Below are 57,671 nucleotides of genomic sequence, written 5' to 3' on the forward strand. Positions count from 1 at the left end.
GCGCTGACGCTGGGCACGTTGAGCACGGGCAACCTGACGGTCAACGCCACCGCCGCGCTGAATCTGGGGCAAGGCAACGTCGGCGGCACACTCGATGCGAACAGCGGCGGCGCCATCACGCAGACCGGTGCGCTGACGCTGGCCGGCACGACGACGCTCAACGCGGGCACCGCCGCGATCACGCTGACCGATGCCGCCAATCAATGGGGCGGCGATGTCAGACTCACCGGCGGCACGGCGCAACTGCGCGCCAGCGGCCCGGTTGTGCTGGGCGTCAGCCAGCTGGCATCGCTGACCGCCACCAGCACCGGCGCGCTCGAGCAGAGCGGCGCGCTCGTCGTCGCCGGCGCGCTGAGCCTGAACACCGGCAGCGCCGCGCTGACGCTCGACCACACGGGCAATCAGCTCGGCGGCATCGTGAACTTGAGCGGCGGCGCCAGCCAGGTGGTCAACGGCGGCTCGTTGACGCTCGGCACGCTGGCCACCGGCGCGCTGACGGCACAGTCGAGCGGCGCGCTGAACCTGGGCCAGGGCGCGGTCAACGGTAACCTCGTCGCTCACAGCGCCAACGGCGCTATCACGCAGGCCGGGGCGCTCGACGTCACCGGCGCCAGCAGCGTCAACGCCGGCAGCGGTGCCATCACGCTAACGCATGCCGGCAACCGGTGGGGCGGCGCAGTCAGCCTGGCCGGTGCCACGACGCAGATCCACGGCAGCGCGGCACTTGCACTCGGCACTCTGGCCACCGGGGCTCTGACGGCGCAGTCGGGCGGCGCGCTGAACCTGGGCCAGGGCGCCGTCAACGGCCACCTCGTCGCCAGCAGCGGCGGCGCCCTCGCGCAGACCGGCGCGCTGGACGTCAGCGGCAGCACCCAGCTGAACGCCGGCAGCGCGACCATCACGCTGGCGCAGGCGGGCAACCGCTGGGGCGGCGTGGTCGACTTGACCGGTGGCGCCACGCAGCTGCGCGGCAGCGGCGCGCTGACGCTGGGCACGCTGGCCACCGGCTCGCTGAACTTCGCGTCCACGGGCGCATTGAATCTGGGCCAGGGAACCGTCAGCGGCGACCTCATCGGCGACAGCGGCGGTCACGCCATCACGCAGGCCGGCGCGTTGAACGTCAGCGGCAACACGACGCTGAACGCCGGCACAGCCGACATCATGCTGGCGGACACCGGCAACCTGCTGCAGGGCACGCTCGGGCTGACGGCGCACGCGGTGACACTGGTCAACCAGCCGTCGCTGAACTTCGCCAACCTGAGCTTCGACAGTCTGGACGCGACCAGCAGCGGCGGCATCGTGCTGGGCAGCGGCAGCCTGAGCGGCACGCTGACGGCGCGTGCGCTTGGCGGCAACATCACGCAGACCGCAGGTGGCCTCACGGTGGCCGGCGACAGCACGCTGCAGGCCAGCGGCGCCATCACGCTTACCGACGCGGCCAACCAGCTGCAAGGCCTCGTGAACTTGGCCAGCAGCGGGACCGCGGCCATCACCCACGCGGCCGACCTGCGGCTGGGCACGCTGGGTACCGGCGGCCTGGTCGCCAGGGCCGGCGGCGCGTTGGACCTCGGCGCCGGCAGCGTCGCCGGCACCTTGTCGACCACCAGCGGCGGCGTGCTCACGCAGATCGGCGCGCTGACTGTGAGCGGCAGCAGCACCTTCAACGCCGGCAGCGCGGCGGTCACGCTGGACCAGGCGGGCAACACTTTTGCCGGCCCGGTGGCCGTCAGCGCGGGCGACGCGAGGCTGGTGGCCACGGGCGGCCTGGCGCTGGGCGCTTTGGCCGTGCGTGACCTGACGGTTTCATCGAGCGGTGCGCTGCAGCTCGGCAGCGGCAGCATCACGGGCGCGTTGACCGCGAAAAGCGGTGGCGCGTTGACGCAGGCGGCCGGCGGCCTGGCCCTCACCGGTGCGGCCCAGCTCGATGCGGCGGGCCACGCCATCCAGCTGACCGACGCGGCCAACGCCTTCGCGGGTGCCGTCGGCCTGCGCGGCAGCGACGTGCAACTGGCCAACGCGACGGCGCTGCGCCTGTCCAGTGTCGATGTCGATGCACTGCGGCTGACCACCGGCAGCACCGTGGACCTCGGCGCGGGCGTCATCCGCGGCGACCTCGCCGTGCGCACGCAAGGTCCTGCGATCACGCAGACCGGCGCGTTGACGGTGAACGGCGCGTCCAGCTTCGTCGCCGATGGCGGCACCACCCGGCTGACGCTGGTCCAGGCCGGCAACCAACTGGCCGGCGCGGTCACGGTGGCCGGCACGAACGGCGGCGATTTCAGCAGCACGCAAGTCGTTGCCGCTTCGGACCTGACTTTTGGCGGCAACGCGCAGGTGCAGGACCTGAGCAGCGCGGGCCTTCTGACGCTGGCTGGCGGCCAGGGGGGCGCGCTGACTGCGGCGGCGGTCACCGGCATCGGCCAGACCGGCGCGCTGCAGGTCGGCGGCCTGACGACGTTGATCGCCAACGGCGCAGGCATGTCGGTTGACCTGAGCCTGGCAGGCAACGACTTCAACCGCGTGCAGCTGACGCCTGGCGGCGGCAGCTTCGGCAGCGTGCAGATCCGCGACAGCAACGGCCTGCAACTGGGCGGCGATGCGACCCGGCTGCAGATCGGCTCGGCCGGCGCGCTGGACCTGGCCGGCGGCAGCTATGCCGAGTTGCAGGCCGACGCCGCCGCCCTCACGCAGAGCGGCCGGCTCGCCGTCAGTGGCCTCACCAGCCTGGAGACGGGCAGCGGTGCGCTGACGCTGGCGCGCAGCGACAACGCGCTGACCCGCGTGGCCATCGCCAGCGCCGGCAGCGCCAGCATCGCGAATGCCGGCAACCTGACCGTCGAGGCCAGCAACGTGTCGACGCGGCTGACGCTGGCGTCGCCGGGCACCATCGAGCTGCAAGGCCCGCTGGTCGGCAGGGGCGAACTGGTGATGGCCGGCAGCGGACGCCTGAATGTCGCGACGGCCCAGGCCCACGCGGGCGGCACGCACATCCAGGCGGGCCGCCTGGTGCTGCAAGGCCCAGCCGCCACGCTGGGACAGGGCGCCGTGCAACTGGGCGCGGCCGGCGAGCTGGACCTGCGCGACGGCGCGCTGCTGGCCAACGCGCTCGCCAGCCAGGGCGGCAGCGTGTTGAACACCTCGGGCACCGGCACGCTGGCCGGCGCTGTGACGCTGCAGGCCGACACGCGCTTCCTGCCGTCGGCCGGCGCGGGAGGGCTGACGGTCAGCGGCGCCATCGGCGACGGCGGCGTGGGCCGCGGACTGCAACTGGCCGACACCGGCACCCTGACGCTGACCGGCACCAACCGCTACGGCGGCCTGACCGACGTTGCCGCCGGCACGCTGCGCGCCAGCGGCGCCGGGTCGCTGTCGGCCGGCAGTGCCGTGCGACTGGCCGCGGGGGCCGTGCTGGCGCTGGGGGCCGACCAAGCCGCGGGCCTGCTGAGCGGCGCGGGGCGCATCGAACTCGGCAGCTTCACGCTGGGCGTGGGGGGCGACGGGCGCGACAGCCGCTTCGACGGTAGCATCGCCGGCAGCGGCGGCCTGACCAAGCTGGGTGCGGGGCGGCTGACGCTGGCCGGCAGTGGCGCGCACACCGGCGCCACCCGCGTGGCCGCGGGTGAGCTGGTGCTCGCCAGCAGCGGCGCGCTGAATGACACGACGGCCGTCACGGTGGACGGCGGCGCGACACTGACCGTGCAGCAGGCGGCCAGCCTGGGCTCGCTGGCCGGAGCCGGCACGGTGGACGTGCAGGCCGCGGAGCTCAGCGTGGGCGCCAACGGCGGCAGCACTCGCTTCGACGGCCGGCTGACCGGCCCCGGCGGCCTGGCCAAGCTGGGCGGCGGCGAGCTGACGCTGGCGGGCGCCAGCACGTTGGCGGGCGACCTGCAGTTGCAGGCGGGCCGCCTGCAGCTCGCCGCCGGTGCGCTGCTGCCCGCCACCACGGCGGTCGCCGTCGCAAGTGGCGCAACGCTGGAACTGGGCGCCGACCAGTCGCTCGCCGCGCTGACCGGCAGCGGCCAGGTGCTGCTGAACCCGCACACGCTGACGCTGGGCGCGAACGGCAGTGGCCGCGACAGCCGCTTCGACGGCGTCATCGGCGGCACTGGCGGCGTGACCAAGGCCGGCACGGGCACCGTGACGCTGGGCGGCGCCAACCTCTACGCCGGCACCACGCGCGTGGCAGCCGGCACGCTGAACCTGGCCGCCGCGCAGGCGCTGGCCGGCGGCAGCGCGCTGGTCATCGACAGCGCCGGCCGCGTGCAGGCCGGTGCGCACCAGGCCGTGGCCTCGCTCGCCGGCAGCGGCGCGCTGGAGCTGGACGGCGCGCGGCTGGCCGTGGGGGCGGGCGGCTCCGACAGCCGCTTCGACGGCACGGTGGCCGGCAGTGGCGGGCTGACCCAGCAGGGCACCGGCACGCTGACGCTGACCGGCGCCGGCAGCAACAGCGGCGCTACGGTCATCGAAGCCGGCAGCATCCGGCTGGCCGGCGCCGGCAGCCTGGGCTCGGGCGAGATCCAGAACCAGGGCCGCCTGGTGTTTGACCGGGCCGACGCGCTGACGCTGGGCCAAGCCATCACAGGCAGTGGCAGCCTGGTCGTGCAGCAGGGTGCGCTGACGCTGGCCGGCGCCAACGGCTACACCGGTGCGACGCAGGTGCAGGGCGGCAGCCTGATCACCAGCGCGGCCGAGCGCCTGCCCGACGCCAGCGCCGTGCAGGTGGCGGCCGGTGCGCAGCTGCAGCTGGGCGGCAACGAGACCATCGCGTCGCTGCAGGCCGCCGGTGCGGTGCGCCTGGCGGGCGACCTGACGACGCGGGCCGAGCAGGTCTACAGCGGCAGCCTGACGCTGGCCAACCCGGCGGGCATCACGCTGGCCGGCACCACCATCGATGCCAGTCGCAGCACCAACAGCTTCGGCGGCACGCCGCTGGGTCTGAACGGAGGTCAGGCGCTCATCAGCGCGACAGAGACGCTGAAGCTCGGCAACGTCACGCTGAGCGGAGGCGGCCGCATCGAGGCCGAGCGCCTGGCGCTGGACGGTCGCGTGCAGGTCAACGGCGGCAGCCTTGCGCTGGTGGCCAGCGCCACGCCGGACGACGCCAAGGCGGCGCCTGACGCCATCGCCCAGGTGCCGCTGGCCGGCGTCACGCTGGCCACGGCCGAGGCCACCGTGCTGCAGGGCACGGGCGGCGCCATCACGGTGGCCGAGAACGCGCAGCTCGCCGTGCAGGCCAGTGGCGGCGGCTCGGTCGTGCTGGCGCAGGACGCCAACAGCTTCCGCGGCCAACTGACAGTGCTCAGCGGCAGCGCGCCCGGCACGGCCTGGGTGCCCAACGTGAAGGGGAGCCTGGGCGTGCAGTCGCTGGTGCGCGTGGCGGGCCAGCAGGTCATGGTGGGCGGTGCCGGCATCGAGGCCGATATCGTCAGCATCCGTGCCGACCACCTCGCCACCGCGGGCATCGCCAAGCTGGTCGCGCGGCTGCCGTTCGACGAGACACTGCTGGGCAAGTCCCTCTCCACGCCCAGCCTGACGCTGGAGTTGACGCCGGTGGCGCTGGACCAGTCCGGCAGCTTCGGCGTCGTGGGCGGCGCGGCCATCAACGTGGAGGTCGGCTCGGTGCTGACCGGCAGCCGCAGCACCGGCCCCAACGCCGGCTGGGTGACCGTGCTGCCCAAGGGCGGCGCGCAGGGGGCCGACGTCATCGTGCTGGCCGGCCCGGAGACCGGCGCGGGCTATCGCCTCTTTCACGATGGGGCCAGACAGGCAGCCGAGGTCCCGGTGGTCTATAACGGCGTCCTGCCGTTGGCGCCGTCTGCCACGGGCGCGCTCTCTTCCATCAACGGCGACGCCGAGGACGCCCGCCGGGCGCGCTTCCAGGAGACGGTGCGGACGGAGAACGTCACGGTGCGCCTGCGCTCCGGCGTCATCGCCGAGGTCGGCCCCGGCCGGCCGTCCACCCAGGGCAGCGAGGGCGCCGCGCCGCCCGCGCAATGCGACCCCGCCGCCCAACCCGCCTTGAGTTGCAAGTGATGTCCGACGATTCCGAAGTCCCCCTGCCAGACCTGACGCGCCGCCGCCTGGTGTGCGGCTCGCTGCTGGGCGCCACGGCGCTGGCCGGCACGCCGCTGGCGTCTGCGCAATACGGGCGCGAGGCCCGACCTGCACCACCGCCGCCTCCACCACCACCGCCCCCTCCACCACCGCCGGTGCAGCCGGCCGCGCCCACCGCGCCGGCCGCTCTGGCCCCCAGCAGCGAGATCCGCCTGGCGTTGCTGATGGGCAACCGCGACTACCCGCTCCCGTTCGACCTGCCGCCCATCCCCAAGAACCTGCGCGACCTGGAGGACGTGCTGGCGCAGCGAGGGTTCAAGGTGACGTCCGCGCTGGACCTGGAGCTGCCCGCCGCGCGCCGTGCGCTGGATGCCTTCATCGTTGAGGCCGCCGCGAGCCCGGCGGACGCGACCATCCTGTTCTACTTCAGTGGCCACGGCGTGCAGGTGGATGCGTCCAACCTGCTGCTGCCTGCGGGGCTGAACCCGTCGGCCAAGGGCGAGCTGCTGCAGACGGCCAGCGTGCAGCTGCTGTCCGACGTGGTGGGGCGCCTGCCGCAGCGCCGCGACGGCATGATCATCGCGGTCGTGGATGCCTGTCGCACGGGGCTCAAGGCCGGCGAGGTGTCGGGCCTGAACCAGGTCGAGGCGCCGCCCGGCTGTCTGATCAGCTTCTCCACCGGCGCCGGCAAGCCGGCCATTGCGCCGGCCGTGGCCACGCAGAACACCTTCTACACGGGCTCGCTCGTGAAGATGATGCGCACGGTTTCCGACCAGACCACCTTCCCCGAGCTGATGCAGCTGGTGCGCAGCGACGTGCGCGAGACGATGCTGAACCACCCGGTCTCCGCGGTGCGCGAGCTGGCGCAGGACCCTTTCATCGCCGACCACACGCGCGTGCGCCTGACGGTCGAGCCCAAGCGCGTCGGCGTGACGGCGCCGGTCGTGAACGATGTCGACGAGGACGAGTGGCTGAAGAAGCTGGAGCAGCTGGCGTGGCCTGCCGAGGTGGTGCAGGTGTGCGAGAAGTTCCTCGAAGTGCGCCCGCAGAGCCCGTTCGCGCCCGGCGTGCAGGTGTCGCGCGATGGCGCGCGCACTGCCGTCAAGGCGCTCAAACGCAGCGACGTGCGGCTGTACCGCCCGGCCTTCACGCTGACTGACGACATGCCCACCGACCACCGCCAGGACCTGCTGCGCTGCGGCCGTGGCGACAAGGACGCCGCGGCCCGCATGGCCGAGCGCTTCCGCAACTTCGGCAACTCGTCGGCCAATCAGTCGCGCTACGAGGGCTGGATGCAGTTCTCGGTGGCGCTTGGCAACGGCATCGCGAGCTACGAGCTGGCGCGGCACTTCCGCAGCACCGGCCAGCCGCTGCTGGCATCGCAGTTCGAGTCGCGCGCCCGCGACTTGGGCTACACGCCGCCGCCGGATCTGGACAACGTGCGCAAGTAGAGGCGTCGCCGCCGCGTCGACCAGCACTGGAGCGGGAACCATCGGTCCGCTGCGGTCACCCATGTGCAATGCCTACTGCATGGAGATTGAATCGTGGCCAAAGCCCATATCGACCTGAGCGTGACCGAACTCTCCGACAAGGTCATGAAGGAGTTGGAAAGCAAGCTCAACGGCAAGACCCTCAACTTCACGTCGACCAATGCTGAACTGGACCTCGACGGCCAGTTCGTCGATGCCGTGCGCTGGCAGGGCAAGCTGTGGGAGACGGTGGTCGAGGCCTCGGGTGTGAAGTCGCCTGGCAAGCCCAAGAAGATCACCTCCAACCTCGCAGAGCCCGGCACCTACAACGTCGAGTTGGAGCTGTGGGATCGGATGCTGAAGTTCAAGGTCGCCATCGCTATGCCGTCTGGCAGCGACAAGACCTCGCGCCAGATCAAGCGCAACAGCAAGCCGCCGCACGTGAAGGTGCACAACAAGGGTGCCAACCTCTCTGCCTGCCCGGCCGGGTACCTCAACGACCTGAAGGACTTGATGACGCAGATGGGCAAGACCGCCAGCTACGCCTACGTGGGCGGCGGCGGCAGCAGCAAGGGCTGGGATCCGAAGTTCAACAAGCACCAGTGCCACGAGCAGCCCGGCCAAGGCTGGAAGGCCTATATCGACGAGCCCAGCATGGGCAACGGCACCACGTGGCGCCTGTACTTCCAGCTCGAATTTGACGTGCCCACCCAGACGCTGCACGTCAACATGACGAAGGTCCAGCAGGACCACTGAGCGGGGCGCGCGGCCCCACGAGAAAAACCCGCCGTGAGGCGGGTTTTTCATGCACGGCAGCCGGCGTCATCACATGCTGGCGAACTTCATGAAGCCCTTCATGAACTCCACGCTGCCCTTGCCAACGGTGATGAACGTCTCCATCTCCTTGGACGACATCAGCGCCTCCACCTTGCCGGCCAGTGTGCCCAGCTTGGTGGACGTCAGCTTTTCCCCATCGCTCATGACCTTCGCGGCTTCTTCGCAGATGGCGTTATAGCGGCCCAGGTAGTGGCGGGCGTTCTCGCGGGCCCGGAAAAGCTTGGTGATCTCGGCGACACCCGCCTGCTGCTTCTTCTTGATCTCGGCGATCTGTTTGGCGTCGGTCGCTTTCTTCAGCTTGTCGTCGAGTTCGTCGAGCTTGGCAGCGAGCTTGGTCTCGGCCTGGCCGCCCTTCTCGATGTCGATGAGCATCTTGCCGGTCCACATGCTGAGGCTCTTCAGGGCGTCCAGCACGTCCTTCTGCTTGCCCTTGGTGTTGCCAAGCATCAGCTTGATCTTTTCCTTGGGGCCCAACGACTCGCCGCGGCTAGTCTTCTCAGCCTTCTTCTCCTCGTAGGCGAAGGCGTCGCTGAGGATCTGAACCTTGTCGCGCAGGTTCTTGGCGGCCTTCTTGTGATCCGGGTAGGTCTTGTCGTAGACGCCGTAGATCTCCGCAACGGCCTTGGCGATGGTAACGATGCCGCCTGCTGCCAGGCCGAGGCCCGCGATGGTGCCGACACCAGTGGGCGCTGCCACGGCGGCCAGTACCGCGCCGGCGATGGTCAGTGCCGCTGCCGCGACGATGAGGATGGACAGCCCCACGATCTTCAGCACCGCTTTCACCTTGGCCTTGGTGATGGCGGTCTTGAACTTCTTGTCGATGCCAGCGGCAACCTTGGCCCACAGCTCCAGCATGTACTTCTGGCAAACGCCTTCGAAGGTGGAGAGCGCGTTTTTGATCATGACGTTCGCGCCCTTGGCTTCCTCGCTGAGCCACTGCATCAGCTTGTTGGAGGCCAGCGTCTTGTCGCCCTTGGCCGCCTTCAGGAACTCGGGTGCTTTCTTCTTGGAAGTCTCCAGCAACGCCTTCTCCGTCGCCTTCAGGATCTCCTTGTATTCCTTCTCTTTGTCCTTCTTCCACGCGGCCATCTTCACCGTCCAGGCGGCGTTGACGAGCTTGGTCACTTCCTTACCTTCCGGCGTGGCCGTCTCCACGTCGGGGATGTCCAGCGAGTAGTCCAGCTTCAGCGGCGCCGCTTCAAAGAGCTTGCCGCCATAGGCGGAGATGTTGAAGGTGTCGTCGAAGGTCAGTTTCATTGCGGTTCTCGTGAGGTGGTGAAGCGGCCCGCCGCAGCGCGGCCGTCAGGCGATCGCTGCTTGGTGGCAAATGCAGGTGAGCAGTTCCACGCCGTGGCGGTGAATGCCCGCGCGGGCGGACGGGTCAGCCCAGCGAGGCCAGCAGCGCGGCCAGTTCGGGGTCCATGTCGCCGTCGGACGCGTCGGTGCTGCTGTCGTCGTCGGACGCCGCCGAGTCGCTGCTGCTGGTGCTGTCGTCGTCGCTGCCGCCCAGGCTGGCCAGCAGCGCGTCCAGATCGTCGTCGCCGCCGCCGCTGCTGCTGTCGCCGCTGCTGTCGTCCGATGAACCCAGGTCCAGGTCGTCGTCGCCGGACGCGGCCGCCACCGACGTGTCGTCGTCGCCGCGCTTGCTGCCGCCGCCGCGCGCCGGGCGCTCGCCATCCTCCGCGAGCTTGGAGCGCACGCTCATCTCGATGCCGCCGCGCGCACCGGCCTTGGACGCTGCGCCCGCCGCGGCGATGCCGCCCAGGCCGGACAGCCGCACCGTGGGCTCCCCCTTGTGTGCCACCAGCGCTGCGATGCCGTACGCCCCCAGCGCCGACACGGCGGTGGTGGACATGAAGCGCTCCGTGCTGGGCAGCGCCGTACTGTCGCCATCGGCGTCGACGAAGTGGTGGAAGGGCAGGTCGTTCACCGTCGGAGTGCCGCCCTGGCCGGCCAGCGCCGTCAGCGCCAGCAGCGCGGGGTGGCCCCACAGCATGCCGCCCAGGCCGTCGGTCGCCGTGAATTCCTCGAACGCGAACGACGAGATCGGGTCGCTCTTCTTGCCGTACGGGTGGCGCAGCAGGAAGCGCGGTCCCATCAGGCTCAGCCGCTTGGCTTCGGGCAGAGTTTTCAGCATGTCGAAGGCCTCGGCCACCAGCGCGTGCGGCGGCTTCTTCGGGTTGGCGAGGTCGTCCACCGCCACCGCCGTGAAGAAGGTGGCGCCCGCCGCGTTGGCGATCTTGGCCATGCGACCCAGCAACTCGGTGTGCGGCGGCGAGGCCTCGAACTGGTAGAGGCCGGCAATGTAGGTGTAGCCGCCATCCTTGGCCTGGCCGGGTTGCTCCACCAGCAGCCGGTACAGGCCGGTTTCACTGAGGTCGTCGCCGGCGCTCAGGTCAGCCGCGAACTCCTCGGCGCTGACGTCGATGAGATGCACCTGCAGCATCGGCCCGGTCTCCAGCCGGCGCAGCAGGAAGTCCACGCCGCGCCACAGCGACTCGGCGGCCTGGAAGTCGGCCTGGTGCAGCACGGCGCGCATGCCGTCCGCGATGGCTGCATCCAGCGTGCTCAGCAGCGCGGCCTTCTCGGGCTTGGCGGCGGGCACGATGAAGGGGCCCACCACGTCGCGCAGCAGCGCGTCGATGCCGCCGTTGTCGTCGGCCGGCGCACTGGCGCGGCCGGTCAGGCGCGCAAAGTCGTCCAGCTTGGCACCGGCGGCCGGCGCGGCGCCACGCGCCCGCGCGCCACGGCCGGCGCGCGAGGCCTTCTTCTTCACGCCGGCAAGCTTGGCGACCTCCGCCGCAGCCTTGTCGAACGTGGCCGTGTTGTTGAGCCGCTTGCGCAGGTCCAGCAGCTTCTTGAACAGGTCCAGCTCGCGGTACAGCGTGTCGGGGTGAAAGGACTCCAGGTCCATGAGCGGCACCTCGACGCCGCCGCGCTTTGTGCCGATAGGCAGCGTCAACGTGATGTCCTGCTGACCCAGCCAGTCTTCGAGGTTGTCGAACTCCACGGACTTGGGCTTGCGGCGCGCGAGGTCGCTGCCGGTGTCCAGCCGGCCGGACGACGCGCCGGCGCCGAAGTCGCCCAGCAGCGCGATGCGCACCGGGCGCTTGGCGGCCCAGGCAGGCGGCGTGGCGCTCAGCTCGCCGTAGTTGGGGGTCCAGTCACTCTTGGGCATGGGCAATCCTCAATGGGGGCGGAAGAGGGCAGCAAAAGCCGCGCCTCGGGGCAGGGCGGGGTGCACGCTGGGGTCGGCGCCGGCATGCAGCCACAGGCTGCAGCCTTGCAGGCCGTCCCACGCGGCTTGTGCGAGCAGGTCGCTCAGCGCGGCGGGCACCGCGGCGTCGGTGGCGGCGGGCGCCGGTGGGTGCGGGTGGGCGAGCGCGGCGTCGAGCGCCTCGGCGGTCCAGTCGTCGTGCAGCGCGGCGACGGCGATTTCCTCCAACTGGCTGGTCCACCGCCACAGCGCCGCGATGTCCGCGCCCGTGGGGCGCGGCAGCGGCGGGCTGACGACCACCAGCGGGAAGTAGCGGCCGACGCGGTCCACCGACGGGATCATCACACCCACGCGTAGTCCCTCGCCGGAGCCGTCGGGAAGCGATCCGGGCAGCAGTGCGAAGCGCCACGCGGGGCTGGCGAGGTAGTCGGCCAGCCAGGTCTCGGGCGCGGCCTCGCGCAGCTGGTGCAGGCCCTCGGCCAGCCAGGCGTCCCACTGCGCCACCCACGCCGGCGTCAACCGCCGCGACGCGAAGTCACCGAGCGCCGGCAACTTGCCGTACCAGCCTGGCACGTCCGTCACAGCGCCCCCGGGCAGCGGAACTGCTGCAGCTCGCGCAGCCGGAACGGGTTGAACACGCTGCTGGCCGTCACTTCCAGGCGGGCGCGGTGGCCGTCCAGGTTCATGACGACGATGAAGCGCTCCGGCTGCTGCGGCGAGCCCTGCACTTCGAAGCGGTCGAACAGCCGGAACAGCGCCCACGGGCCGTCGAAAGTGATGGGCGTGCCGCCGGGCTGGCCCGTCAGCTTGATCTGCGAACTCAGGCGCTGGCCTGGCCACTGCAGGCTGACCGGCGAGTTGTTGCCCGGCGTGAACTTGCTCACCTGGCCGTCGATGTCCAGCGTCAGCTCCTTCAGGCCGTCGCCCAGCTCCAGCGCGCGCACGTCGACTCGGAAAGCCGGCGCGCGGCCGCCGCCGCGGAAGAACACCTCGCGCACGCGTGCAGCGCGCTGGAAGTCGGCCAGCGCGGCCGGCGACACCGGCCGGGTGCCGTCGCCCGTGGGCCGGAAGCTCCACGGGTTGGTGCCCACGTCCACCAGGGGGCTGAGCTTGCGCGTGAAGAAGTCGTCCATCATGCCGCCGGGCGCGAAGAACTGGCCGAAGTCTTCCGGCAGCACGTCGACCTTGGAGCCCTGCGCGACCGGATAGCGGCCCGCGATGGCGCGCGCGCAGAACTCGCTGACGGGCTGCAGCTCGCCGGTCAGGCTCTGGCGCTCGACCAGGCGGCTCTGGTTGTCCGATGCCTCGGCCAGCGCCTCCAGCGCGCTGCGCAGCGGCTCGGGCTGCTGTCCCGCGGCGGCCTTCAGCTTGCCGCCGCCGCCACCCGCGGGCGGCGGGGACTTGCTTTTCAAGGCCTCCTGCACGGCGTTCAGCTGCACATAGACCTCGTTGAACATCTTCATCACGTCGTCCAGCGGCGGTGGCGTGCCTGTGACCAGGCGTCGCAGCGCGGCGAAGTGGTCGTCGACGATCTTCTCCAGCGGCCCGTCGGCGCGGATGGCAGTGGGCGCGCGCACCTGGTTGCCGGCCAGCTTGGCCAGCTCGCCGCCCTTGTTGAAGATGGCGTCGTCCGTGCGCTTGTTCAGCTCCTTGTCGATGGTGTTGCCGGTGGTGGCCGGCTCGATCAGCGTGGTCTCGCGCGAGGCCGCGCGCAGGAACGCGGCCAACGGCGAGTCCACCGCCGACAGCAGCCGCGACACGGCGATGCCGCGGTCCAGGCCGTTCAGCTTCACCAGGCGAACGTCGGCGAGGTAGGTGTCCCAGACCTTGACGTACTCCTCCAGGTAGAGCCGGCGCACGCGCTCCACCAGCATGCGGTCCTCCGCCTGCCGCTTGGCCGTGGCGGGGTTGGTGCCCAGCACCCAGGCTTCTTCCTCAGCCAGCTGCTTGGCGGTCTTGTCGACCGAAGTCTGGAAGGCCTTTTTATAGCCGTCACGCGTGAACATGCCCGGGATGCCCTGGGTCAGCGGCTGGCCGCTGGCGCGCTCGAACACGTTGGGGCTCTGCGGGCCACCAGCGGCGGCCACGGTGAAGGCGGGCAGGTCGCCGTCGATCTGCGCGCGGCGCAGGCGGCTGAAGATGCGGTACTCCAGCGGGTAGGCGCCCAGCATCTCGCGCACGCTGGCCACCAGGGCCTTGTCCATCGGCTGCGACACCTCAAAGCTGCCGCGCGACAGCAGCGCGTCCAGGTGGTTCTTCAGCAGTGCGACCTTCTCGGTGCCGAGGCTGCCTTCGAGGTTGGCGTCCCAGTCCAGCCCGACCCAGGCCTGCAGGCCGGGAGCGTCCAGGTGCTCAGGCGTGTAGAGCATCAGGTAGGCCTTTAGGGACTCGTAGGCGAACTCCAGGTTGTCGCGGTTGGCAGTGCGCAGCCGCTCCTCCAGCCGCGCCGCCACGCGCGGTGCCAGCGCCCGCTGCAGCACGCGCTGGTAGGACACCTGCGCGCCCGCGTCCAGCTTGTCGCCCTGGAACAGGCCGAAGCCCAGCCGCAGCGGCGGGTCGTTCAGCGCGAAGCCGGGCGGCTGGGCCGCGTCACGCAACGCGGCCAGCGCCTCGGGCAGCGCCGACGGGTCGCTTCCTGTGGTGGGCGGCAGCGCGGCGACGGTGTCGCGTAGCGCCGGCAGCTTGGCCTCTATATCGGCTATGTAGGCCTTGTTGCCCACATAGCTGAAGCCCCAGCCGACCAGCAGCGTCAGCGTGACGACCGCCAGCGACACCAGGCCCGCCAAGCGCAGCCGCGCGCTGCGCCGCTCCACCTGCGCGTTCTGGCCCACCAGGCCCTGCTCGGCGAACACGACCTTGCGCAGCAGGTGGTTCAGGAAATAGCTGCGGCCCTTGGCGGCGGCCGGCGGCGTGAGGCGCCGCTCAACGCCGAAGGTGCGCGCCAGCGCGCCCAGCACGCGGTCGATGGGCGTGCCTTCCTGCGTGCCGCTGGTGAAGTAGACGCCGCGCAAGCGCGGCGCTTCGTCCAGCGCGCCGCCGCCGCCGAACACCGTTTCCAGGTAGCTGCCCAGGAGCCCTCGCAGCCCGCCAAACTGCTGTGGGAACGCGAAGATGACGGCGCGCTTGAGCGTGTCGCTCTCGGCCTCCATGCGCTCGATGAGGCGCTCGCGCAGCCGCTTCTCCAGCGACGCGAACTCGCTGCCGACGTTGGCCATGATCTCCTCGCCGGGCTGCGTCGCCAGCGGGAAGGTGAAGCCGAACACCTGGTCGCGTTCCTCCTTGCCCATGAGGCCGAAGGTCTCATTGAAGCCGGCCAGTAGATCGCACTTGGTGACCATCACGTAGACCGGCACCTTGACGCCCAGTCGCTGCTGCAGCTCCTGCATGCGCCCGCGCATGCGCGAGGCCTGCTCCTTGCGCTGGTCGGGCGGCAGGGCCAGCAGGTCCTGCACGCTGACGGTCAGCAGCACGCCGTTGATGGGGCGGCGCGGGCGCGCCTTGCGCAGCAGCCCGAGGAAGGTGTCCCAGGCGGCGGCGTCGGTGTCCTTGTCAGAGTCCTGCGTGGCGTAGCGGCCCGCGGTGTCGATGAGCACGGCCTCGTCGCTGAACCACCATTCGCAGTTGCGCGTGCCGCCCACACCGCGCACGCTGGCCTGGCCCATCTTGTCGGCCAGCGGGAAGTTCAGCCCCGCATTCAGCAGCGCCGTCGTCTTGCCCGAACCCGGCGCGCCGACGAACACATACCAGGGCAACTCATACAGCGACGTGCCGCCGCCCAGCAGACCCTTCTTGCTGCCCGGCGCGTTCTTCAGCAGCCCGATGGCCTGGCTGAAGCGCTCCTGCAGCTGGGCTTCTTCCTTGGCCGCGGCCGACGGGCCGCCGCCCATGCCCTTGACTAGGGCGGCGTTGATGCGGCGGCGGCGCATCAACGACCAGACAAGCCGCAGCCCGCCCAGCAGCCAGACGACGGCCAGCGCGATCCAGCGCGCCAGCGCAGTGTCCAGCGGGCGGCGCTCGCCGAACGCGATCAGCGGGCCGACCCACCAGACAAGGGCGGAGACGACCAGCAGGCCGAACACGCCGAGCGTGATCGGGTGGAACAGGAGGGACAGGAGTTTCTTCATGATCAGCGGTCCTGCACCATCAGCGTGACTTCGACACGGCGGTTCTTCGAGCGGCCGGCGGGCGTGGCGTTGTCGGCCACTGCCTCGGCATCGGCCCGGCCTTCGGCGCGTATGCGGGTGGTTTCCACGCGCTCCGACAGCAGGTTGCGGAAGGCCTCCGCACGGGCCTGCGACAGGTGCCAGTTGGACGGGAAGCGCAGCGAGCGGATGGGCTGGTTGTCGGTGTGGCCGGTGACCAGCACCGAGCCCTTCATGCGCTGCAGCGCCTCGGCGATGCGCAGCACCAGCGGACGCAGCTCGCTGCTGACCTCGGCGCTTCCGGGGTTGAACAGTCCGTCGCCCTTGATGATGACGATGGACTTGTCGGCCAGGTCGTTGACCGAGATCAGCCCGGCCTTGATGTCGGCGTCCAGCAGCCCGGCCAGGCGCGGCGCGGCCGGCGGCGGGGCTGGCGCGGCCACGGCCGCGGTCTTCACGTCGAAGCCGCGCAGCGCGGTAAAGACCTCGTCCGACGCACCGTTGATGCCGAAGCGCAGGCCCATGTAGACGACCAGCAGCACCAGCGCCGTCGCGCAGGCGATGGCCCACAGCGGCAGCTTGTGGCGCAGGCCCTTCTCTGCCGGCTCGGCGCCCTGCCAGCGCGGCGACAGCGCCGGATCGGGCGCCTGGCCCTGCCGCAGCATCTGCGCGAGGCGGCTGCGCACGCCGTCCAGCTGCGCGCGGCCGTTGTCGATAACGCGGTAGCGGCCCTCGAAGCCGAATGCCAGGCACACGTACAGCAGCTCCAGCAGGTTGCGGTTGGCCGGCACGTTCTCGGCCAGCTTGGCCATCAGCGCGAAGACCTTCTCGCCCCCCCAGGACTCGTTGTGGAACTGCACCAGCAGGCTCTGCGAGGCCCACGCGCCGGAGCCGCCCCAGGGCGTGCTGGCCGCGGCCTCGTCGAGCAGCGTGCACAGGATGTAGCGTGCGGCGATGACCTGCTCGTTGGCCAGACCCTGGCTGCGCGCGTGGGCCTCGAAAGTCTGGATGCCCTCGGCCAGCGCCTGCTTCAGCCCGGGCGGATTCGGGTGCTGCGGGCTGTGGCGGATGCGCGGCGCGGCCGACAGCAGTGGCATGGCCGCCGCCACCAGCGGGTTCAGGCTGGCGGTGGTCAGCGCTTCGAGCGCCATCGGCGCCTCACGCCCGGCGGGGCCGGCGGGTAGGCCTTGCGGGGCGGTGCTGCCGGCCGGCGCCGCGGGGCGTGCCGGCGGTTGTCCGCCCGTCATGGGTCGACCGGCACTGGGCTTGATGACCGTGCGGTCCTGCCCGAAGGCGGCAAAGGGATCGTCGTTGTTGGGATCGCTCATGAGGCGGACCAATCAGAAAAGTGTCGTCAGGCCCGAATGGCCCAGAACTCGAGTTCGAGGCCGGGGAACTCGCCAGCGATGTGCATGGCCAGGCCGCCCGAGCTTTCGAGCTGTTTCCACATCTCGTTGCCGCGCGTCTCCAGCTCGAAGTAGTTGTGGCCGGCGTGGTACGGGATCTGCCGCGGCGCCACCGGCAGCGGGCGCAGCGTGACGCCGGGCAGCTGCAGGTTGACCAGGTCGCGGATGCGCTCGACCGGGCCGATCTTGACCTGCGTCGGGAAGCGCGCCCGCAGCGCGTCACCCGGCAGCTGCGCCGACACGGCCAGCACGAAGGTGGCGCTGCGCTGCAGGTTGACGTCCGGGATCAGCGCCACGCGCACGCCATAGGCGCGGTCCTGCAGCTCGATGGGAATGGCCGTCTGCTCCATGACCATGGACAGCGACTGGCGCAGGTCGTCGATGACGGGCCTGAACGTGGCGGCCAGGTCGTCGTGCCGGTAGTCCGCATACGCGCTGGGGCGGCGGCTGTCGCGGAAGGTGGCGAGGTCGCCGGCCAGCGCCAGACAGTGGCTGTACAGCCGCTCGGGGTGCAGCACGGACACCGTGCGCAGGTGGTTGAACGTGGACTGGTTGCGGTTGACGGCCTCCAGCAGCAGGAAGTCGGCGATCTCGCCGACGCCGCCGCGGCCCGGGGCGGACAGCCGCGCAGCCAGCGCCTCGCCGCGCTGGTTCAGCAGGCCGCACAGCTCGCGCACATAGCCGTCCAGCACCGGGTGGGCGGGCGCGTGCAGCAGCGGCGGCACATAGGTCGGGTCCAGCACGACGCGGTTGTCGGCGCGGCGCTCGACGACGCGCGCCACGCCCAGCGTCGCGTAGCCGTCGCCGGCATCGCGCGCCAGCATCAGGCGCAGGTTCAGCCGGCCGACCTGCAGGGCGGCGTCGCGGTCCAGCTGGGAGTTGCTGTCGCCCACGCTGACCTCGGCAGCCGAGAAGCGCGCGCCCATCGCGCCGGCGGCACCCTCGGCATCGGTCTCGACGACGCCGGGGCGCTGCAGCGTGACGGCCAGCACGACGATCTCGTTGCGGGCGTCGCCCGGGATGTCTAGCGCCGCCGGCGTGGCGTCGCTGCCGGGGGCGGAGAAGGCGGTGCTGTCCGGCAGCAGGCCCTGGGCGGCGGCCAGTCCCACCTTGCCCAGCGTCAGCGACGACTCATCCAGCGTCAGCGCAGAGAAGCCCCAGGCATAGGGCAGCGCCTGCGCCAGCCGCTGGCGCCATTGGTGCTCCCAGTGGCGGTCATGCTGCTGGAAGTGCTGCGGCTGGAGGAACATGCCCTCGGTCCAGATCACTCGGTCACGCCAGGTCATGTGTAGGTTCGCCTCAAGGGAGCAGAAAACGGGACGGCGCAGCCACGCTGTCGAGGCCGCGATCAGGCCATGAGTGACTGACGGGCGGGCTTGGTTCCCCAAGTCGGCTGCATCCGGCGGGAACCATTTGCACCCTGGCGCCACTCACCCAGCGTTTACCCCTGCCGACACGAGTACCGCCATGAAGCAGCTCCGTTCCGTCCTTGCCCTGTCTTTGTGGGGTCTCGCGCTCAGCGCGCTGGCACAGACGCCCGATCCGGCCGCTGCCGCCGCCTCTGCTGCGCCCGCCGCCGTCGACCTGGGCAAGAGTGTGCCCACCGCCGATGCCATCGCCGAAGGCCTGTTCCCCGACGACAAGTGCAAGGAACTGGAAGCCAACGGCTTCAAGTGCATGGGCTTCAAGCCGGCCATCAAGTACTCGCTGCCGGCCACGTCGTTCCGGGTCGGCTCGGCCGAGCTGCCCCAACTGCTGAAGCGCCAGCTGGACGTGTTCGCCGACGTGCTCAAGACCAAGAAGAACACCGACCGCAAGGTGCGCATCATTGGCCACGCGGATGCCTCCGGCACGCCGGCCGCCAACCAGGCGCTGTCCACCAAGCGCGCCGAGTCGGTGCGCGACTACCTCGTCAGCAAGGGCGCCGACGCCGGCATGCTGGTCGTCGAAGGCGTGGGCTCCAACGACCCCAAGAACCCGGCCAAGCCGAATGCGGACGAGAACCGCCGCGTCGAAATCGGCCGCAACTAAGCTGAGACTCACCCAAAGCAAAGCCGCCCCCGGGCGGCTTTTTGCTGTGCCGCGCGGACGGTGCGCTACGGCACCATCTCCGTCATCTGCCCCGGCATCGCAAAGCTGACCACGCCGGCATAGGCGCACATCAGCTTGGAGGTGTTGTTCAGCACCGGCAGGTTGGCCAGCATCACCGTCGGCGCGCCGGGCGTCCACGGGGCCGGGAACACTGGCACGCAAGGCATGGGCGTCAGCACGCCCAGGGCGGCGGCGGTGGCTGCGGCCACCGTCGGGTTGCTCGGGCTGCTGCACATGCCGAACGGCGGGATGTTCACCATGGGGATGTTGTCCATGATGTTGGCCGCCGCCATGTTGCTGGTCATCATCTTGTTCTTGGGCAGCACATTGAGCGTGCTGGGCGCGACGCCGAAGGTGCAGTTCATCATCGCGCCGGTGCAGCAGTGTTGGGGCATGACGGAGACTCCTTCAGTCGGCGCCCAGCCACAGGGCCAGCGCGGTGTAGTTGTCGTGCCGCGGCGCGTCGACAGCCGCCAGGCGCACGCGCTCGCCGAGGTCGTTCAGCCAGGCCTGCGGGTCGGGGGCGGTGGCCAGCGCGGTAGCGATCTCGCCGTCGGGCACCCATTCCCACAGGCCGTCGGTGCACAGCATCAGCGCCTCGCGGCCGGCCAGCGGCCAGGGTGTCTGTGACACGCTGATCTGCAGGTCGCTGCCCTGCGTGCCGAGCGCCGAGTAAAGCTCACTGCGCTTGGGATGGTTGCGCGCGCCGGCTTCGTCCAGCAGGCCTGCGTCCATCAGCGACTGCACCAGGCTGTGGTCGCGTGTGCGCTGCTGCATCTTGCCGTCGCGGAAGGCGTAGAAGCGCGAGTCGCCGCAGTGGCCCCACAGCGCGTGGCGCTCCTGCAGGTCGATGGACAGCACCACGACGGTCGAGTGCATGTTGCGCAGCTGCGGATTGGCCGCGCGCTGGGCCAGCAGCTCGCGGTTGGTGTCCAGCAGCAAAGCCTCCAGCAGCTGCGGGTGGTGGGCCGGCCGGGCCGCATAGCCTTGCAGCACGTGGCTGACCGCCAGCTTGGACGCAACGTCTCCGCCGCCATGGCCGCCGGCGCCATCGGCCAGCACGCAGCACAGATAGCGCTCGGAGTGCCAGTGGCCGCAGGCGTCCTCGTTGTAGTCGCGGCCACCGCGTTCCGACATCAATGCCAGCTCGATATGCACAGCGTCCTTTCGTTTTTTCGTAGTCTCAATGCGTCTCTGTGTGGAGCGCATCGAGTTGCGCCTCGTAAGCGCGTAGGAATTCGCGCCCGAAGACCTGATGGAAGTCGTCCGACAGCTCGCCAGCGATCTGCTGGTACTCCTGCTGGAACACCGACCACAGCTGCGCCTTGCGCGCCGCCGGCAGCAGGCTGGACAGCACGGACTTCTGCGTCAGCCGCGCCTCCAGCGAGGCCGGGTCGAAGCGCGTCAGCAGGCCCTCCAGCGCGGCCCGCATGCCGGCCAGGAAGGCCAGCTGGTGGGCGCGCAGGTCGTCGAAGGCGTCGCGCATCGCGCGCTGCGGCTCGATGAAGCCGCGCACGTGGGGGCCCAGCAGGTGACCCAGCGCGACCTCGGCGGTGGGAGAGAACTTCAGCGGGTTGTTCTCCTTGGCGACGATCATGGTCGCCTCGGCACGCACCTCACGCTTCAGCGCCGCGCGTGCGACCAGCAGGTCCACCGTGCCGCGCGCGGACTCGTGGATCAGCTGGCCAAGCAGGCGCATGAACTCCGGCGTCAGCCCGCCCGCCGGCAGGTTGGGCAGGCCCAGGCCTTCGCGGAAGGCCGCCAGCAGCGCGGCCTGGTCGGCCGGCACGGTGGCCGACGTGGCCGGTGCCGTCGCCGGTGCGGGCAGGGCCACGGGCGGCGGCGCGCTCGGCGACAGGGGCGGCATCGGCGAGACGGTGATCTCCGACTGCGCTGCGGGCGCCGCCACTGGCACCGGTGCGGCCGGTGGCGCCTCCGGCTTACGGCCGGCGCGGATGATGGTGCGGCCCTCGCCGGCGCCATCGGGGTTCCACGACACGACCGCGCCCGAAAGCGTCTCCGACGGGTCCAGCTTGTTCAGCGCCGCCATGGGGTTGGCGGGCGGTGGCACGACCGGCGGTTGCGCCACCGGGAGACTGGGCGGCAGGAAGGGCCGGTTCAGCTCGGACGTTGTATCGGGGAGTGCCTGGCCGGCACCGGCCGGCAACATGCCCAGCGCCTTCAGCGGGTCGCTGTGGCTGGCCATGTTGGGCTGGGCGATGGCCTCGCCCAGCAGCGACTGCGCCAGCGGGTTGCTGCTGGTCGGCGTGGGCGCGCCCAGACCGAACAGCGCGTCCAGCGAATCGCCGCCCGCGCCCAGTCCGCCGGGTGAGCCGGGCAGGTCGGGGATCAGCGGCGCAGGTGCGCCGGCGCCGAAGTCCAGGCCGAGCGCGCGCGCTCCGACCGAACCGGCAGCGGCCGGGGCATTGCGAGGCGCGGGCGGTGCGGCGAACGGGTCCCAGTCCGCCGGGATGCCGCCGCCGAAGGATGCCGCTGGCGCGGCCGGTGGCGGCGGTGCAAACGCCGGTGCAAACGCCGGTGCGGCGGGGTGGGGCTGGGGTTGCGGCGGGGGCGGCGCGCTGCCCAGCAGGCCCAGCGGGTCGATGGGCGGGCCGCGGCGCACGCCGGGCTGCGTGGCCGGGTGGGCCGGCGCCAGGCCGAAGAAGTCGGCGAACGGGTCGCTGGCGCCGGAGGCGGCGGACGCGACCTCGACGTTCAGCACATAGCCGCCGATCTGCAGGTGGTCGCCGGGCTTGATGCTGGCCTCGACGCCCTTGCCCAGCGGCTGGCCGTTGACGCTGATCGGGTTGCTGCCCTGGTCCACGATCGCAAAGCCGGTGCTGGCGCGGAACAGCACGCGGGCATGCACGCGCGACACGGTGCGCTCGGGGTCGGGAAGCACCAGCTGGTTGGTGTCGGCGCGCCCGATGTCGCCGCCCAGCTCGTCGAACTGCGCGGACAGGGGCTGGCTCAGGGGCTGGCCGTTGTAGGTGGTGACGTGGAGGCGGATCATGGCTGCGAGTGTCGATGCGGATGGTCAGCGCAAAACGTAGACCTTGCCTTCGATCAAGGTCAGCCGCAAGGGCCAGGCTATGTTGGGCTGCGTGTCATCGTTCAGCGTGGACAGCGCGGGTGCGCCGAGCGGGTTCAGGCACTCCAGCAGCCGCCCGCCGGCCACGCTGCGCAGCAGCAGCGTCTCTGCGGTGGGCGGCTGCAGCGTGGCGAGTGTGCCGCCCTGCCACAGCCGCTGCACCTGATCGCGCAGCGCGGCGGTGCCATGGCCGACGGGGCGCTGGTAGGCGTGGTCCAGCTCTTCCAGCTTGAGCCGGCAGACGGCAAGCAGCGTGTCCGGGTTGCCGCGCGACAGGTCGAACGCGATGCGCTGCAGCGCGGCCAGCACGGTGTGGCGGTCCTGCGGGCCGGGGTTCAGCGCCGGCGCGTCCATCCAGCGCCAGCGCGGGAAACCGACCGGCAGCTCTAGGTCCTGATGCTGCAGCGTGGGCGCGTCGAAGCTGTCGCCTTCCTCGACTGCCCAGTTCACATCCGCCAGCACGCGCACGGCCTCGTCGGCCAGGCTCTTGCCGTTGCGCAGCAGCACGAGGCGCGCGCGCGCCTGCGCCGGCCGCGACGCCATGCGCGGCTGCCGCGGCGCATCGGGCGCGGCCATGGCTTGTGCGAGCGGCGGCGGCGCGACGACCAAGCTGATGCGGTTGCTCCCGTTCTGCAGGTACTCGTGCACGGTGACCGACTGGCTGCCGGCGCCGGGCGGCAGCGCCAGCACCGGCACGCCGTTGACCAGCACCTCGACCGGCTCGCCGCTGGTCTGCACGTGGAGGCACATGAGGCGGTCCATCAGCGCCGCCCGGCCGCCCGAAGGCATTGATGCGACCCCTCGGGGGGCAGTGAATGGAATGAGCGTCGGGGCAGCATGTTCAGCCACCTGTCCAGTCGATCAGCGTCAGTGCCGGCAGCAGCTCGCGGCGCTGGCGCTGCGTGCCGGTTAGCGGATCGTGGCGCAGCAGGTTGGTGTGCACAGACTCGATGGCCAGCTTGTAGAACCACTGCTGACCGCGGCCGTCGGGGCGCGGGCGCAGCCCGCACTCACCGACGACGGCGCCGCGCAGCGGCTCGGCCAGAGGCCCGGCCGACAGCAGCGCCGGATGGCCGGTGGCGATGGGCTCGACCCGGAGCGTGAACGGATGGCGCCACGTCGCCTTGGCCTGCGACAGGCCGTGGCCCTCGGCGGCCTCGTCGCCACGCTGGTCCAGCGTCATGCGCCAGTTGCTGCGGCCGTGCGCGCGCAGGCTGACGCGGGCGTGGCTGCCGGCCCATTCCATCGAGCCGGTCAGGCGCAGGTCCAGCACCAGCGCCGCGAAGTCGATGTCGCCCTGCAGCCGCAGCGCGACGGCACTTTGGGTCGCATCGGTCTCGTCGTGCTGCCAGCCCCAGGTCAGCGCGGCCTGGCCCAGCAGCGGCGACAGTTCGGCCTCCAGCCGGCCGCTGGTGCCGACCATCTGGCGCGACCACGCGATGAACAGCTTTTCCTGCCCAGCCTGCGCCTGCGCTTGCAGGTCTTGCCAGGCTTTCAGCCAGACGGGCACCGGTTGCGGCTGGCTGTCAACCTCCAGTTGGCAGGCGGTGGTGGCGGGCGCGCCGGCCGGCGGCGCCTCCTGTGGCCACGTCAGGGGGGGCGCGGCGCCGTGGCGAACCTGCAGCAGCCGCTGGGAAGCGCTGTGCACGCGCAGCGTCATCGCCACGCGGCCCAGCGGCGCGCCGGCGTCGCGGATGCCGCAGCTGGCGATGTCCACGGTCTGCGCGTCGGGCGGCTCGCCGTGGGCGATGCCGGCGGGCGGCAGGCTGGCGTCCGGGGTCGGTGCGTGCAGCGTCAAGCTGAGGCGCGCTGTGTCGGCGCCGCGCCAGTGCAGGCGGCCGGCGCCGCTGTCGTGGCGCACCTCGGGATGCGGGCTGCCGCAGCCGCCCAGCGCGCTGATGGCCAGCTGCAGCCGCGCGCTGGCGCCACTGCCGGCGGCGCGGCTCAGCACGTCCAGCGTGCGGGGTTCTTCGAGCGGCGCGGTCAGGGTCTCGGGTGCGGTCGCCCAGGGCGGCAGCTCCGTGCGGTGCCAGTTGCCGTCGGTGCCGGCATAGGCCTGCAGCGGCTTGGGCTCGATGACGGCGAAGCGCACGGCCGCCAGGTCGCAGGCCACGGGGCGAGGCGGCGGTAGCTGGTCCAGGAAGACAGTGCGACCGCGGGCGGCCTGGGCCAGGCCAGCCTCGACGGCGGCCAGGGCCTCGTCGAAGCCGGCCACCGTCAACGTGTCGCCTAACCGGCCTGCATGGCCCGCATGCGCGGCGCGTTGCGCCAGTTCCTCGCGTGAGTGGTGCGTCAGCTGGTGCAGGCGCAGCGACGGGCTTAGCGCCGCGTCGGCGCCGATGGCCGCGGCCCATTCGAACTGCGCGCGCGTCTCGAAACGGGCGCCCCACAAGCAGCACAGCGACGCATAACGCGCCAGTTCGGCGGGCTGACGTAAGCCCAGCGCCTGGCCGCACTCCACGGCCAGTTCGACGAAGGCGGGCCAGCGGTCCTGCAGGCGCTGCGCGACCTCCGGCCAGGCACCGCGAAGCAGTCCTTGCAGCGCCGCGGCGTCACGCCGCGACTGCAGCGCCTCGACCTGCGCCAGCTGCTCGGCGGTCAGGCTCAACATCACGCCACCCGCTCGCGCACCTGGCGATCCAGCACGCCGCTGCGCAGCTGCCACCAGGTCCAGCGTTTGGCACCGGGCTCGACGAGCTGCTGGCCGGCCGCGAAGAAACCGTCCAGCTGCGAGGGCGCCAGGCCCGGCAGCAGCAGCGCCAGCAGCTCGTGGTCCCACCAGCGCCAGGGGCGGCGACGGCCGTCCGGGCCGCGCACCTCGGCGAGGTCGCGGCTGTGCTCACGCATGGCCAGCAGCGGCCGCGAGGACGTCATCAGCACGCCCCAGCCCTCGTAGGCGGTGCAGGCCTCGCCCACCAGCCAAGTGGTGAAGTCTGACTCGGGCTGCAGTTCCACGATGTAGGCGGCGCGCGCTGCGGCGTCGGGCGACATTGCGCCGCGCTGCAGGCAGTCCCAGCCCACCGCCCGGGCGGCCTGCAACCGCGCCGGCAGGCCGGCGACGATGCCGCCGTCGATGACGGCATGCACCCGAGCGTCAGGCTGGTTCCACAGCGCTGGCCGGATCTGGGCCGTGGCCAGCGCGGCACCGTTCAAGCCTCGCCTCCGCCACGGTCGGGCTCCGGCTCGGGCGGCGCATCGGCAGCCGCTGCAGCTTGCGCCGCAGCGTCGGCCTCCGCCTGTTTGGCGGCGGCATAGGCAGCCTCGGATGCGGCCACGGCTTGCTCGACGGTCTGCGTCGACAGCTCGGCCGCTGCCGCGGCCTCGGCGGCTTTGGCCGCCGCGTAGGCGGCTTCGGAGTCGACCACCTGGGCTTGCGCAGCATTCTCCGCCTGGGCGGCGGCCTCGGCGGCGCGCGCGGCCTTCTCGACGGCGACGTTGTCGACAGTTTCCGCCTGCGCCGCGCTCTGCGCCTGGGCGACGTCCTCGGCAGCGCGTGCGTCGGACTCCGTCGCCGCGCTCTCGTCCATGATCGCTTCTTTGACGGCCTGGATTTCCTCTTCGGTCAGCGGTGGGGGTTCGCCTGCCTTGGCAGCCTCATAGGCGGCCTCGGAATCGGCCAGTGTCTTCTCCATGCCGGCCACATCGCCCGGGGCGGGCTCGTCCTCTTCGCGCATGCCCGCCTGCGGCTGGGCCAGGCCCATGGCCACCGCGCCTCCGGCCGCCAGCGCGGCGGCGCCCGCGGCCAGTGCGGCGGCGCGTGCAGCGGAGATGCCGCTCGGACCCGCCATCGCGGCGGCACCGACGAGCCCGCCCGGGGCTGCGGCGCCGGTGGCGCCGGCTGTAGCGCTGGCAGCCGGCGGGGTAGCGGCGGCCTCGTCCTTCAGCGGGTCCTCGAACAGCTTGTCGTAGTCCTCGGCCTTGGCGGGAGTCAACTCTTCGAGGTTCTTGGCTTCCTCCGGCGCCTTGGGTTCGGCGGCAGCCGCGCTCTCGGCGCTGCCGGCAGAGCCGCCACCGCCGCCGCAGTTCACCTTGACCAGCGGCCCGTCGATGGTGACGCCCGCCGGACCCAGCGTGATGACAGAGCCGCCGCAAACGATCTTGATGCCGGCCGAGGCCTCCAGCACGATCTCGGCGCTGCCCTTGGCCTTCACGTTGATGCCTTCCATCAGCAGGTCGGCGGTGGCTTTGAGCGACAGCTTGGCGCCGGCTTCGGCGACCAGGTTGCCGGTGGTCTTGATGTTGCCGGCCGCGCCGCTCTGCAGCTTGATGTCGCCGCCCGCCTTGAGGTCGGCCTTGCCGGTCACGTCCAGCCCGTAGTCGGCGCCGACCTGGGTGTTGAAGTCCTTCTCCAGCTTCAGCTGGTAGGTGGCGGCGCCGGTGGTGAAGATGTCGCCGGCGACCTTGGTGTGCAGGTCCTTGCCGAGGTCGTGCATGACGTCCTTGCCGACGTTCACGTACCAGTTCTCGCCGACCACTTCCTTGCGGGTGAGCTTGACCTTCTTGGTCTCATTCATCTCGATCCAGTCGAACACGTCTTCCTTGACGTGGCGATGGAAGTTCTTCTGCGACTGCAGCCAGACGTACTCGCTGCCTTTCTTGTCGTCGAAGCGCAGCTCGTGGCGCTCGTCGGCCGCGCCGTCCTTGGTGGACTGGGTGCGCCAGCCGCTGATGTCGGCATTGGCCGGCAGCGGGTAGGTGGGCGTGTTGACGTCGTTGTGCACCGAGCCGGTGATCAGCGGCCGGTCGGGGTCGCCGCCGAGGAAGCTGACCACCACCTCGTGACCCACGCGCGGAATCATCCACAGCCCCATGCCCTTGCCGGCCCAGGGCTGGGACAGGCGGATGTAGCAGGAGCTGTTTTCGTCCTTCTTGCCGAGGCGGTCCCAGTGGAACTGCACCTTGATGCGGCCGTGCTTGTCGCAGTCGACCTCGGTGCCCGACTTGCCGACCACGATCGCCGTCTGCGGGCCGTACATGACGGGCCGCGGCGTGCTGCGCTGCGGGCGGAAGGGGTTGCCGCCCGTGGAGATGCACATGATGTGGGCGAGCAGGCCGTCACGGCGGTTCGCCACGTTCTTCAGGTCCTCGATGGCCTCGTGGTCGCCGAACTCGGCGCTGAAGTTCATGCTGACGACGAGGTAGGTGTCGTCGTCCGAGGGGGTCAGCGCGTCTTCCAGTTCGAAGGTGGTGCCGACCTCCAGGTCGTTGCAGTTGGTGGTGCCGGTGAACACCTGCTGAAGCGATTGCAGCTCCTCCAGCCGGATCTTGGCCACGCGCGCGGCTGCGGTGGCGGCCGGCTGCGTGGCGTCCTTGACCTGGTTCTGCACGGCGCGGGCCGGGTACTCGTAGACCTCCAGCTCGCCGCGCTTGGCGGTAGCCGCAGTCGGCAGCGCCGCCTCGCTCTGCTCGATCTTGGTGGCTGTCGCCAGGTAGTCGTGATCGCGCACCACGGCCTTCAGCGCGTGCACTTCCTCGGCCAGGTTCCAGTCAACGATGCCGGGCTTGCCGGCGTCCAGCTTGTGCGACCACGACAGCTCCTTCGTGCCCGACTTGGGCTTGTGCTTGCCCATCGCGTCCAGCATCACCAGGGTGTGCGTCGTGTCGGTGTGCTCGAAGAAGTAGTAGATGCCCACCTCTTCCAACAGCCGGCTGACGAAGTCGAAGTCCGACTCGTTGTATTGCACGCAGTACTCCAGCGGCTTGTAGACCGAGGTGTCCTGCAGGCGGAACTCGAAGTCGCTGCTGTAGGGCGTCAGCACCTCGCGGACGATGTCCCGTACATTCTTGTTCTGAAACACGCGGGAGTTGCGCGTCTGCGTGGCGAACCACAGCCATGGCCGCATGACGATGCGGAAGGACTCGAAGCGGCCGTAGCGCTCGCCGCGCTGGGCCTCCATGACGAAGCCGTTGAAGTGACGCTTGGCGCCGTGCTCGATGGTGACGTTGGCGCGCGTGCCGACGAGCTTGTGCAGGTTGATGGTCTCGCGCACGCCCAGCAGGCTGATGTTGCCCACCAGGTCGACCCGCCACTCCGGCACCGCGCCGAGCTGCTCCTTGCCCTCCATGCGAAGTACCAGCAGCTTGTCACCACCCAGCGTGGTGGTGATGGACATCACACTAGACATCTGTTGACCTCTCGTCCAAGGTGTGCCTTGTCCGGTCCCTCAAGGGGACGGCGATGCTCGCGGCATCGAGCCGCAAGCACATCGCCAGACGGGCCGGCTTGGCGAACTGGAGTCGGACACAAGCAGTCCCTGCGGACTGCTTGTGCGTACGACAGGCCAAGGGCCTCTGGCCCTTGGCAGCCCGGCGCTCGGCCCGATCAGGCACTACTGCCGCCATCCGCTCTGTCTCAGTCGAAGGCATAGCTGAAGTCGCCGTCGGTCACGTCTAGTCCTACGCGCGCCAGCGGCTGGCCCGAGGCCGTGCGCGACAGGTACTCGATGGAGACCTTGGGCAGCACGGTATTGGTCAGGATGGCGTCGATGATGCGGCCGCCGGACTCGGCGTTGTTGCAGCGCTTCACGATCAGCTCGACCGCCGCGTCGCTGTACTCGAACGGAATGCGGTGGTTCTCTGCCACGCGCTTGACGATGCGGTTCAACTGCAGACGCACAATGCGCGCCAGCATCTCGTCGCTGAGTGGGTAGTACGGGATGGTCACGATGCGGCCCAGCAGCGCGGGCGGGAACACCTTCTGCAGCGGCTCTGTCATCGCGTTGGCCAGCGATTCGGGGTCGGGCAGCAGATCCGGGTCGCGGCACATGTTCATGATCAGCTCCGAGCCCACGTTGCTCGTCAGCAGGATGATGGTGTTCTTGAAGTCGATCAGGCGGCCCTCGCCGTCCTCCATCCAGCCCTTGTCGAAGACCTGGAAGAACAGCTCGTGCACGTCGGGGTGGGCCTTCTCCACCTCGTCCAGCAGCACGACGCTGTAGGGTCGGCGGCGCACGGCCTCGGTCAGCACGCCGCCTTCACCGTAGCCGACGTAGCCCGGAGGCGCGCCCTTGAGCGTGGAGACGGTGTGCGACTCCTGGTATTCGCTCATGTTGATGGTGATGACGTTCTGCTCGCCGCCGTACAGCGACTCGGCCAGCGCCAGGGCCGTCTCGGTCTTGCCGACGCCCGACGTGCCGCACAGCATGAACACGCCGATGGGCTTGTTGGGGTTGTCCAGCTTGGCGCGCGAGGTCTGGATGCGGCGCGCGATCATGTCCAGCCCGTGCTGCTGGCCAATGACGCGCTGGCCCAGCGTGGCGCCCAGGCGCAGCACGGCTTCCAGTTCGTTCTTGACCATGCGGCCGACGGGGATGCCGGTCCAGTCGGCGACGACGCTGGCCACGGCCTGCGCATCGACGCACGGCAGGATCAGCGGCGCATCGCCCTGCAGCTCGGCGAGCTGGGCCTGGGCGGCGTGCATCTCGGCCAGCAGCGCGTCACGGTCGGGGCTGCCGCCGGCATCGGCCGGCTGATCACCGCCACGCAGCTTGGCGCGCAGGTCCAGGATCTTGGCGACAACGTCCTTTTCCTGCGTCCAGCGCGCTTCCAGCGCCGCGAGGCGGGTGCGCTCGCCGGCCAGCTTCTCTTCGACCAGCGTGCCGCGCTCGCCGATGTGCACGCCCACCTGGGCCTCGCGGCCGATGATGGCCTGCTCGATCTCCAGCGACTCGATGCGGCGCTTGCAGTCCTCGACCTCGGCCGGCATTGCGTGCTGGCTGACGGCGACGCGGGCGCAGGCCGTGTCCAGCAGGCTGACGGCCTTGTCGGGCAGCTGGCGGGCCGGGATGTAGCGGTGCGACAGCTTGACCGCCGCCTCGATGGCCTCGTCCAGCAACTGGATCTGGTGGTGCTTCTCCAGCACCGTGGCCACGCCGCGCAGCATCAGGATGGCCTTTTTCTCGTCCGGCTCCTCGACCTGCACGGTCTGGAAGCGGCGGGTCAGCGCCGGGTCCTTTTCGATGTACTTTTTGTACTCGGCCCACGTCGTCGCGCCGACGGTGCGCAGGTTGCCTCGGGCGAGTGCGGGCTTCAGCAGGTTCGCCGCGTCGCCGGTGCCGGCGGCACCACCGGCGCCCACCAGCGTGTGGATCTCGTCGATGAACAGGATGATGGGCGTGGGGCTGCCCTGCACCTCGTCGATGACCTGGCGCAGGCGCTGCTCGAACTCGCCCTTCATCGATGCGCCGGCCTGCAGCAAGCCGATGTCCAGCGACAGCAGCGTGACGCCCTGCATGTTGGGCGGCACGTCGCCGCGGGCCAGGCGCAGCGCGAAGCCTTCCACCACGGCCGTCTTGCCGACGCCGGCCTCGCCGGTCAGCAGCGGGTTGTTCTGGCGGCGGCGCATCAGGATGTCGACGATCTGGCGGATCTCGTCGTCGCGGCCCGTCACCGGGTCGATCTCGCCATTGCGTGCCTTCTCGGTCAAGTCGACGGTGAACTTCTTCAGCGCCTCCTGACGGCCCATCGCGGCCGGCGCCATCGCGCCCTCGGCCTGGCCGGGCTGGCCCGCGTTCAGCGCGCTGCCGTCGGTTGCGCCCAGGCCCGCTTCGCCGGTCTTGCCGATGAGTGTGGGCAGCTTGTCGGCCAGGTCGTCGGGCTTGATCTTCTCGAACTGGCGCGAGATGCCGAACAGCGCCTCGCGCAGCGTGCGGGTGGAGAGCAGCGCCACCAGCAGGTGGCCGCTGCGGACCTGCGCGTCGCCGTACATCAACGTCGAATAGACCCAGGCCTGCTGGATGGCGTGGGTGATGTGCTCGGAGAAGTCGCTGATGGACGTGGAGCCCCGCGGCAGGCGGTCCAGCGCGGTGGTCACGTCGCGCGCCAGCGCGGCGGCGTCCAGGCCGTAGTGGCGCACGATGGCGCTCACGTCGGACTCGTTGTTCTCCAGCAGCTGAGTGAGCCAGTGCACCAGCTCCACGTAAGGGTTGCCCCGGAGCTTGCAGAAGACGGTGGCGCCCTCGACGGATTTGTAGGCCAGCGGGTTGAGCTTGCCGAAAAGGGCTTGGCGGCTGATGTCAGTCATTTGGAGATCTCCTCGGTGCTAAGTGACCGAGGCCGCCGTTCGGTTCCGCTGACCTGACTACATCTGATGCTTGGGTGCCATCGAGGGCCCCAGCGGCGCCCGGCAGATGCTCTCTACATTCATCAGCAACTGGTCGGCGCGCTTGCGCGGGCGCCGACTGTTCAGCCACGCGCTGCGACCCAACTGGCCGATGCCGGGCTGGCGGCCCAACGGCCAGATAGGCACCTCGGCAGGCTTGAGGCGCAGGCGAAGGTCCCAGTCGAACTCGTGGCCCACGTACTGGCGCACCATCGCCTGCAGCGCCGGCAGGTGGGGCCCCGACGGCAGGAAGGCCTGGAAGGCCGGCCAGCCCAGCGGCCCGATCTCGATGCGGAACTTGTGCTGCACGTCCCAGACCTGGCCGCCCAGCATGGCGCCGCGGCCGAGGCCCACGCCGTCGTGCTTGACCAGCCGGGTGCGCTCCTCGGGCTCCAGCGTCATCCAATGGCCGCTGAACTGCTGCACCTGGGCCGGCACGCGAAAGCGCAGCGCAATCCAGCTCTGCAGCCCGTCGGCGTCGCGGGCCGAGCGCGCCAGGCGCCCGGCGAAGTACAGCTTGGAGAAGTCGCCTAAAGCGTCGCGCTCGCGCAGCGCCGGCTCGGCCAGGCCCACCAGCGCGCCGACGTGGCGCACGATGGGCGCTTCGCGGCCGCGATCCATGCCCACCACCGGGTTTGTGCGCGCCCAGGCTCGGTAGAACAGGAGGCCGAAGCGGTGCAGCAGCATGTCGGCGAAGGCCGCGAAGGTGCGGTCGCCGTGGTGCAGGGCCCGTTCGCGGGCGTACTCGGTCAGGTGCGTGGGCAGCGCGCCGTTGGGGCCGAACAGGCTCATGACGCGCTGCACCAGCCGCGGCGCGTGGCCTTCGCGCACGTCCAGCTTGGTGATGGCCGTGGGCGCAAAGTTCAGCGCCGCCTCGCTGGCGAAGCGCACCGCCTCGTCGCCCGGGCGCAGCGCGTCGCCCAGGCGCGGCTTGTCCGGGTGGGCGGCCTCGATGCGGCGCAGCGCCTGGAACAGGTCGAAGCGGCCCGGGCGCTGCTTCAGCGCGTCGAAGATGTTCACAGGATGGCCCTGGCGCCGGGCAGCGGGTGCCATCGCTTGAGTTCGCCACGCGTGCGCGACACCAGCAGCGTCTGCACAAAGCTGTTCATGGACACGTGGCGGCTGAAATAGTGGTGCAGCACGGCGCCCAGCAGCGTGGCGCTGCCGCCCTCGAACGACAGCTCGTCCACGGTGACCTGCACCTCCAGCCCGCGGCCGAACGCGATGGGGCCGGGGGCCGGGTGGCGGCGCACGACGGGCCGCGTGGCGACGGAGCGCACGCCCTCGATCTGGCGCAGCAGGCCGGCGTCCGCACTCTGGCCGAACAGGCCCAGCAGCTCGCGCAGCGCCAGCGCGCCGCGGTCGGCGTCCTCGTCCACCAGCGACAGGTAGTTCAGCGACAACAGCGACAGCAGCCGCCAGGCCAGTGGGCCTTCGCGCGCAGCGGTGAGGGGGCGCGACGGGCCGGCCATCACGGCGATGGCGTCCACCGGTGCGCGCGTCTCCAGCGTCAGCCCGCCGTGGTCGCGGCCGGTAGGGATGAACAGCGGCAGGTCGCGGTTGGTGCAGCGCACCTTGGCGGCCAGCTGGCGCAGCTCGGTGCGGTAGGGCGCGCGCTGCAGGTCCACCAGCGCCAGGAACACCTCGCTGCCCACGTAGGCCGAGCGTGGCCCCTCGCGCTTGGCGCGGTCGCTGGCCAGGCGGGGCTCGCGCAGCAGGCTGAAGTAGCCGGCCGCGCCGCCCGGGTCGACGTGCGGCACGTCGAACAGCGGCAGGAACTGCAGCTCGTCGCTGTCGTTGGAGAAGCCAGTGGCCGAGGCGACGTCGAACACCTCGTAGTCGTTGCCGGCCAGCCGGTCAGGAATGATCTGGAAGGCAGTCGTGCTGTCGTCCACCGCGATTCGCTCGGCGCGGCGCTCGAACAGGTTGATGGCCGGCACGCAGTTCAGGCTGAAGTTGGCCGGCTCGCCGCCGCCCTCCAGGTTGGGCTCGTAGCGGTCGAACAGCAGCACCAGCTCGAACGTGTTGCCGGCGCAAGCCGCGAAGGAGGGCTTCAGGCCGGCCACGTCGATGAACAGGAAGCGCTGCGGGAACGCGAAGTACTCCTGCATCAGCCGCGTGCCGGACAGGCCGCGCAGCGTGACGGGCAGCATGGCCTCATCGTCGGCCAGGCCCACGTGGCGCACACGGCCGGGCGGCAGGTAGCTGCGGCGCCCGTCGCGGCCGCCGGGGCCCGCCAGCACGCCGACGCAGCGGGTGGTGGCCAGCTCGTGCAGTTTCAGCGCCACGTCCTGCAGGCCGCCCATGAAGAAGCGCAGGCTGTCCAGCGGCAGCTTCGCGAAGCTCATGCCGTCGGGCAGCGCGAGCTTCACGCGCACGCCGCTCTTGGGGCGCTCGCGCAGCGGCAGCCCGCTGAGGTTGATGTCCGTGGCGCTGAGGAAATACTCGACCTGCGTGACCTGGACGGGCGTCAGCGTGACCGGCTGGGCGGTGCGGAACTCGCAGCGCGTAGGCCCCAGCGACGTGGCCGGCGCCATCAGCGCACTGCCGCGCGGCAGCGTGAAGCCGGCCAGCAGGTTGGGGTCCTTGCTGGGTTCCAGCTGAGCCACCAGCATCGACGGGATGGGCGCGCCGAGGTTGGGGCAGACGATGTCCAGCAGCGCCTGCGCCAGCCGCGGGAATTCGGCGTCCTGCTTCAACTGCACGCGCGCGGCCAGGAAGGCCGAGCCTTCCAGCAGCCGCTCGACGTAGGGGTCGGCCACCTCCAGGCCTTCCATGCCGAGGCGGCCAGCGATCTTGGGGAATTCGCGTGCGAACTCGCCGCCCATCTCGCGGAGATAGCGCAGTTCCTGGTTGTAGTAGCGGAGGAGGCGGGGATCCATGGAGCAGGGGAGGGTGTCAGGCGATGCGCTTGACCTTGTACTTGGTGGGGCCGACTTCGACCTGCACCTTCAGCGTCATCCGAGCCTTGAACTTCGGGATGAGGTAGCGCAGCAGGTCGTCCTTGCGGTAGGGGCCGGTGTTGGGCACGTTGGCGGTGAGCATGACGCCCTCGGAGCCTATCGTGACATCGGGTGCGCCCTCGGGCACCTTGAACTCGACCGAGTCCACGTCGGTGGGGGCCGGCTTGATCTCCTTGCCCTTGTCGTCGCGGGCCGACTCCTTGAGCTTGCCGTCCTTGGGCTGCACATGGCCGCCGAGCACTTTGCGCTGCATGGCGAGCTCCGGTCTAGCCGCGCAGGTCGCGCACGGCGGCCTGGCCGGTGTCGACGTCCACGTCGGCGCTCAGCAGCAGTTCCAGCGGCACCGGCTGGTTCCACATCTGGCCCTTGATGGTCAGGCGCAGGCTGGTGGGGCGGATGCCCGTCGTCATGTCGTTGGCGATGCGGACCTCGACCGTGGCGGGGTCCAGCCGGGGCTCGAAGCGGACGATGGCCTGGCGCAACTGCGCCTCGATGAGCGGAAAGTTGTGCACGCTCATGGTCTGGCCGGTCAGCGGCAGGATGCCGAAATTCAGCACCGAGTCGGCCGCGTAGGGCACGCTCTTCCACAGCGCGGTGCGCTCCGGGTCGTCGCGGTTGCTGATGTCGGGCTCCTCGCAGACGGCGTTGAACAGCCACGACAGGTCGCGCAGCACGGCCTCGCGCAGCTGCTTGCGGTTCAGCATGCGGGCGTCCAGCGACTCGACCCGGCTGTCGGGCTCGTGGTCGGTGAGCCGGTCGAGCAGCGAAGGCTGGAGCCGGTCCTGGGCGCCCAGGCCGGCCATCAGGGGGCCTCGGGGGCGGGCGCTGCCTCGGCCACGTCGAAGATGATCTCGCGGATGGCCATCAGGTCGTGATCGCCCGCGTCGCTGGCCAGCACGCGCTGGCCCAGGCCGGCATAGCGTTCCTCGCCGGGCAGCGGCGCCCACTCGGTCTTGCGTGCGAGGTTGATGAGGCCGTCGTCGCTCTTGTCGGAGCCGACGTAGCGCGTGGGCACCAGCGCCACACTGTTGCCGCCGTTCGTGAAGCTCAGCTGCGCCGGCATCCAGACGCAGTCGCGCAGGTCCTCGGGCGCGTCGAAGTGGATCTTGGCCAGATGCTGGAACGGGACCCAGGTGTAGTGGCCGTTCAGGCACACCTCCAGCACCGGGCCCAGCCGCGAGTCGGCATCGGCAAGCCACTCGAAGCGCTGGCCGTCCAGCGTGCCGCTGCTTGTCGGCGCGTTGTCGAAGGCCTTGGTCGCAAGGTCGGCGGCGAGGGCATCGTTGCCTTCGCCCTGCTGCTTCAGCGATTCGATCAGCTGCGCGACCCAGGCCTCGGGCTGGCCGAACACGACGGGCGTGCGCTTGCCCGCAAACACCTGCGCACGCAGCAGCTCGCAGCGAATCGCATGGCCCACGGTCTCGCGCATCGGGATGGCCAGCTTGTCCATCTCGGCGACGACGTTGAGCTGTGTGTGCGCGCGTTCCCACTGGCCCAGCACGCTGAGCAACTGGGCCATGAAGGTGCGCAGCTTGGCGTCGGCGGGCTTGGCGCGCACCGCCTCGGTCAACTTGACGAGCGCGGCGCGCGGGTCGCCGGCGCGCACAGCCTCTTCGGCGGCTTGTTGGGAGGTGAGATCAGAAGCCATGGCCGCAGTCCGTGCAAAAACGCGCCTGGCGCGGGAGGGTGATGCCGCAGGCCGGGCAGCTCTTGTGCGTGCTGGCCATGTCGAAGCCGCATTCGTGGCAGAAGCGTCCGCCCTGGCTGGGTGTCTGGCAGTTGGGGCAGGTGGCGCCACCACCGGCGGACGCACCGTAGCCACCCGTTTCGCCCTGGCCGCCGCTGGCGCCTGCCTTGGCGGCGCACTCGCGGCAGCTGCCGGCGTGGCCGTCCCAGCATTCGCGGCCCACCCACTTGCGGCAGCCGGTGCAGCGCTCGTACAGCGCCGCAGCGGCGGTCCGGGCTTCGGCCAGTGCTTCGTTCTTGGCGCCACTGCCGCCGGCCTCGGCGAACGCGCCGGTGGCTCGGCTGGCCTTGTTCAGGTCGTAGAACATGAACGCGAAGCGGCTCAGCCAGCCGGTGATCTGGCCCTTGCGGTAGGGCTTGAATGCGGATCGCGACGTTTCTCCGCACTTCTCGCAATAGAACTCGAACTGGAAGCCGGCGGACACGTCGCTCATGGACGTGCTGACATCGCGGTAGTTGGTTAGGGACATTTCAGTACGATGCTACGAGGGGCATGCGAGGTTTGCGGGCCGAGCGCCGGGCCGCTCCCAAGCCGGCCCGTGTTGGCGATGCGCTTGCGGTTCAATGCCGCAAGCATCGCCGTCCCCTTGGAGGACCGACTGGCCTGGCCCGCGTTCAGCGAGGCCGAGCTGGGCGAGGGGCTTGTTCATATCGGTGAGCCGATGTTCTTCATCGTGAACGTGCGTGCGGTCCCCTGCGTCAGCGTCTTGACGGCAGCCTGGCCGGCGTTGCCGTGCGTGTAGTGCGGCGGCGGGTTCTTGTAGACGTAGGCCAGCGAGCCGAACTCGCAGGTCCACTTCTCCATCATCTCCGTCATCGTGTCCGTCACGGCCACTTCCAGCTCGTACTCGATCAGCCGGATCTTCTGGATGGTGAACACCAGCGAGGTGCCGTCCATCATGGTGGCCGAGCGCTTGTGGATGGTCAGCGTGCCGGACGGGAAGATGTCGCCGGCCTTCATCGAGTTCAGCATCTGCGTGGTCGCGATGTCGACGCGCTTCTTGAAGCTGAACTCGAAATTGGGGTTGCGCCCCGTCAGCTCCGTCCGCTTGTCGGCCACGCGCTCGTCGAAGCCTTTGCTCTCGGCCTTGCGCCCGATGGCGGCGTTGGCGTCCTTGTACTTGTCCTCGAACTTCTCGAGGGTGTCGCGGATCAGTCGGTCGTGCTTGTCCTGCAGCGCGTCGCGCTCCTTGCCGGGAGGCGCCTTGCCCATCGCGCGCTTCAACGACGCCTGCGCCGCCGTGACGTCGCGGTTCAGCGTCTTGAACTGCTGCAGCACCGAGCTTTCCTGCGTGATCAGCGAGTCCTTCTCGCTGAACAGGTCGTCGCGCACGTCGTTGTTGATGCGCTCGTCCTCGTTGTGCAGGCTCCACTCCAGGCTCTCCAGCAACACCTGACCCTGGAACAGATGCGACACCGCCTCGCCCGCCACCGGCACGCGGGTGGGGCGCAGCAGGATCATGTAGATGTCGGCGCCGTTGTCAGCCATCAGAGGAGTGCCGTCGGGTAGAAGAAGGGAGCGGTCGGCAGGTTGTCCTTGCCGAGCGTCTTCAAGTACATCATCTTGATGCTCTTGAAGTTCAGGGTCCAGGTCTCGATCAGCTCCGTGGAGAGGCCGTCCACGGACACGTCGAGCTTGCAGCTGGAGAAGTGCCCCATCGTGCAGGCCAGCACGAAGCCGGGCTGATGGATGGCGCGGCCCTGCTGCTTGATGTGCAGCACCGTGATGGTGGCGCTGACGACGGGCAGATGGTTGTCCAGGCAGAAGTGCATCTGCGATGAACCCACGTCGAAGCGCTTCTTGAATTTTAGCGGCTCCATCTTGATGGAGACCGACTTGCCGAGTCCGGCCATGGCGGCGGCTGCGGCGGCTACGCCGGCCAGCCCGCTGCCCTTGCTCTTGGGGTCCTTCAGGGCCTTCATGCCCCAGTCGAACTCCAACAGCTCGACCGAGCCCTCCCAGCCTTCGAGCAGGCCTTCGCCCACCACCGGCCCCGCGCCGGTGATGAGTTGCAGGAAGATATTGGAGCGGCTCATGTGGACCCCTCGTCCGCCGAGTACGCCGGCCGGTCCCCCGAGGGGGCGGCGATGCCTGTGGCATCGAGCCGTAAGCACATCGCCCACGCGGGCCGGCTTGGGGCAGCCCGGCGCTCGGCCCGGAATACGTACCCGGACAAGACGTTTGCCATCAAGCTGAGGGCGAAGCGGTACCGGCCGGGATGTCCCAGTTGTAGGTCTTGGCCGCGCCCAGCTTGCCGGTCTTGTTGTCCTGCGGCTTGTATTCGATCTTGACGGTCTTGAAGACCATTTCGATCTTCTGCTGCACGGCGCCTTCTTCGGTGCCGCTCTGGTTCACCTTGGTGATGAAGCAGCCTTCCATCGTCATCGTGTAGTAGGTCTCGGGCGTGGCCGAGCCGGTGGTCTTCATCATCTGCAGCTCGACCTTGGGGAAGGCACGACCAGTACAGATGTAGCCCAGGATGACGGTGGACGAGGTGTCGAAGTAGTGTTCCCAGTTCATCTTGCCGGGGTTGGGCTTGCCGACGGACGCGCCCCCACCCTTGGTCCAGCTGGTTTCCGCTTCGACTTCCCAGTCCCAGCCCTGGATCTCGATCCACTTTTCCTTGCCCTTCTGAATGGACTCGCCATCGGCTTTGTCGAAGAAGGTGAGGAATGCATTGACTGCCATGTTGGTTTCTCCTTTAGAGGTTCAAAGTGCGCGGGATGCGGTGTTGATTGAGTGGACCCGTCCTGCTCCCGCGCCGGGCGAGTTCTCGTGAGGGATCAGGCCGACTTTTCGGACGGCAGCTTGGAGACCAGGCGCAGTGACACGGTCAGGCCTTCGAGCTGGTAATGCGGCTTCAGGTAGAACTTGGACTGGTAGTAGCCCGGTGCACCGTCCACCTCGGACACCTCGACCTGCGCCGCGGCGAGCGGGCGCGTGGCCTTGGTCTCTTCCGACGAGTTCATCGGGTCGCCGTCTACGTAGTTCAGGATCCAGCTGTTCAGCCAGTCCTCCATCGCGTCGCGCGACTTGAACGAGCCGACCTTGTCGCGCACGATGCACTTCAGGTAGTGGGCGAAGCGGTTGCAGGCGAACAGGTAGGGCAGGCGTGCGGCCAGCGCGGCATTGGCAGTCGCGTCGGCGTCGTCGTACTCCTGGGGCTTTTGCAGCGACTGGCCGCTGATGAAGGCCGCGAAGTCGCTGTTCTTGCGGTGCACCATCGACAGGAACCCGTTCTTGCTCAGCTCGGCCTCGCGGCGGTCGGAGATGGCGATCTCGGTCGGGCACTTCTGGTCCACACCGCCGTCGTCGGTCGGAAAGCTGTGCGTGGGCAGGTTGGTGACGGCGCCGCCGGACTCGATGCCTCGGATGCGCGAGCACCAGCCGTACTGCTTGAATGAGTTGTTGACGTTCACCGCCATCGCGTACGCCGCATTGGACCAGGTGTACTTGTTGTGGTCGGCGCCTTCGGTGTCTTCCTCGAACGCGAACTCGTCGACCGGGCTGGTCTTGGCGCCATACGGCACGCGCGACAGGAACCGCGGCATGCACAGGGCCAGATAGCGCGCGTCATCGCTCTCGCGCAGCGAGCGCCAGGCGGCGTACTCGGGCGTCGTAAAGATCTTGGTCAGGTCGCGCGGGTTGGCAAGTTCCTGCCAGCTTTCCATTTGCATGACGCTGGGCGCCGCGCCGGTCAGGAAGGGCGCGTGCGCGGCGGCGGCCAGCTTGGACATCTCCCCCAGCAGCTCGACGTCGGGCGGCGTGTGGTCGAAGTGGTAGTCGCCCACCAGGCAGCCGTAAGGCTCGCCGCCGAATTGGCCGTATTCCTCTTCGTACAGACGCTTGAACAGCGGCGACTGGTCCCAGGCCGTGCCCTTGAAGCGCTTCAGCGTCTTGCCCAGATCCTGCTTGGACACGTTCATCACGCGGATCTTGAGCTGCTCGTCGGTCTCGGTGTTGTTGACGAGGTAGTGCAGGCCGCGCCACGCGGATTCCAGCTTCTGGAAATCCTCGTGGTGGATGATGCGGTTGACCTGCTCCGTGAGCTTGGCGTCGATGGCCGCGATCATGGACTCGATGGTCTTGACTGCATCGTCGCTGAGCAGCGTCGTGTTGGACAGTGCCTGCTGGGCCAGCGTCTGCACCGCCTGCGCGACGGCGCCGCGCGCCTCGTCGGTCTTGGGCTTGAATTCCTTGTTCAGCAGTGCCGCGAAGTCGTTGCCTTCGAAGGTCACGCCCGCCAGGGCCGATGCTGACTGTTCCGCTTGGGTCATGTTTGAAACTCCGGTCGTTTCAGTGGATTCGGTGGGACTGCGGCTTACTCAGCCTTGGGCGCGTCGGTCAGCGTTTTCAGCAGCGTCGGGTCGGCCAGCACCTTGGCGATGAGGTCGCCGGCGCCTTGCTTGCCGTCCATGTAGGTGATCAGGTTGGACAGCTGCTGGCGGGCTTCCAGCAGCTTGTTCAGGCCGTCGACCTTGCGCGCCACGGCGGCGGGCGAGAAGTCGTCCATGCTCTCGAACGTGATGTCCACCGGCAGATTGCCGTCGCCGGTCAGCGTGTTCTCGACGCTGAAGGCCACGCGCGGCTTCATGGACTTCATGCGCGAGTCGAAGTTGTCGACGTCGATTTCCAGGAACTTGCGGTCGGCCACCGGCGGCAGCGGGTCCTCGGGCTTGCCCGACAGGTCGGCCATCACGCCCATCACAAAGGGCAGTTGCACCTTCTTCTCGGCGCCGTAAAGCTCCACGTCGTACTCGATCTGCACCCGCGGGGCCCGGTTGCGGGCGATGAATTTCTGGCTGCTCTTGCTCATCTCAATGCTCCTTGCGGACGGGATTCAGGGGTTCGACGTTCAGGAAGGGGAAAGGGCCGGGCGTCACAGGGACTCCAGGCTTTCGGGATCGACGCCCAGCATGCGGGCGACCTCGCCGACTGCCTCGGGCGCGAACTCGCGCACCAGCTGCAGGAAGTTGCGGTCGATGAGGCGCTGGGCCCGGCGCAGGAGGTCCGCGGCCGGGTTGGTGGGTTCGTTCTTTTCCAGGTAGGCGCAGATGGCCTCGATGGCGCGCACGGCGTCGGCGCGGCTCTCGATGCTGCCCAGGCCACCGCCGCCACCACGACCGCGGCGGGCGGGTGCGGGGGAATCGTCGTTGTCACCGCCATCGCCGATGCCCAGGTCGCCCAGCATGCCGGCGAGATCGTCGGAGTCGGCGTTGATGCTGGCGGGCTGCGGCGACACCGCGGCCACGCTGTCCAGCATGCTGCGCAGCGCGGAAAAGTCGGGCATCTCGCCATAGCCGAGGCGGCCGGACAGGCAGTCGTTCAGCGCGTCCAGCGCGGCGACGGCGTCGCTGGCCTGCGTCTGCACCTGCGGGTTGTCGGCCACGGCGTCGGCCAGCATGTTCTCGATCTGGCCGCGCGACGGCGGCGACTCGTCGTCGCGCGGGGTCAGGTCGCCGACCGCGATCTCGATATCGCGCACGCTGATCTGGCCGATGCTGCGGTCGTTCAGCACCAGGCTAGCGCGGATGTCGCCCAGCGTGGCGTCCAGGCTGACCAGCTCGTTGAGCACGTTGACGCGTGCATAGGCGTCGCCGTCGTCGGGGCGCGGGTGCAACTCGTCCCACCAGCGCTGCAGCAGCTGTTCGAACAGGCGCAGCGACGGCGCCAGCACCGCAAAACCCTCCAGCCGCAGCCGCGCGCGCAGCCACAGGTTGGCCACGCGCAGATCGCGGGTGCGGCTGTTCAACGACTCGGCTTGGCTGAAGACCGCGCGCCAGTCGGCCGGCTCGGCGGCGGAGAACTGCGTCTCCGGCTTTCCGGCGGCGGCCTGCGTCAGTTCAAGGAAGTCGTTGTCGTACTCCAGGTCCGGCCCGGTCGGGTCGTCCTCTGAGATGGGTTCCAGCCACGGCGCCAGCGCAGGGTCGCTGCTGAGCGACTGCGCGGGGTCAAGCGACTCGTCGAAGGGGCTGGTGTCGTCCATGGAGGTCGGCAAGGGTCTCGGGGGTGGCGCAAGCCCGCCGGAAAACGACGGCGAACATGAGCTCGGCGGGTAAGTAACGGCGCCCGTGGCTTAGTTCCCTGGAGCGAATCCGGCGCCCCGCGAGCAAGTGTCGGGAACGGAATCCCCATCGGTGACACTCAGTATCTGGACGCGCGCCCAACGCGGGCGTCTTCACGCGCGCACGATGAATTCACCCGACGACAACGACGCGACCATCATTCGCCCCATCGGCCCCAGTGCCGCCGCGGCGGACCTGGACGCGCCCACGATGATCAGCAGCCCCCCGGTGGCGCCGCCGGCCGTGGCTGCGGCGGACGCAGCGGGCCACGAGGGCGGCAATGCGCTGCCCGTGGGGAGCCGGCAGGCCGAGTTCGAGGTCGTGCGCGTGTTGGGCGAGGGCGGCTTCGGCATCGTCTACCTTGCCCGCGACCACGCGCTGGAGCGCATGGTGGCGCTGAAGGAGTACATGCCGGCGGCGCTGGCGCTGCGCGGCGAGCGCTCGCAGGTGCGGGTGCGCTCCGACCGCCACCGCGACACGTTCGAGGCCGGCCTGAAGAGCTTCATCAACGAGGCGCGGCTGCTGGCGCAGTTCGACCATCCGTCGCTGGTCAAGGTCTACCGCTTCTGGGAGGCCAACGGCACTGCCTTCATGGTCATGCCCTTCATCGAAGGCAAGACGGTGAAGGACACGCTCAAGGAGATGGGGGCGCCGCCGGACGAGGCTTGGCTGATGAACATGCTGGCGCCGCTGACCGAGGCGCTGCTGGTGCTGCACGGCGAGAACTGCTACCACCGCGACATCGCGCCCGACAACATCATCCTGGTCCGGGGCAGCAACGCGCCTCTGCTGTTGGACTTCGGCGCCGCGCGCCGCGTCATCGGCGACATGACGCAGGCGCTCACCGTCATACTGAAGCCCGGCTATGCGCCCATCGAGCAGTACGCCGAGGTGCCCAGCCTGAAGCAAGGCCCGTGGACCGACGTCTACGCGCTGGCCGCCGTCATTTATTGCGCCATCACCGGCCGCACGCCGCCGCCCAGCGTGGGCCGCATCGTCAAGGACGACTACGTGCCGCTGGCCCAGCTGGCCCAGGGCCGCTACAGCGACCGGCTGGCCGCAGCGGTGGACCAGGCGCTGCAGGTCATGCCCGACAACCGCATCGCGTCGATGGAGCAGTTCCGCGAGGCGCTAGGGCTGAGCGGGCACTACACGCCCCGGCCCGGCCAGATGGCGACGCAGATCCAGGCGCCTGCTGCGCCGGCTGCCGGGCCAAGCGCGGCGGACGCGCCCGCGCCCGCGCCTGAGAAGGGCCGCCTGCCGCTGTTCGCCGGCCTGGGGCTGGCAGGTGTCGCTGCGGCCGGCGCGGCGGCATACTTCCTGACGCGCGCCCCGGCGCCCGTGGAAACCGCGGCGGTCGACACGCCGCCGGTCGTGGCCGCCACGCCGGCGCCATCTCCCGCCCCTGCGACCGTGGGGCCCGTGGCGGCGCCCGTGCCCGATGACCTGCACGGCCAGTTCATGCGGCTGGCCAGCCAGCACACGCCCGGCTTCGACGTGCAGGCGCAGGCCGAGCGCGCGCTGCTGCGCATCGACAAGGACGATCTGCGTTTCAGCGTGACGACGTCGCGCGAAGGCCATCTGTATGTGCTGCTGGCCGGCCCGGACGGTAGCCTCATCCAGCTGTTCCCCAACGACAAGGCGCGCAACAACCGCATGGCCGCCGGCCAGACGCTGAAGCTGCCGCAGGCCAGCTGGCCGCTGAAGGCCGCCGAACCCGCGGGCCTGGAGCATTTCCTGGTGCTGGTGACGGCCGAGCCGCGCACCTTCGCACCCTGGGCCACCGAGAAGGATCCGTCCTACGGCTTCCTGTCACTGCCGTCCAAAGGGCCGGCCGTGGCGCCCGGTGCGCCAAGCTGGCTGTTGGGTCAGCCTGATTGCGGTCGCCCCAGCTGCGCCACGGAGTTTGGCGCCGCCGTGTTCAGCGTCGAGGCGGTCAAGTAGCCAGGCCGCCCGCCTGCGGCGAGCGCGGCGCGGAACCCAGCCGCGGATGCGGTTACACAAGATGCAGCCTGCAAGCCGCGCCGACCAGGCGCCCCTTGCGGAGTCTCTCGTCCAACCGGGACTGCGCCCTGAACTCCATCGCCGCCACAGTCGCCCCATCCGCCGCTACGCCTAGCCCGTCAGCCGCGCCGCGCCTACTGGACGCCTTCGTCAGCGCCGCGGCCACCGGCCGGCTGCTGTGGGCCGGGCCGGTGGAAGGTGGACGACCGCAGGTCTGCTGCGGCACAAGGCCCGATGGCGCCGCCACCGACGAGATCGGCCGGTTGTTCGTCATGGCGTTGCGTGACCACTTCGGCGAAGCTGCGGCAGCCATTGCCGAGCGGGAGTGGCGGCTCAGCGTCGCGCCGCGCCGGCTGCTGCCCGCGCGCACCGTGCGCTGCGCGGTCGCGTGCGCCGAGACCGCGCTCAGCTTGCTGATGGCGCAGTCTCAATTGCTGCAGTTCGAGTTCTCCGCCCGGTTGATTGGCTGGCGCTTCCGGCGTGTTGCGGAATCGCTGGACATGGATCCGGCTGCCTTGTCCGCCGAGTTCCGGCAGGCGCTGGACGAGGCGCTGACGGTCGATTTCCAGCTGCCGCCGACCGACCCTGAAATGGCCGCCGCGCGGTTGCGGACACTGCTGACGAACGGTTTGCACTGAGTTTCGTGACGCAGTTCACGGTGGCTGGTGGAAACCCGCGCCCGTGAACACGGGGGCGCGCTGTCGCGGGGCGTCAGTCGGCGGCGTCTTCTCAGACAAGGCGGCCCCAATCCGAGGTCGCACGATCGCCCGGAGCCCGTGATGCAGCCGCAGTGCCCTCAGATCCGTCCTGTCCTTGCCGCCGACCCGAACACCATTTTTTCGGCGCTGTTCGGCGAGCACCGCGACCGGCTGTACCGTTTCGTGCTGCGCCACATCGGCGACAGCACGGAGGCCGAGGAGCTGAGTCAGCAGGCCTTCGTCGAGGCGGCGCGCACCTTCGAGCAGTTCCGTGGCGAATCTCAGCTGTCCACCTGGCTGTACGGCATCGCGATGAACCTGGTGCGCAACCACCTGGCGCGCTCGCCGTCGCGGCTGTACCGCTTCGAAGACGAGACCGCGCTCGACGCCACGCCCTGCAATCAGGCCGACCCTGAACAGCAGTGCCACCTGAACCAACTGATGCTGCTGCTGCAGAACGAGCTGGATGGCCTGATGCCCGAGATGCGCGAGGTGCTGCTGTTAGTGGCCATGGACGACATGAGCTACGAGGACGCCGCCGCGCTGCTGTCCGTGCCTATCGGCACCGTGCGCAGCCGCGTGTCGCGTGCCCGCTCGCATCTGCGCACACGCATGCAGGCCCGCGGCGCTCAGCTGCCGTTCTAGCCGGCGAGTCATTTCACGAATCGCGTGCGTCGCTCGCGCTCCAGGTCATTGAGGCTGATTCATCTCGGTCGCTGTGCGATGCGACGAGATGCCACGTCGGTGACCGGGTGACTCTGTTCAACGTTTCACTCGCCGGCGTAGTCGCCTTGCGTTGCGGCTCTTGTCTTGTCTCCCAGTCTTTGAAGGAAATTTGCGCCAGTCGTCAAAACCTGTGTATACTGCTAGCTTCAGTCGCGGGGTGGAGCAGTCTGGTAGCTCGTTGGGCTCATAACCCAAAGGTCGTCGGTTCAAATCCGGCCCCCGCAACCAAATTAAGAGTCTTGCAAGAGACTCAGCAAAGCCCGCCAGGAAGTGATTCAGGCGGGCTTTGTCGTTTCTGGGGCCGATGGCTTCAGGGCAGTTGCTGATCGCGTGCCAGCAGCGTGGCCGCCTCGGTGGTGAGCAGGCGGTTGTCTACCGACTTCACACCCGGCTGATTGCTCGCCAGCGCGGTGGCCAGGTCGCGTGAGGGCGCGTCGCTCACCACGCCTTCCATGCGAACGACACCCTGCTGCGTGCTGATGATGATCTTGTGGCGGGACAGCGAGGCATCGCCGCCCAGCGCCGTTGTGACGCGTGTCGTGATTGCCCGGTCCTCCGCGGCGGGGCCGTCCAGGCTGACCGGCGGCGCACTGGCTGCCGCGCCCGGCACGGCCTGCGCCGCCGACTGCACGCCCGTGGCGGGCGGCACGATCTGACTGCCGTGCGGCAGCGCCAGCTGGTTGTCTACACCGCGCACGCCTTGCGGTGCGCCGGCCAACACGGTGGCACGGGCCTTGGCGGTAGCGTCGGGAGCGGGGCCTTGCAGCCGCACGATGCCGTTCACCGTGTCCACGTCGATGCGCGAGGCGCTCAGAGCGGGGTCAGCTGCCAGCGCGGTCTTCACTTTCAGGCTGATGCCCGCGTCGTTCATCGCGGTCCCGACGCCGGCGACTGCATTGCTGGAGGCGTCCGCCACAGCCTGCTGCGAATCGGTGATGCGCTGCTCCGCCTGACTTCCGGTGGCACGCAGCTGGCCGATGGCATCGTCCAGCTGCGTCCCCATGCTGCGCGGGTCCTCCAGGCTGTGTGTGATGAGCAGGGCCAGCGCCGCGCCCACCACGAGCGCCAGCACCCAGCCCAGGGCGCCGGAGCGGCGGCGCACCACCCGGGTCGGCGTGCCGGCCGGGTCGGCGACCGGGGTGGCGGCAGGACTGCCGTAGGCAGGCAGGAAGCGTTGCCAGCGACGCGGGTGATGGGGGTCGGAAGTGCTCATGTCTGCCTCCAATGTGGCGGCCTGCGGGGAGCTGACCGCCTTGTCGGCAAGTCTGGCCGGCGGCCACAGCGCGAGCCGTCAGAGGCAGCACATGCAGGCTGTAGGACGTGCAGCCACCACTTGCAGTGCGCAACCAATGCACCCGGACTCGCGCGACTTCAGCCGCGACCTGCCGGCTGAACCCGCCGGCCGGGTGTAGTGGCAATGCTCAGCCCACAGCAAGCAGTGACAACCGTCACGATCTGCCGCGCCTGGGCGCGAATCGGTCGCGAACTTGATCGCATCAGGTCCGACGCAGGCGTTAACGTTCAGCCTGTTTTGTTTGTCTCCTCCACCCGCAACGGTGGATTTCCACCCTTCGGACCGCGATGCGGCCGAAGGGTTTTTTCTTGGACGGTTGCGTAGACCGGAAGACGCAGGCCACAGGTAACGCTTTCAGGGATTCAAAGCCCCGGAGAAGCCCTGGCCTGGATGGAGATGAGTCTCTGTGTCGGCGGACAACAAGTTGTGTATCTGGCCGTCCGCACAGAGGCAGGACTGGCGAGCAGGCCGTGCTGCCCATAGGCCGCTGGGGCGTTCAGCGCTAAGTAGGCGTTGTCTGACAGAGAGCGAAGTTTTTGCGGGCTAGCATCCGCTCGGGTTTGGCCCTGTCGCCACTGGCGTTTCCAGAACGGCGCTTTCTCCACCCCGAGGAACCCCATGAAGAACAACGGTGCGGCTGTCGAGGCGCTGCTGACCCAGGATCGTGCCCAGATGCTGGCCGAGTGGCAGGCTGAACTGGCAGCGGGCGGCGGCAACCGCGGCTTGTTGAACGAGGGCCGGGAGATCGCTCAACTGCTGGACGGCATCGCGGCCGGCCTGCGCAACGGCGGCGGCCTGGACGACTTCGAAGGCCAAGCCTGGTCGTTGATCCGCGAGATGCTGTCCGGCCTGTCCCGCTCGCGCGCGGCACAGGGCTCCACGGCGGCCGACACCAGCCGTTTCGTGCTGGCGCTGAAGAAGCCTGTGTTCTCCGGCCTGCAGCGCACGATCGGCGCCGACCCGGCCGCGCTGATCGAGACGGTCTGGGCCATCTCGTCGCTGATCGATCAGATGGCTCAGTTCACGGTGACGACCTACCAACGAAGCCGCGAGGACATCATCGCCCGCCAGCAGCAGGAACTGCTGGAGCTTTCCACGCCGGTGATCAAGCTGTGGGACGGCGTGCTGGCCGCGCCGATGATCGGCACGCTGGACAGCAACCGCACGCAGATCGTCATGGAGGCGTTGCTGCAACGCATCGTCGACACCGGCTCCCACATCGCCATCGTGGACATCACCGGCGTGCCGACCGTGGACACGCTGGTGGCCCAGCACCTGATGAAGACCGTCACGGCCATCCGGCTGATGGGCGCTGAATGCATCATCAGCGGCATCCGGCCGCAGATCGCGCAGACCATCGTGCACCTGGGCATCGACTTGGCTGGCATCATCACCAAGGCCACGCTGGCCGACGCGCTGGCGGTGGCGATGAAGCGCACCGGGTTCGTCGTGACCCGCGCCAAGGCCGCATCGGCCGCTGCCGCCGCGGCGGCGGATTGAGATGCAGCGCATCCCCATCCTGCAGATCGGCCGGCGCCTGCTGGTGACGATCCAGGTCGACCTGCTGGACCAGACCGCGCTGGCGCTGCAGGAAGACCTGTCCAACAAGATCGAGCGAACCGGCGCCACCGGCGTGCTCATCGACATCTCTGCGCTCGAGATCGTCGACTCTTTCATCGGCCGCATGCTGGCCCACATCTCCAGCATCGCCAGCGTACTGGGCGCGACCACCGTGGTCGTCGGCATGCAGCCGGCCGTGGCCATCACCCTCGTCGAACTGGGCATGTCGCTGGATGGCGTGCGCACGGCGCTGAACGTCGAACGCGGCATGGCAGTGCTCGACCAGGCCAACGAGGAGCTCTCGCATGATGACGACCACGACGGCCAATGAGGGCAGCGTTCCCATCCGCAGCGAGCATGACGTTGTCACCAGCCGCCAGCTGGTGCGCAAGCTGACGCAGCAGCTGAACTTCTCGCTGGTCGACCAGACCAAGATGATCACGGCGGCCAGCGAGCTGTCGCGCAACACGCTGATCTACGGCGGCGGGGGCGACATGACGTGGCAGTTGCGCCAGGAGGGCATCCGCCACGGGCTGACGCTGAACTTCATCGACCAGGGCCCCGGCATTCCCGACATGGAGCTGGCTATGAAGGACGGCTGGACTTCCGGCAGCGGCCTGGGCAAGGGGTTGTCGGGCAGCAAGCGGCTGGTCAACGACTTCGACATCCAGTCCGTCGTCGGGCAGGGCACGCGCGTGACGATCACGCGCTGGAAGTAGCGCGGCATGCGCCCCTTCCAACGCATTGCGGTCGAGGACATCAGCCAGGTCGGCGAGGCGCGCCGCGCTGGGCAGGCGCTGGCGCTGGAGCTGCGATTCGGCGAGGAGGCCGGTGGCCGGCTGGCGGTCGCGGTGACCGAGCTGGGCACCAACCTCGTCCGCCATGCGGGCGGCGGTGCGCTGCTGCTCGGCGTCGTGGAGGGCGGCATCGAGGTGTTGTCGCTGGACCGAGGCCCCGGCATGGACATCGAGCGCTGTCTGCGCGACGGCTATTCCACTGCGGGCACGGCGGGTAACGGGCTGGGCGCCGTGCGCCGCCTGGCCCGGCATTTCGCGGCCTTCTCGCAGCCCGGCGGCGGCACCGTTCTGCGCGCGCGCTTCGAACACGAGGCCGGCGCGCCGCCAGCCGTACTACCTGGCTTCAGCATCGCCGGACTCGGCCTGGCCTCGCCTGGTGAACGCGTCTGCGGCGATGGCTGGGGGCTGCGCACCCATGAGGGACGCACGCTGCTGCTGATGGCCGACGGCCTGGGCCACGGCCCCGAAGCGGCCGAGGCGGCCGATCTGGCGCTGGACCTGTTCCAGCGCGCCCGCGCCGCCGCGCCGGCGCTGATGCTGGAGGATTCGCACGCGTCGATGCGCAGCACGCGCGGCGCGGCTGTCGCCATCGCATCGCTGGGCGACAGCGGCCCGGTGGTTTTTGCCGGCGTCGGCAACATTGTGGGCCGGCTGATCTCGGGCGTCAGCGACAAGACGCTGCTGTCGCAGCCCGGCACGCTGGGCGTGCAGATCCGCCGCTTGCAGGACTGCGTGTACGACTGGCCCGAACATGCCCTCCTCGTCATGCATTCCGACGGCATCGCCACGCGCTGGAGCCTGGCCGAGGTGCCGGGCCTGCTGCAGTGCGAGCCGATGCTGATCGCGGCATGGATCCTGCGTGACCACAGCCGCGGGCGCGACGATGCCACCATAGTCGTCGTGCGCCGCCATTGAGCTTGCAAGGACCGCATTCATGCAGCAACCGCCCCTGACCGACGCCAGCGTGCTGCAGGCCGCACTGGACGAATCGCGCCAGCAGGTGCAAATGCTGCAGCAGGAATTGGACGAGACCAACGCCGGCGTGCTGGCGTTGTACGCCGAGCTCGATACCCAGGCCCAGCAGCTGCGCCAGGCGACCGAGCTGAAGAGCCGCTTCCTGGCCTACATGAGCCACGAGTTCCGCACACCCATCTCGTCCATCCGCAGCCTGACGCGGCTGCTGCTGGACCGCGTGGACGGGCCGCTGACGCCCGAGCAGGAGAAGCAGATCCACTTCATCCGCACCACGTCGGAGGAGTTCGCCGAGATGGTCAACGATCTGCTAGACCTGACCAAGGTCGAGGCCGGGCGCATCGAGGTGTCGCCGGCGTGGTTTGAGCTGGTGGACCTGTTCTCGGCGCTGCGCGGCATGTTCAAGCCGGTGCTCGTCAACCCGGACGTGCAGCTGGTCTTCGAGGAGCCCCAGGGCAGCACGCAGCTGTTCACCGACAACGCCAAGCTGTCGCAGATATTGCGCAACTTCATTTCCAACGCGTTGAAGTTCACCACCAGCGGCGAGGTGCGCGTGTCGGCGGTGCAGACGGGTGAAAGCATGGTGTTCTCGGTGACCGACACCGGCATCGGCATCGCACCGGAGTTCCACGCGACAATCTTCAACGACTTCGCGCAGATCGACTCGCACGTGCAGAAGCGCGTGCGCGGCACCGGCCTGGGCCTGTCGCTGAGCAAGCGCCTGGCGGAGCTGCTGGGCGGGCACATCGAGCTGGAGAGCGCCGCCGGCGTGGGCTCGACGTTCTCCGTCACGGTGCCGCTGCGCCTCGCCCAGGCGCCGGCCGCCGCGGGATGATCGGCCCATGAGCCCAACGCCGATCTCGATCCGCAAGGTCGACCGCGCGCAGCACCGCGTGCTGGTCGTCAACGACGACCCGGCGGGCCGCTACACCACCGTGCGGCAGCTGCAGCGGGCGGGCTTCCCCACCGTCGAGGCCTGCACCGGCACGGAGGCGCTGGCGCTGGCCGACGAGAGCCTGTCGGCCGTCGTGCTGGACATCCACCTGCCGGACATCGACGGCCTGGAAGTCTGCCGCCGGCTGCGCACGCAGCCCGCCACGTTTCGGTTGCCGGTCATTCATCTCACCGCCGCTTTCTTGTCCGATGAAGACAAGGTGCGCGGTCTGGACTCCGGCGCCGACGCCTACCTGACCCACCCGGTGGAGCCGGCCGTGCTGGTCTCCACCATCCAGGCCCTCGTGCGTACGCGCGAGGCCGAGGAGGCGATGCGCCACAGCGAGGCCAAGTTCCGCGCCGCGTTCGAGCGGGCGCCCAGCGGCATCGGTCTGGTTGACGCGGGGACGGGTCGGCTGCTGGAGGTCAACCCGGCGATGCTGGCGCTGCTGGGCCGCGGGCCTGGCGCCGTCGTCGGCCAGCCGCTGCTGGACTTTGTGGCGCCCGACGATGTCGACGCCGCGCGGGCCTTCGTCGCTTCGCTGACCACGACCGCCGCGCACGCCGAGTTCGGCCTTGTGCAGCGTGACGGGCAGACGGTGCCGGTCGAATGGACCTCGGCCACCTACCTGGAGCCAGGCGTGGCGATGCTGGTGGCCACCGACGTTTCGCAGCGGCTGCTGGTGGCCCGGCAGCGGCAGGAGCTGCTGGAGCGCGAGCGCAGCGCGCGCGGCGACGCCGAGCGCCACAGCCGGCTGAAGGACGACCTCATCGCCGTGCTGTCGCACGAGCTGCGCACGCCGCTGAACGTCATCATCAACTGGGTGCACGTGCTGCAAAAGCGCAGCCAGCCTGACCTGCTGGAGCGCGGCCTGTCGGCCATCGAGCGCAACACGGTGCTGCAGGCCCGCATGATCTCGGACATCTTGGACATGTCGCGGCTGAACCTCGGGAAGCTGCCGCTGAACCGGGCATGGACCGACATCGGCAGCATCGTGAGCGCTGCCGTGGCCTCGGTGCAGCCGCAGCTGCAGGCCAGCCACCACAAGCTGCAGGTGGACCTGCAGGACGGCGGCCTGCGCCTGTACGCCGACGAGGCCCGCATCCAGCAGGTGTTGTGGAACCTGATCGGCAACGCGGCTAAATTCTCGCCGTCGGGCAGCGAAATCAGCCTCGCCGTGCATGCCGAGCGTGGCGGCATCTGCCTGACGGTGCGCGACCAGGGCCAGGGCATCGCGGCCGACTTTCTGCCCCACGTGTTCGACCGCTTCGTGCAGAGCGACGCCGCCAGCAACCGGCTGCATGGCGGCATGGGCCTGGGCCTGGCCATTGTGAAGAACCTCGTCGAGGCGCATGGCGGCCAGGTGTCCGTCAGTAGCGCCGGCGCCGGGCAGGGCGCGGAGTTCGTCGTGTGGCTGCCGGGCGATCCCGAAGACAGCCCGGAGTCGGGACCGGCCGCGCTCGACGGCGCGCCAGGCGCAGCCGACGCGAAGACGCTGGACGGGCTGCGCCTGCTGCTCGTGGAGGATGACGTGGAGGCCGGTGCGATGCTGGCGCTGATCCTTGGCGAGCAGGGGGGCCTCGTGCAGCACGTGCCCTCCGTGGACGAGGCGCTGCAGTGCCTGGGCCGCGAGCGCTTCGACCTGCTGATCAGCGACATCGGCATGCCCGGCCGTGACGGCTACGAGCTGATCCGCGAGCTACGCCGGCGCGAAGGCGACAGCGGGGCGGCGCGCGTGCCGGCCATCGCGCTGACGGCGTTCTCGCGTGAGGCCGACCGCGCCCATGCGCTGGGCGCCGGCTTCGACGTTCACCTAGGCAAGCCGCTGCGCCCGCAGCAGTTGCTGACTCAGATCCGGCGCCTGGTGGCCGCGGGACATTGACGCCACCCCTTCACGCCGCAGGAGCGACCATGGAAACGAATGAACTGCATCGCGGCCGTCTCATCGATCACATCCATCTGGTCGTGCGCGACTTGCCCGCCAGCCAGCGCTTCTACGAGGCCATCTTCAAGGCGCTCGACATTCCCCTCGGCGGTACTGGCGACAGCTATTTCTGGGCCGACGAGCTGTTCGTCTCCACCGCGCAGAGCGAGGCGGCGCAGGGCGAGCTGACGGGCCGCGTCCACTTGGCCTTCCAGGCCAGGGACCGCGCCGCCGTGCAGGCCTTCCACCAGGCTGCGCTGGCCAGCGGCGGCCGCGACCACGGTGCGCCGGGCGAGCGCCCCTATCACCCCGGCTACTACGCCGCCTTCGTGCTGGATCCCGACGGCAACAACATCGAGGCGGTCTTCCACGGAGCGGCCACGCGCAGCGCCGCCTCGGTCAAGGTCACCTTCTAGCGCCGCGGGCCGGCGTCCCGGCAGACAAGACCTGGCCCCAGGCCGCGACGCGCGCAGCTACGATGCTGCCGCTTGACATTGGCAGCGACCGACTCGGTGTACCTCAGAACGCGACTCCGCATCCTCATCCTGGTCACCCTGCTGCCGGTCGCGGGCATGGGTGTCATCGGCACGTGGCTGTTGCTGCAGCGCGAGACCGAGGCCGTGAAGGCCGGCACGTGGGAACGCGCCCGCGCGATGAGCACTGCCATCGACGCCGAGCTGCAGGCCAGCATCGCGGCTCTGCAGCTGCTGGCGGGGTCGCCAGCGCTGGCGGCGGGGGATGTGGCGTCCTTCCGGCCCGAGGCCGAGCGGGCGCTGAAGCAGCGCGCCCAGTGGCTGAACGTGCTGGTGTCCGATGCCGCCACGGGCGCGCTGCGCTTCAACCTGCGCGCGCCGCCCGGTGAGGCGCTGAAGGCGCCCATCGACCCGGCGTCCGTGCTGCTGGCCGCCTCCCGCCGCCAGCCGGTCGTCGGCCGCCTGATTAACGGCGATGCGGTGCGCCGCAAGCAGGTGGTGGTGCGGGTGCCGGTCATCGTCGACGCGCGGCCGGTGGCGCTGGTGCTGTCGGCGACCCTCGACGCAGCGGTCATCGAGCGGCTGGTGGTCGCGCAGCAGTTCCCCGAGGACTGGGCCGTGGCGGTGCTGGACCCGTCGCACCAGCTCATCGTGCGCAGGCCGCAACTGCCCGAGGGGGCCGACATCGGCGAGTCTTTGCGGCGCGCGCTGGCTGCGCCGCCGCAGGGTTGGGAGCAGGGCACGCTGCGCGACGGCCGCAAGGTGTACCGCACCGTGCAGCGCTCGGCGGTGACGGGGTGGACTGTGGCGGTCGCCGTGCCCAAGGCCGTCGTGGAAGAGAGCCTGTTCTACGTGCGGCTGCTGTGGCTGGTGTCCGGGCTGGTTGTGGCGCTGTGCCTGGGCCTGGCCTGGTGGCTGGCCAAGGGTGTGGGGCGGCCCATTGCGGCGCTGGCCGACGCGGCGCCCGCGCTCGGCCGCGGCGAGCCGCTGGTGCTGCCCGATGCCGGCAGCCTGGAAGAGGTGCGCCAGCTGTGCGCGGCGCTGCAGCAGGCCTCCGCGCGCCTGCAGCAGCGCGATGCCGACCATGCCGTGGCCGACGCTGCCCTGCGCGCCGCCGGCCGCGCCAAGGACGAGTTCCTCGCTATGCTGGGCCACGAGTTGCGCAATCCGCTGAGTTCGCTGTCCAACGCGGCGGCGCTGCTGCAGCAGGCGCCCGCCCGGCCCGAGCTGGTCGCGCGCGTGGCCGGCGTGCTGAGCCGGCAGGTGCCGCAGATGACGCGGCTCGTCGACGACCTGCTGGAGGTGGGGCGTGTCACGGCCGGCAAGATCACGCTGCTGCAGCAGCCACTGGAGCTGGCGGGCCAGGTTCGAGAGACACTGGCGGCCTTCGAGGCCAACGGCCGGCTCGCCGGACATGTCGTGACGCAGGACCTGCAGCCCGTGTGGGTGCAGGCCGATGGCGCGCGGCTGGAGCAGATCATTGCCAACCTGATGGACAACGCGTTGAAGTACACCCCGCCCGGACGCCGCATCGCCGTGACCGTGCGGCCCGAGGGCGCACAGGCCCTGCTGCAGGTGGCCGATGACGGCCAGGGCATGTCGCCAGAGCTGCTGCGCAGCGCGTTCGACCTGTTCGTGCAGGGCGAGCGCGGGCCGTCGCGCGAGAGCGGTGGCCTGGGGCTGGGCCTGACGCTGGCGCAGCGGCTGGCGCAGCTGCATGGCGGCCAGATCACCGCCGCCAGCGCGGGCGTCGGCCAGGGGTCCACGTTCAGCGTGCGCCTGCCGGTCATCGACACCCCGGCCACGCCGGCCGCGGATGACCCGGGCGCCGCACCGGGCGCCGCGCGCAGCGTGCTGGTAGTGGAAGACAACGTCGACGCCGGCGAGAGCCTGGTGGCGTTGCTGGAACTGCTGGGCCACCGCGCCGAGTGGACCGACCTGGGCGAGCGCGGCGTGCAGCGCGCTGCCGACCTGCAGCCCGACCTGGTGCTGGTGGATGTGGGCCTGCCGGACATCGACGGCTACGAGGTGGCGCGGCGTCTGCGCGCGCAGCCGGCCACGCAGGCGCTGCGCCTGGTGGCGTTGACGGGCTATGGCACACCCGAGGACCGCCAACGCGCGCTGGCCGCGGGCTTCAACGACCACCTCGCCAAGCCCATCGGCCTGCCCGAGCTGGAAGCGCTGCTGGCGCGCACCTGAGGCGGCCATGGCATCGCTGATCGTCGCTCCCGACAGGCTGCACGAGTTTGCCGACGAGCAGAGCTTTGAAGACTGGCTCGCGCGCCACCACGACCTGCAGGACGAGGTGTGGATCAAGATCCACAAGGTCGGCTCGGGCCTGCCGTCCATCACGCCCAAGCAGGCCATCGACGTGGTGCTGTGCTGGGGCTGGATCGACGGGTTGCGGCGTGGCCTGGACGACACGAGCTACCTGCAGCGCTACACACCGCGCCGCAAGCGCAGCGTGTGGAGCCAGATCAACGTGGCCAACGTGGCGCGCCTGATCGAGGCCGGCCGCATGACGCCGCACGGCCTGCGCGAGGTCGAGGCCGCCCAGGCCGACGGCCGCTGGGGCCGTGCCTACGGCAGTGGCAAGAGCCTGAAGATCCCCGACGACCTGCAGGCCGCCATCGACGCCGACCCCGCCGCCAAGCGCATGCTGGCCACGCTGACCGAGCAGAACCGCTTTGCGCTGGCCTTTCGCATGCACAACATCAAGACGCCGGCCGGCCGCCTGCGCAAGATCGACGCCTTCATCGAGATGCTCCGGCGCGGTGAGACCTTCTACCCCCAGAGGAAGGCCTGAGGGGGCACGACGGTCGCGCTAGGCGCCGGGTGGCAGCATCGGCAGCAGCACCTCGAAGCAGCTGCCCTCGCCGGGCGCGCTGCGCACGCTGATCTGTCCGCCGTGCGCCTGCACGAAATGCAGGCTGATGTAGAGGCCCAGGCCCAGGCCGGGTGATTGCGCGGCGCCGGCCAGGCGCTCGAACTGCTCAAAGATCTTGCGCTGGTCGGCCAGCGGGATCCCCATGCCCTGGTCGGTCACGGTCAGCCGCGCCAGGCCCTCGGGTGAACGCGCCACGGTCACGTGGACCGGGCGGCCCTCGCCGTAGCGCAGCGCGTTGCTGAGCAGGTTGACCAGTACCTGGCCGATGCGGCTGTCGTCCCACTCGCCGACGATGCCGTCCTGCACCTCCAGCGCCAGCGGCACGTCTCGGTACAGCGCGGTGAAGTCGGCCACGATGGCGCGCGCCAGCTCGCCCAGGTCGGTTCGGCGCGGGCGGATGGACAACTTGCCGTGCTGGATGCGGGCGATATCCAGCATGTCCTCGATGAGGCGGGTCATGCTGCGCACCTGGCGCGAGTCCTTGGCCAGCATGGCCTGCAGCCGCTCGCGCGTGAACCAGCCGAGGTCGTCGCGGTCGAGTCGGCGCTGGCGCAGCTCCACCTCCAGCGCCATGACGCCCAGCGGCGTGCGCAGCTCGTGCGTGACCATGGACATGAACTCGTCGCGCATCTTCAGCGCCCGCTGTAGGTCGGCCTGCACGAGCTGCAGCGCGCCGAGCAGGCTTTCCTGTTCGGCGCGGGCGGTCTCTAGCTCCACCAGCTGGCGGCGCAGCTCGCGGCTCTTGGCGTGCAGCTCCACGAACACGCGCACCTTGCTCTTCACCGCATGGTGGTCCAGCGGCTTGTAGAGGAAGTCCACGGCGCCGTTCTCGTAGCCGCGGAAGGTGTAGGACTGCTCGCGGTCCGCAGCGCTGACGAAGACGATGGGCAGGTGGCTGGTGCGCGAGCTGCCGCGGATCAGCTCCGCCAGCTCGAAGCCCGACATGCCGGGCATCTGAACGTCCAGCAGCGCCAGCGCAAACTCGTGCTCCAGCATCAGCGACAACGCATCCTCGCCCGACGTGGCGGTGTAGATGGCGAGCTGGTCGTCGCGCAGCAGCGCCTCCAGCGCGACGAGGTTCTCGGGCAGGTCGTCGACCAGCAGGATCTTGACGGCCTCGGTCATCGCAGCGTCTCCGGTGTTGCGGCGCCATCCAGCTTCAGCAGCAAGCGGCGCATGCCCTTCAACGACAGCACATGGTCCGGTGTGGCGCGTGCGAT

45 protein-coding genes and 1 tRNA gene (1 of these 46 only partly in view) are annotated in these 57,671 nt (G+C 69.9%); 17 read left to right on the forward strand and 29 right to left on the reverse strand.

The features are described 5' to 3' along the window. Positions 1 to 18: 18 nt before the first annotated feature. The 3 genes from ACG02S_RS03980 to ACG02S_RS03990 all read left to right on the forward strand — a co-directional run bounded on the left by ACG02S_RS03980 (position 19) and on the right by ACG02S_RS03990 (position 8,279). On the forward strand, positions 19 to 6,033 hold the full coding sequence (locus tag ACG02S_RS03980) for a beta strand repeat-containing protein (RefSeq protein ID WP_394469130.1): 6,015 nt from the start codon (positions 19 to 21) through the stop codon (positions 6,031 to 6,033). Continuing rightward, entirely contained in the window at positions 6,033 to 7,505 is a 1,473-nt protein-coding gene (locus ACG02S_RS03985; RefSeq protein ID WP_394469131.1) for a caspase family protein, read from the forward strand. The genes ACG02S_RS03980 and ACG02S_RS03985 overlap by 1 nt, the downstream gene beginning before the upstream one ends. Positions 7,506 to 7,598: 93 nt before the next feature. Then, positions 7,599 to 8,279: a hypothetical protein gene (locus tag ACG02S_RS03990; protein WP_394469132.1), complete on the forward strand. Its 681-nt coding sequence runs from the start codon at positions 7,599 to 7,601 to the stop codon at positions 8,277 to 8,279. 69 nt (positions 8,280 to 8,348) lie between these two features. On the opposite strand, the gene ACG02S_RS03995 is transcribed toward ACG02S_RS03990, so the two are convergent. From ACG02S_RS03995 to tssK, 6 genes are all read right to left on the reverse strand, one after another. Beyond that, positions 8,349 to 9,617 carry a hypothetical protein gene (locus ACG02S_RS03995; RefSeq protein ID WP_394469133.1) on the reverse strand — a complete coding sequence of 423 codons (1,269 nt, stop codon included), beginning with the start codon at positions 9,615 to 9,617 and terminating at the stop codon, positions 8,349 to 8,351. 124 nt (positions 9,618 to 9,741) lie between these two features. Further along, positions 9,742 to 11,538, reverse strand: coding sequence for a type VI secretion system contractile sheath domain-containing protein (locus ACG02S_RS04000; protein WP_394469134.1), 1,797 nt, complete (start codon positions 11,536 to 11,538; stop codon positions 9,742 to 9,744). Positions 11,539 to 11,547: 9 nt separating this feature from the next. Continuing rightward, positions 11,548 to 12,159, reverse strand: a complete 612-nt coding sequence (gene tagF / locus ACG02S_RS04005; protein WP_394469135.1) for a type VI secretion system-associated protein TagF — start codon at positions 12,157 to 12,159, stop codon at positions 11,548 to 11,550. Continuing rightward, positions 12,156 to 15,701, reverse strand: coding sequence for a type VI secretion system membrane subunit TssM (tssM, locus tag ACG02S_RS04010; RefSeq protein ID WP_394469136.1), 3,546 nt, complete (start codon positions 15,699 to 15,701; stop codon positions 12,156 to 12,158). The genes tagF and tssM overlap by 4 nt, the downstream gene beginning before the upstream one ends. A gap of 2 nt (positions 15,702 to 15,703) precedes the next feature. Beyond that, positions 15,704 to 17,047, reverse strand: a complete 1,344-nt coding sequence (locus ACG02S_RS04015) for a DotU family type VI secretion system protein (protein WP_394469137.1) — start codon at positions 17,045 to 17,047, stop codon at positions 15,704 to 15,706. A 26-nt stretch (positions 17,048 to 17,073) separates the two neighbouring features. After that, entirely contained in the window at positions 17,074 to 18,411 is a 1,338-nt protein-coding gene (gene tssK / locus ACG02S_RS04020) for a type VI secretion system baseplate subunit TssK (RefSeq protein ID WP_394469138.1), read from the reverse strand. A 181-nt stretch (positions 18,412 to 18,592) separates the two neighbouring features. Here tssK and ACG02S_RS04025 point away from each other — a divergent pair, with 181 nt between their 5' ends. Continuing rightward, the gene (locus ACG02S_RS04025) at positions 18,593 to 19,156 is read left to right on the forward strand and encodes an OmpA family protein (protein ID WP_394469139.1); all 564 of its coding nucleotides are present in this window, start codon (positions 18,593 to 18,595) and stop codon (positions 19,154 to 19,156) included. Between the two features lie 65 nt (positions 19,157 to 19,221). Here ACG02S_RS04025 and ACG02S_RS04030 read toward each other — a convergent pair whose 3' ends face one another. The 20 genes from ACG02S_RS04030 to tssA form a co-directional block, all read right to left on the reverse strand. After that, the gene (locus ACG02S_RS04030; RefSeq protein ID WP_394469140.1) at positions 19,222 to 19,611 is read right to left on the reverse strand and encodes a DUF4280 domain-containing protein; all 390 of its coding nucleotides are present in this window, start codon (positions 19,609 to 19,611) and stop codon (positions 19,222 to 19,224) included. A gap of 13 nt (positions 19,612 to 19,624) precedes the next feature. After that, the gene (locus ACG02S_RS04035; protein WP_394469141.1) at positions 19,625 to 20,374 is read right to left on the reverse strand and encodes a PP2C family protein-serine/threonine phosphatase; all 750 of its coding nucleotides are present in this window, start codon (positions 20,372 to 20,374) and stop codon (positions 19,625 to 19,627) included. A 25-nt stretch (positions 20,375 to 20,399) separates the two neighbouring features. After that, positions 20,400 to 22,229: a type VI secretion system-associated FHA domain protein TagH gene (gene tagH / locus ACG02S_RS04040; RefSeq protein WP_394469142.1), complete on the reverse strand. Its 1,830-nt coding sequence runs from the start codon at positions 22,227 to 22,229 to the stop codon at positions 20,400 to 20,402. A 24-nt stretch (positions 22,230 to 22,253) separates the two neighbouring features. Continuing rightward, positions 22,254 to 23,057 carry a hypothetical protein gene (locus ACG02S_RS04045; protein ID WP_394469143.1) on the reverse strand — a complete coding sequence of 268 codons (804 nt, stop codon included), beginning with the start codon at positions 23,055 to 23,057 and terminating at the stop codon, positions 22,254 to 22,256. A gap of 91 nt (positions 23,058 to 23,148) precedes the next feature. After that, the gene (locus tag ACG02S_RS04050) at positions 23,149 to 24,918 is read right to left on the reverse strand and encodes a hypothetical protein (RefSeq protein WP_394469144.1); all 1,770 of its coding nucleotides are present in this window, start codon (positions 24,916 to 24,918) and stop codon (positions 23,149 to 23,151) included. Continuing rightward, on the reverse strand, positions 24,918 to 25,460 hold the full coding sequence (locus ACG02S_RS04055) for a DUF4123 domain-containing protein (protein ID WP_394469145.1): 543 nt from the start codon (positions 25,458 to 25,460) through the stop codon (positions 24,918 to 24,920). Before ACG02S_RS04055 ends, ACG02S_RS04050 begins: the two co-directional genes overlap by 1 nt. Continuing rightward, positions 25,457 to 28,420, reverse strand: coding sequence for a type VI secretion system Vgr family protein (locus ACG02S_RS04060; RefSeq protein WP_394469146.1), 2,964 nt, complete (start codon positions 28,418 to 28,420; stop codon positions 25,457 to 25,459). Before ACG02S_RS04060 ends, ACG02S_RS04055 begins: the two co-directional genes overlap by 4 nt. Positions 28,421 to 28,659: 239 nt before the next feature. After that, a complete protein-coding gene (gene tssH / locus ACG02S_RS04065; protein ID WP_394469147.1) occupies positions 28,660 to 31,329 on the reverse strand; it encodes a type VI secretion system ATPase TssH in 2,670 nt (889 codons plus the stop codon). Positions 31,330 to 31,386: 57 nt separating this feature from the next. Then, positions 31,387 to 32,460 (reverse strand): type VI secretion system baseplate subunit TssG, encoded by a 1,074-nt coding sequence (tssG, locus tag ACG02S_RS04070; protein WP_394469148.1) that lies wholly within the window; start codon positions 32,458 to 32,460, stop codon positions 31,387 to 31,389. Beyond that, positions 32,424 to 34,289 (reverse strand): type VI secretion system baseplate subunit TssF, encoded by a 1,866-nt coding sequence (gene tssF, locus ACG02S_RS04075; RefSeq protein WP_394469149.1) that lies wholly within the window; start codon positions 34,287 to 34,289, stop codon positions 32,424 to 32,426. Before tssF ends, tssG begins: the two co-directional genes overlap by 37 nt. 16 nt (positions 34,290 to 34,305) lie before the next feature. Further along, complete coding sequence (locus tag ACG02S_RS04080) at positions 34,306 to 34,623, reverse strand: hypothetical protein (protein WP_394469150.1); 318 nt, start codon at positions 34,621 to 34,623, stop codon at positions 34,306 to 34,308. A gap of 13 nt (positions 34,624 to 34,636) precedes the next feature. Continuing rightward, positions 34,637 to 35,173, reverse strand: a complete 537-nt coding sequence (gene tssE, locus ACG02S_RS04085) for a type VI secretion system baseplate subunit TssE (protein WP_394469151.1) — start codon at positions 35,171 to 35,173, stop codon at positions 34,637 to 34,639. Beyond that, positions 35,173 to 36,018 (reverse strand): type VI secretion system accessory protein TagJ, encoded by an 846-nt coding sequence (locus ACG02S_RS04090; RefSeq protein WP_394469152.1) that lies wholly within the window; start codon positions 36,016 to 36,018, stop codon positions 35,173 to 35,175. The genes tssE and ACG02S_RS04090 overlap by 1 nt, the downstream gene beginning before the upstream one ends. Then, entirely contained in the window at positions 36,008 to 36,586 is a 579-nt protein-coding gene (locus ACG02S_RS04095; protein ID WP_394469153.1) for a double zinc ribbon domain-containing protein, read from the reverse strand. Before ACG02S_RS04095 ends, ACG02S_RS04090 begins: the two co-directional genes overlap by 11 nt. Positions 36,587 to 36,762: 176 nt before the next feature. Further along, positions 36,763 to 37,605, reverse strand: a complete 843-nt coding sequence (locus tag ACG02S_RS04100) for a hypothetical protein (protein WP_394469154.1) — start codon at positions 37,603 to 37,605, stop codon at positions 36,763 to 36,765. Beyond that, entirely contained in the window at positions 37,605 to 38,153 is a 549-nt protein-coding gene (locus ACG02S_RS04105) for a hypothetical protein (protein WP_394469155.1), read from the reverse strand. Before ACG02S_RS04105 ends, ACG02S_RS04100 begins: the two co-directional genes overlap by 1 nt. A gap of 151 nt (positions 38,154 to 38,304) precedes the next feature. Beyond that, a complete protein-coding gene (locus ACG02S_RS04110) occupies positions 38,305 to 38,805 on the reverse strand; it encodes an Hcp family type VI secretion system effector (protein WP_394469156.1) in 501 nt (166 codons plus the stop codon). Between the two features lie 95 nt (positions 38,806 to 38,900). Then, positions 38,901 to 40,394: a type VI secretion system contractile sheath large subunit gene (gene tssC, locus ACG02S_RS04115; protein ID WP_394469157.1), complete on the reverse strand. Its 1,494-nt coding sequence runs from the start codon at positions 40,392 to 40,394 to the stop codon at positions 38,901 to 38,903. A gap of 44 nt (positions 40,395 to 40,438) precedes the next feature. After that, positions 40,439 to 40,933, reverse strand: coding sequence for a type VI secretion system contractile sheath small subunit (gene tssB, locus ACG02S_RS04120; protein ID WP_394469158.1), 495 nt, complete (start codon positions 40,931 to 40,933; stop codon positions 40,439 to 40,441). A 63-nt stretch (positions 40,934 to 40,996) separates the two neighbouring features. Continuing rightward, on the reverse strand, positions 40,997 to 42,103 hold the full coding sequence (gene tssA / locus ACG02S_RS04125; RefSeq protein ID WP_394469159.1) for a type VI secretion system protein TssA: 1,107 nt from the start codon (positions 42,101 to 42,103) through the stop codon (positions 40,997 to 40,999). A gap of 205 nt (positions 42,104 to 42,308) precedes the next feature. Between tssA and ACG02S_RS04130 the strand changes: the two genes are divergently transcribed. The 4 genes from ACG02S_RS04130 to ACG02S_RS04145 all read left to right on the forward strand — a co-directional run bounded on the left by ACG02S_RS04130 (position 42,309) and on the right by ACG02S_RS04145 (position 45,838). Beyond that, positions 42,309 to 44,126, forward strand: coding sequence for a serine/threonine protein kinase (locus ACG02S_RS04130; protein WP_394469160.1), 1,818 nt, complete (start codon positions 42,309 to 42,311; stop codon positions 44,124 to 44,126). 332 nt (positions 44,127 to 44,458) lie between these two features. Beyond that, positions 44,459 to 44,824, forward strand: coding sequence for a hypothetical protein (locus ACG02S_RS04135; RefSeq protein WP_394469161.1), 366 nt, complete (start codon positions 44,459 to 44,461; stop codon positions 44,822 to 44,824). A 141-nt stretch (positions 44,825 to 44,965) separates the two neighbouring features. Beyond that, complete coding sequence (locus ACG02S_RS04140) at positions 44,966 to 45,529, forward strand: RNA polymerase sigma factor (protein ID WP_394469162.1); 564 nt, start codon at positions 44,966 to 44,968, stop codon at positions 45,527 to 45,529. Positions 45,530 to 45,761: 232 nt separating this feature from the next. Then, positions 45,762 to 45,838 (forward strand) — tRNA-Met (locus ACG02S_RS04145). A gap of 82 nt (positions 45,839 to 45,920) precedes the next feature. On the opposite strand, the gene ACG02S_RS04150 is transcribed toward ACG02S_RS04145, so the two are convergent. Then, positions 45,921 to 46,823 (reverse strand): BON domain-containing protein, encoded by a 903-nt coding sequence (locus tag ACG02S_RS04150; RefSeq protein ID WP_394469163.1) that lies wholly within the window; start codon positions 46,821 to 46,823, stop codon positions 45,921 to 45,923. 699 nt (positions 46,824 to 47,522) lie between these two features. Here ACG02S_RS04150 and ACG02S_RS04155 point away from each other — a divergent pair. The 9 genes from ACG02S_RS04155 (at position 47,523) to ACG02S_RS04195 (ending at position 56,370) form a co-directional block, all read left to right on the forward strand. Next, a complete protein-coding gene (locus tag ACG02S_RS04155; protein ID WP_394469164.1) occupies positions 47,523 to 48,404 on the forward strand; it encodes an STAS domain-containing protein in 882 nt (293 codons plus the stop codon). Between the two features lies 1 nt (position 48,405). Beyond that, a complete protein-coding gene (locus tag ACG02S_RS04160; RefSeq protein ID WP_394469165.1) occupies positions 48,406 to 48,795 on the forward strand; it encodes an STAS domain-containing protein in 390 nt (129 codons plus the stop codon). Further along, entirely contained in the window at positions 48,770 to 49,183 is a 414-nt protein-coding gene (locus tag ACG02S_RS04165) for an anti-sigma regulatory factor (protein ID WP_394469166.1), read from the forward strand. The genes ACG02S_RS04160 and ACG02S_RS04165 overlap by 26 nt, the downstream gene beginning before the upstream one ends. A 6-nt stretch (positions 49,184 to 49,189) precedes the next feature. Continuing rightward, a complete protein-coding gene (locus ACG02S_RS04170) occupies positions 49,190 to 50,176 on the forward strand; it encodes an ATP-binding protein (RefSeq protein ID WP_394469167.1) in 987 nt (328 codons plus the stop codon). A 19-nt stretch (positions 50,177 to 50,195) separates the two neighbouring features. Then, on the forward strand, positions 50,196 to 51,068 hold the full coding sequence (locus ACG02S_RS04175) for a sensor histidine kinase (protein WP_394469168.1): 873 nt from the start codon (positions 50,196 to 50,198) through the stop codon (positions 51,066 to 51,068). A gap of 7 nt (positions 51,069 to 51,075) precedes the next feature. Next, positions 51,076 to 53,049, forward strand: a complete 1,974-nt coding sequence (locus tag ACG02S_RS04180) for a response regulator (RefSeq protein ID WP_394469169.1) — start codon at positions 51,076 to 51,078, stop codon at positions 53,047 to 53,049. 29 nt (positions 53,050 to 53,078) lie between these two features. Then, on the forward strand, positions 53,079 to 53,507 hold the full coding sequence (locus tag ACG02S_RS04185; RefSeq protein WP_394469170.1) for a VOC family protein: 429 nt from the start codon (positions 53,079 to 53,081) through the stop codon (positions 53,505 to 53,507). A gap of 72 nt (positions 53,508 to 53,579) precedes the next feature. Then, a complete protein-coding gene (locus tag ACG02S_RS04190) occupies positions 53,580 to 55,763 on the forward strand; it encodes an ATP-binding protein (RefSeq protein ID WP_394469171.1) in 2,184 nt (727 codons plus the stop codon). Positions 55,764 to 55,770: 7 nt separating this feature from the next. Continuing rightward, positions 55,771 to 56,370, forward strand: coding sequence for a YdeI/OmpD-associated family protein (locus tag ACG02S_RS04195; protein ID WP_394469172.1), 600 nt, complete (start codon positions 55,771 to 55,773; stop codon positions 56,368 to 56,370). Positions 56,371 to 56,388: 18 nt separating this feature from the next. Here the strand turns inward: ACG02S_RS04195 and ACG02S_RS04200 are convergent, their stop codons facing one another. Then, the gene (locus ACG02S_RS04200) at positions 56,389 to 57,576 is read right to left on the reverse strand and encodes a hybrid sensor histidine kinase/response regulator (protein WP_394469173.1); all 1,188 of its coding nucleotides are present in this window, start codon (positions 57,574 to 57,576) and stop codon (positions 56,389 to 56,391) included. Then, positions 57,573 to 57,671: the 3' end of a chemotaxis protein CheB gene (locus ACG02S_RS04205; protein ID WP_394469174.1), read on the reverse strand. The gene runs 498 nt beyond the window's last position; the window shows 99 of its 597 coding nt (coding positions 499-597); its start codon lies beyond the right edge, outside the window — the gene reads right to left on this strand; its stop codon occupies positions 57,573 to 57,575. The genes ACG02S_RS04200 and ACG02S_RS04205 overlap by 4 nt, the downstream gene beginning before the upstream one ends.

The organism is Pelomonas dachongensis, assembly GCF_043555865.1.
Classification (GTDB): domain Bacteria; phylum Pseudomonadota; class Gammaproteobacteria; order Burkholderiales; family Burkholderiaceae_C; genus Pelomonas; species Pelomonas dachongensis.

Coding starts and splice junctions, on each gene's coding strand:
- ACG02S_RS03985 (WP_394469131.1), top strand. CDS start 6,033: ATGTCCGACGATTCCGAAGTCCCCCTGCCAGACCTGACGCGCCGCCGC.
- tssH (WP_394469147.1), bottom strand. CDS start 31,329: ATGACTGACATCAGCCGCCAAGCCCTTTTCGGCAAGCTCAACCCGCTG.
- ACG02S_RS04105 (WP_394469155.1), bottom strand. CDS start 38,153: ATGAGCCGCTCCAATATCTTCCTGCAACTCATCACCGGCGCGGGGCCG.
- ACG02S_RS04015 (WP_394469137.1), bottom strand. CDS start 17,047: ATGAGCGATCCCAACAACGACGATCCCTTTGCCGCCTTCGGGCAGGAC.
- ACG02S_RS04100 (WP_394469154.1), bottom strand. CDS start 37,605: ATGGCTGACAACGGCGCCGACATCTACATGATCCTGCTGCGCCCCACC.
- ACG02S_RS04110 (WP_394469156.1), bottom strand. CDS start 38,805: ATGGCAGTCAATGCATTCCTCACCTTCTTCGACAAAGCCGATGGCGAG.
- tssK (WP_394469138.1), bottom strand. CDS start 18,411: ATGACCTGGCGTGACCGAGTGATCTGGACCGAGGGCATGTTCCTCCAG.
- ACG02S_RS04135 (WP_394469161.1), top strand. CDS start 44,459: ATGGCGTTGCGTGACCACTTCGGCGAAGCTGCGGCAGCCATTGCCGAG.
- ACG02S_RS04090 (WP_394469152.1), bottom strand. CDS start 36,018: ATGGCTTCTGATCTCACCTCCCAACAAGCCGCCGAAGAGGCTGTGCGC.
- tssC (WP_394469157.1), bottom strand. CDS start 40,394: ATGACCCAAGCGGAACAGTCAGCATCGGCCCTGGCGGGCGTGACCTTC.
- ACG02S_RS03995 (WP_394469133.1), bottom strand. CDS start 9,617: ATGAAACTGACCTTCGACGACACCTTCAACATCTCCGCCTATGGCGGC.
- ACG02S_RS04170 (WP_394469167.1), top strand. CDS start 49,190: ATGCGCCCCTTCCAACGCATTGCGGTCGAGGACATCAGCCAGGTCGGC.
- ACG02S_RS04000 (WP_394469134.1), bottom strand. CDS start 11,538: ATGCCCAAGAGTGACTGGACCCCCAACTACGGCGAGCTGAGCGCCACG.
- ACG02S_RS04160 (WP_394469165.1), top strand. CDS start 48,406: ATGCAGCGCATCCCCATCCTGCAGATCGGCCGGCGCCTGCTGGTGACG.
- ACG02S_RS04175 (WP_394469168.1), top strand. CDS start 50,196: ATGCAGCAACCGCCCCTGACCGACGCCAGCGTGCTGCAGGCCGCACTG.
- tagH (WP_394469142.1), bottom strand. CDS start 22,229: ATGATCCGCCTCCACGTCACCACCTACAACGGCCAGCCCCTGAGCCAG.
- tssG (WP_394469148.1), bottom strand. CDS start 32,460: ATGGCACCCGCTGCCCGGCGCCAGGGCCATCCTGTGAACATCTTCGAC.
- tssA (WP_394469159.1), bottom strand. CDS start 42,103: ATGGACGACACCAGCCCCTTCGACGAGTCGCTTGACCCCGCGCAGTCG.
- ACG02S_RS04150 (WP_394469163.1), bottom strand. CDS start 46,823: ATGAGCACTTCCGACCCCCATCACCCGCGTCGCTGGCAACGCTTCCTG.
- ACG02S_RS04130 (WP_394469160.1), top strand. CDS start 42,309: ATGAATTCACCCGACGACAACGACGCGACCATCATTCGCCCCATCGGC.
- ACG02S_RS04080 (WP_394469150.1), bottom strand. CDS start 34,623: ATGCAGCGCAAAGTGCTCGGCGGCCATGTGCAGCCCAAGGACGGCAAG.
- ACG02S_RS04195 (WP_394469172.1), top strand. CDS start 55,771: ATGGCATCGCTGATCGTCGCTCCCGACAGGCTGCACGAGTTTGCCGAC.
- ACG02S_RS04165 (WP_394469166.1), top strand. CDS start 48,770: ATGATGACGACCACGACGGCCAATGAGGGCAGCGTTCCCATCCGCAGC.
- ACG02S_RS04025 (WP_394469139.1), top strand. CDS start 18,593: ATGAAGCAGCTCCGTTCCGTCCTTGCCCTGTCTTTGTGGGGTCTCGCG.
- ACG02S_RS04060 (WP_394469146.1), bottom strand. CDS start 28,420: ATGTCCATCACCACCACGCTGGGTGGTGACAAGCTGCTGGTACTTCGC.
- tssF (WP_394469149.1), bottom strand. CDS start 34,289: ATGGATCCCCGCCTCCTCCGCTACTACAACCAGGAACTGCGCTATCTC.
- ACG02S_RS04180 (WP_394469169.1), top strand. CDS start 51,076: ATGAGCCCAACGCCGATCTCGATCCGCAAGGTCGACCGCGCGCAGCAC.
- ACG02S_RS04030 (WP_394469140.1), bottom strand. CDS start 19,611: ATGCCCCAACACTGCTGCACCGGCGCGATGATGAACTGCACCTTCGGC.
- tssM (WP_394469136.1), bottom strand. CDS start 15,701: ATGAAGAAACTCCTGTCCCTCCTGTTCCACCCGATCACGCTCGGCGTG.
- ACG02S_RS04155 (WP_394469164.1), top strand. CDS start 47,523: ATGAAGAACAACGGTGCGGCTGTCGAGGCGCTGCTGACCCAGGATCGT.
- ACG02S_RS04185 (WP_394469170.1), top strand. CDS start 53,079: ATGGAAACGAATGAACTGCATCGCGGCCGTCTCATCGATCACATCCAT.
- ACG02S_RS04140 (WP_394469162.1), top strand. CDS start 44,966: ATGCAGCCGCAGTGCCCTCAGATCCGTCCTGTCCTTGCCGCCGACCCG.
- ACG02S_RS04095 (WP_394469153.1), bottom strand. CDS start 36,586: ATGTCCCTAACCAACTACCGCGATGTCAGCACGTCCATGAGCGACGTG.
- ACG02S_RS04200 (WP_394469173.1), bottom strand. CDS start 57,576: ATGACCGAGGCCGTCAAGATCCTGCTGGTCGACGACCTGCCCGAGAAC.
- ACG02S_RS04045 (WP_394469143.1), bottom strand. CDS start 23,057: ATGTGCCTCCACGTGCAGACCAGCGGCGAGCCGGTCGAGGTGCTGGTC.
- tssE (WP_394469151.1), bottom strand. CDS start 35,173: ATGGCCGGCCTGGGCGCCCAGGACCGGCTCCAGCCTTCGCTGCTCGAC.
- tssB (WP_394469158.1), bottom strand. CDS start 40,933: ATGAGCAAGAGCAGCCAGAAATTCATCGCCCGCAACCGGGCCCCGCGG.
- ACG02S_RS04050 (WP_394469144.1), bottom strand. CDS start 24,918: ATGTTGAGCCTGACCGCCGAGCAGCTGGCGCAGGTCGAGGCGCTGCAG.